25 protein-coding genes and 1 riboswitch are annotated in these 49880 nt (G+C 64.3%); of the genes, 10 read left to right on the top strand and 15 right to left on the bottom strand.

From position 1 onward, the window contains the following. Window positions 1–138 precede the first annotated feature (138 nt). From ACVOK8_RS10850 to ACVOK8_RS10840, 3 genes are all read left to right on the top strand, one after another. Window positions 139–5868: a DUF7507 domain-containing protein gene (locus ACVOK8_RS10850; RefSeq protein WP_481566817.1), complete on the top strand. Its 5730-nt coding sequence runs from the start codon at window positions 139–141 to the stop codon at window positions 5866–5868. A gap of 9 nt (window positions 5869–5877) precedes the next feature. Beyond that, window positions 5878–9573, top strand: a complete 3696-nt coding sequence (locus ACVOK8_RS10845; protein WP_481566816.1) for a TonB-dependent receptor — start codon at window positions 5878–5880, stop codon at window positions 9571–9573. A 144-nt stretch (window positions 9574–9717) separates the two neighbouring features. Further along, the gene (locus ACVOK8_RS10840) at window positions 9718–13158 is read left to right on the top strand and encodes a hybrid sensor histidine kinase/response regulator (RefSeq protein ID WP_481566815.1); all 3441 of its coding nucleotides are present in this window, start codon (window positions 9718–9720) and stop codon (window positions 13156–13158) included. Window positions 13159–13470: 312 nt separating this feature from the next. Here the strand turns inward: ACVOK8_RS10840 and ACVOK8_RS10835 are convergent, their stop codons facing one another. Then, complete coding sequence (locus ACVOK8_RS10835) at window positions 13471–14079, bottom strand: manganese efflux pump MntP (protein ID WP_481566814.1); 609 nt, start codon at window positions 14077–14079, stop codon at window positions 13471–13473. A gap of 9 nt (window positions 14080–14088) precedes the next feature. After that, window positions 14089–14251: riboswitch (yybP-ykoY riboswitch) on the bottom strand. A 200-nt stretch (window positions 14252–14451) separates the two neighbouring features. Between ACVOK8_RS10835 and ACVOK8_RS10830 the strand changes: the two genes are divergently transcribed. After that, window positions 14452–16926 (top strand): methyl-accepting chemotaxis protein, encoded by a 2475-nt coding sequence (locus ACVOK8_RS10830; RefSeq protein ID WP_481566813.1) that lies wholly within the window; start codon window positions 14452–14454, stop codon window positions 16924–16926. A gap of 369 nt (window positions 16927–17295) precedes the next feature. On the opposite strand, the gene ACVOK8_RS10825 is transcribed toward ACVOK8_RS10830, so the two are convergent. Then, window positions 17296–17961 (bottom strand): response regulator transcription factor, encoded by a 666-nt coding sequence (locus ACVOK8_RS10825; RefSeq protein ID WP_057629262.1) that lies wholly within the window; start codon window positions 17959–17961, stop codon window positions 17296–17298. 129 nt (window positions 17962–18090) lie between these two features. Beyond that, window positions 18091–20034: an acetate--CoA ligase gene (gene acs, locus ACVOK8_RS10820; protein ID WP_481566812.1), complete on the bottom strand. Its 1944-nt coding sequence runs from the start codon at window positions 20032–20034 to the stop codon at window positions 18091–18093. 239 nt (window positions 20035–20273) lie between these two features. Here acs and ACVOK8_RS10815 point away from each other — a divergent pair, with 239 nt between their 5' ends. The 5 genes from ACVOK8_RS10815 to bla all read left to right on the top strand — a co-directional run bounded on the left by ACVOK8_RS10815 (window position 20274) and on the right by bla (window position 28074). Next, window positions 20274–21707 carry a DcaP family trimeric outer membrane transporter gene (locus ACVOK8_RS10815; protein ID WP_481566811.1) on the top strand — a complete coding sequence of 478 codons (1434 nt, stop codon included), beginning with the start codon at window positions 20274–20276 and terminating at the stop codon, window positions 21705–21707. Between the two features lie 151 nt (window positions 21708–21858). Beyond that, window positions 21859–22176 carry a DUF485 domain-containing protein gene (locus ACVOK8_RS10810; protein WP_481531372.1) on the top strand — a complete coding sequence of 106 codons (318 nt, stop codon included), beginning with the start codon at window positions 21859–21861 and terminating at the stop codon, window positions 22174–22176. Beyond that, a complete protein-coding gene (locus tag ACVOK8_RS10805) occupies window positions 22173–23894 on the top strand; it encodes a cation acetate symporter (protein ID WP_481566810.1) in 1722 nt (573 codons plus the stop codon). Before ACVOK8_RS10810 ends, ACVOK8_RS10805 begins: the two co-directional genes overlap by 4 nt. Window positions 23895–24070: 176 nt before the next feature. Next, window positions 24071–26791, top strand: coding sequence for a TonB-dependent receptor domain-containing protein (locus tag ACVOK8_RS10800; protein WP_481566809.1), 2721 nt, complete (start codon window positions 24071–24073; stop codon window positions 26789–26791). A 251-nt stretch (window positions 26792–27042) separates the two neighbouring features. Then, a complete protein-coding gene (gene bla, locus ACVOK8_RS10795) occupies window positions 27043–28074 on the top strand; it encodes a class A beta-lactamase (protein ID WP_481566808.1) in 1032 nt (343 codons plus the stop codon). Between the two features lie 14 nt (window positions 28075–28088). Here the strand turns inward: bla and ACVOK8_RS10790 are convergent, their stop codons facing one another. Next, on the bottom strand, window positions 28089–29183 hold the full coding sequence (locus ACVOK8_RS10790) for a helix-turn-helix transcriptional regulator (protein WP_481566807.1): 1095 nt from the start codon (window positions 29181–29183) through the stop codon (window positions 28089–28091). Between the two features lie 395 nt (window positions 29184–29578). Between ACVOK8_RS10790 and ACVOK8_RS10785 the strand changes: the two genes are divergently transcribed. Then, entirely contained in the window at window positions 29579–30994 is a 1416-nt protein-coding gene (locus ACVOK8_RS10785; protein WP_481566806.1) for a coniferyl aldehyde dehydrogenase, read from the top strand. Between the two features lie 350 nt (window positions 30995–31344). Here ACVOK8_RS10785 and ACVOK8_RS10780 read toward each other — a convergent pair whose 3' ends face one another. From ACVOK8_RS10780 to ACVOK8_RS10730, 11 genes are all read right to left on the bottom strand, one after another. After that, window positions 31345–32307, bottom strand: coding sequence for a transaldolase (locus ACVOK8_RS10780; protein WP_481566805.1), 963 nt, complete (start codon window positions 32305–32307; stop codon window positions 31345–31347). A gap of 13 nt (window positions 32308–32320) precedes the next feature. Further along, complete coding sequence (locus tag ACVOK8_RS10775; RefSeq protein ID WP_481566804.1) at window positions 32321–33514, bottom strand: CaiB/BaiF CoA transferase family protein; 1194 nt, start codon at window positions 33512–33514, stop codon at window positions 32321–32323. A gap of 162 nt (window positions 33515–33676) precedes the next feature. Further along, complete coding sequence (locus ACVOK8_RS10770; protein ID WP_481566803.1) at window positions 33677–35533, bottom strand: glycoside hydrolase family 127 protein; 1857 nt, start codon at window positions 35531–35533, stop codon at window positions 33677–33679. Next, window positions 35530–37719 (bottom strand): formylglycine-generating enzyme family protein, encoded by a 2190-nt coding sequence (locus ACVOK8_RS10765; RefSeq protein WP_481566802.1) that lies wholly within the window; start codon window positions 37717–37719, stop codon window positions 35530–35532. Before ACVOK8_RS10765 ends, ACVOK8_RS10770 begins: the two co-directional genes overlap by 4 nt. Window positions 37720–37756: 37 nt before the next feature. Further along, the gene (locus ACVOK8_RS10760) at window positions 37757–38698 is read right to left on the bottom strand and encodes a ribokinase (protein ID WP_481566801.1); all 942 of its coding nucleotides are present in this window, start codon (window positions 38696–38698) and stop codon (window positions 37757–37759) included. Continuing rightward, window positions 38695–39951, bottom strand: a complete 1257-nt coding sequence (locus tag ACVOK8_RS10755; protein WP_481566800.1) for a serine hydrolase domain-containing protein — start codon at window positions 39949–39951, stop codon at window positions 38695–38697. The genes ACVOK8_RS10760 and ACVOK8_RS10755 overlap by 4 nt, the downstream gene beginning before the upstream one ends. 20 nt (window positions 39952–39971) lie before the next feature. Further along, on the bottom strand, window positions 39972–42230 hold the full coding sequence (locus ACVOK8_RS10750) for a TonB-dependent receptor (protein ID WP_481566799.1): 2259 nt from the start codon (window positions 42228–42230) through the stop codon (window positions 39972–39974). A 437-nt stretch (window positions 42231–42667) separates the two neighbouring features. Next, entirely contained in the window at window positions 42668–44851 is a 2184-nt protein-coding gene (locus ACVOK8_RS10745) for a TonB-dependent receptor (RefSeq protein WP_481566798.1), read from the bottom strand. Window positions 44852–45262: 411 nt separating this feature from the next. After that, entirely contained in the window at window positions 45263–46144 is an 882-nt protein-coding gene (locus tag ACVOK8_RS10740; protein ID WP_303748245.1) for a LysR family transcriptional regulator, read from the bottom strand. Window positions 46145–46279: 135 nt separating this feature from the next. Further along, on the bottom strand, window positions 46280–48688 hold the full coding sequence (locus ACVOK8_RS10735; RefSeq protein ID WP_481566797.1) for a sodium:solute symporter family protein: 2409 nt from the start codon (window positions 48686–48688) through the stop codon (window positions 46280–46282). A gap of 52 nt (window positions 48689–48740) precedes the next feature. After that, window positions 48741–49592, bottom strand: coding sequence for an HpcH/HpaI aldolase/citrate lyase family protein (locus tag ACVOK8_RS10730; RefSeq protein ID WP_481554650.1), 852 nt, complete (start codon window positions 49590–49592; stop codon window positions 48741–48743). Window positions 49593–49880: the final 288 nt, after the last annotated feature.

Raw genomic sequence — 49880 nt, 5'->3', positions numbered from 1 at the left:
GCTGCCGATGAAGCAGCGGGCAGTGTGGTCAACACCGCCACGGCGACCGCCGTGCCGCCGGGTACGATCACCCCGCCGACCACGACCACGCCGCCGGTGACCACACCGACGCTGCCCACGCCGGTCGCAAGCTTCACGTTGGACAAGGCAGCCAACCTCGCAGACAGCAATGGCAATACGGTGCTGGGTGATGCCGGTGACGTGATCACCTACAGCTTTGCTGTCAGCAACACTGGTACGGTGGACCTGATCAATGTGGTGATCAGTGACACCAAGCTGCCGGGCCTGGTATGCGCCATCGCCAGTTTGCCGGTCGGTGCCAGCAATGTCGCCTGCGCCCCGAGCAACAACACCTACACCATCACCGCTGCCGATGAAGCGGCGGGCAGTGTGGTCAACACCGCCACGGCTACCGCCGTGCCCCCGGGCAAGATCACCCCACCGACGGCGGTATCGCCGCCGGTGACCACACCGACGTTGACCTCGGCGGTCGCCAGCTTCACGCTGGACAAGAAAGCCAGCGTCGCGGACAGCAACGGTAATACGGTGCTGGGTGATGCCGGTGACCTGATCACCTACAGCTTTGCCGTCAGCAATACCGGCACAGTGGCTCTGACCAATGTGGTGGTGAGCGATCTGATGCTGCCGGGCCTGGTGTGCACCATCGCCAGCCTGCCGGTCGGTGCCAGCAATGTTGCCTGCGCTCCGAGCAACAACACCTACACCATTACGGCTGCGGATGAGGCCGCAGGCCGGGTAACCAACATCGCTGCAGCTACGGCGATCCCGCCGGGTAGCATGGTGCCCCCGGCAGTGAACTCGCCGCCGGTGGAAACTCCGACTGCAACCAAGCCCGTGGCCAGCTTTACCGTAGCCAAGCGCGCTGCCGTGGCCGACAGCAACGGCAACACGGTGCTGGGTGATGCCGGTGACGTGATCACCTACACCTTTACGGCCAGCAACACCGGTACGGTGGACCTGAGCAATGTGGTGGTACGTGACGTGATGCTGCCGAGCCTGGCATGCACCATCGCCAACCTCCCGGTCGGCGCGACCAATATTGCGTGCGTCGCCGGCAACAACACCTATGTGATCACTGCTGCAGACGAGGTCGCCGGCAAGGTGACCAACGTCGCCACGGCCACCGCTGTGCCGCCGGGTACGATCACCCCGCCCACCACCACCACCCCGCCGGTGACTACGCCAACGCCGGCTACGCCAGTGGCCAGCTTCACGCTGGACAAGAAGGCGAGCGTTGCGGACAGCAACGGTAATACGGTGCTGGGTGATGCCGGTGACCAGATCACCTACACATTTACGGCCAGCAACACCGGTACGGTGGTGCTGAGCAACGTGGTGGTCAGTGATGCGAAGCTGCCGGGCCTGGTGTGCACCATCGCCAGCCTGCCGGTTGGCGCCAGCGATGTCGCCTGCGCACCCAGCAACAACATCTATACGATCACTGCTGCGGACGAGGCCGCCGGCAAGGTTGTGAACGTCGCGACGGCGACGGCGACGCCGCCGGGAACAATGACGCCTCCAACGGCGATCACGCCGCCGGTGACAACGCCGACGCCCAGCACTCCGCAGGCAGGGTTCTCCCTGACCAAGAGCGCGTCCGTGGCTGATACCAATGGCAACACCGTGCTCGGTGACGCCGGTGACGTGATCACCTACACCTTCGCGGTCAGCAACACCGGTACGGTGGCCCTGACCAAGGTAGTGGTGAGCGACGCGAAACTGCCAGGTCTGGTGTGCACCGTCGCCAGCCTGCCGGTAGGTGCCAGCAATGTCGCCTGCGCCCCGAGCAACAACACGTACATCATCACTGCCGCAGACGTGATTGCAGGCAATGTGAGCAATGTCGCGGTCGCCAGCGCCGTGCCTCCGGGCACCATCACGCCGCCGACGACGGTTTCGCCGCCAGTGATCACGCCGACAGCACCCACGCCGGTAGCCAGCTTCGCCCTGGTCAAGTACGCCAACGTGGCCGACACCAACGGCAATATCGTCCTGGGCGACGCCGGTGACGTGATCACCTATACCTTCGCGGCCAGCAACACCGGTACGGTGGACCTGAGCAATGTGGTGGTGAGCGATGCAATGCTGCCGGGCCTGGTGTGCACCGTCGCCAGCCTGCCGGTAGGTGCCAGCAATGTCGCCTGCGCTCCGAGCAACAACACCTACACCATCACCGCTGCCGATGAAGCAGCGGGCAGTGTGGTCAACACCGCCACGGCCACCGCCGTGCCGCCGGGCACGATTGTCCCGCCGACCACGACCACGCCGCCGGTGGTTACGCCGACGCCGGCTACGCCAGTGGCCAGCTTCACGGTGGCCAAGCACGCCAGCGTGGCCGATACCAATGGCAATACGGTGTTGGGTGATGCCGGTGACGTGATCAGCTACACCTTCACCGTCAGCAATACCGGCACGGTGCCGTTGACCAACGTAGTGGTTCGCGATGCGATGCTGCCGAGCCTGGCGTGTACCATCGCCAGCCTGCCGATCGGTGCGAGCAATGTTGCGTGCGCCGTTGGCAACAACCTCTATGTGATCACTGCTGCCGATGAGGCGGTTGGCAAGGTGACCAATGTCGCCACGGCTACCGCCGTGCCGCCAGGTACCATGACTCCACCCACTGCCACGACTCCGCCGGTGGTTACGCCAACGCCGATGAGCCCGACCGCCAGTTTCACGCTGGCCAAGCACGCCAGCGTGGCCGACAGCAACGGCAATACGGTGCTCGGCGATGTGGGTGACGTGATCACCTATACGTTCGACGTCAGCAATACCGGCACGGTGGAGCTGCAGAACGTGCGCCTGCGCGACAGCATGTTGCCCAACCTGGTATGCGTGGTGGCAAATCTGCCCGTGGGTGCCCGCAATGTCGCTTGTGTGCCGAGCAACAACACCTACAGCATTACCGCTGCGGATGTGGTTGCCGGCAAGGTAACCAACATCGCGTCTGCGTCCGCCATTCCGCCTGGCAGCATGACGCCGCCGACCACAAGCTCGCCGCGCGTGGATACACCTACACTGCCAAGCCCGGAAGCCAGCTTCACGCTGGCCAAGCACGCCAGCGTGGCCGATACCAATGGCAACACGGTGCTCGGTGATGCCGGCGACGTGATCAGCTATACCTTCGACGTCAGCAATACCGGGTCGGTGGTGTTGAGCAACATCAAGGTGAGCGACAGCAAGTTGCCGAACCTGGTGTGCGTCATCGCCAGCCTCCCGGTTGGTGCCCGCAACGTGGCCTGTGTGCCGGTAAACAACACCTATGTCATCTCGGCTGCAGACGTGGCTGCCGGCAGGGTCGTCAACTCGGCAATCGCCACTGCGGTGCCACCGGGCGCGATCACGCCACCAACGGCTGTTACGCCACCGGTAGAGACGCCAACCCCGATGAGCCCGGTCGCCAGTTTTACGCTGAGCAAGGCGGCAGCCGTGGCTGATACCAACGGCAACACCCTGCTGGGTGATGCGGGCGACGTGATCACCTACACCTTTGCCGTCAGCAATACCGGCACGGTGGCGTTGACCAACGTGGTCGTCAGCGACGCAAAGCTGCCTGCCCTGGTGTGCGTGGTGGCGAGCTTGCCGGTGGGTGCCAACAATGTTGCATGTGCGCCGCGCAACAACACCTATGTCATCACTACTGCCGACGAGGCAGTTGGCAAGGTGGTCAACGTGGCGACCGCTTCGGCGGTGCCGCCTGGTGCAATCGTTCCGCCGACGGCAGTATCGCCGCCGGTCGAAACGCCTGCCCCGGTTGCACCGGTAACCGGCCTGGAGTTGATCAAGCAGGCCAGCGTTGCCGACACCAATGGTGATGGCATCACGGGCGACGTCGGCGATCTGATCACCTACAGCTTCCTGGTCCGCAACACCGGGTCGGTGGCGCTGAGCAACGTAGTGGTCAGCGATGCCAAGTTGCCGAACCTGGTCTGCGTGGTGCCGCAGCTGCCTGTGGGTGCCAGCAACGTGGCTTGCGTCGCGAGCGGCAACACCTATGCGATAACCGAGCAGGATGCAGCGGCACAGCAGGTGGTCAACACCGCCACCGCAACTGCAACCCCTCCGGGCAGCATCGTGCCGCCGCAAGCCGTGGCAACGGTGACCACTCCGGTAGTGGAAACTCCGCCGGGTCAGCTGCGCCTGAGCAAGGTTGCAGGCAAATCGTCGGTGAACATCGGTGATCTGGTGCGCTACACCATCAGGGCCGACAACACCGGCGAGGTGCCGGTACGCGCGGCGACGCTGGTGGACACGCTGCCGGTAGGGTTCAGCTACGTAGATGGGTCCTTGGTCGTCGCTGATAGCGACAACAGTGGCAGCATCGCGGGTATCAGTCCGCTGCGTATCGCAGGGTTGGATATCGCAGCCGGTGGGCATGCCACCGTGACCTACTTCCTGCGCGTGGGCGCAGGTACAGGCAAGGGTGTGCATACCAACCGGGTTGTGGCGTTGGATACAACGGGCAACACCATCTCCAACCAGGCCTCGGCCGATGTGGAGCTGGCAGGTGATCCGCTTCTGGATGACAGCCTGATTCTGGGCACCGTGTTTGATGACCGGAATGCCGATGGCTGGCAAGCGTCGGCGACGGCGCAGGGCGTGCGCATCCAGGGCGGCTTTGCGGCTTCGGCCTATGTCGCCAACTCGACCACGATCGACCGGGGTGCAGGTCCGCAGCCGTTGGCCGATCACAGCTCGCCGATGTTGCACGGTGTTGACGTGGGCAGCATTGCAGGCCGTCAGTCCGAGGCAGACCCTGTGCAGCGCAACCAGGTTGTCATCCGCCAGCGTTTGACTGCTGCGGATTTCACCGATGACCTGGTGCTTGCAACCCGCAATGGCACCACGCTGCGGATGCGTGCTGACGGCACCACCACGGTGGAGCGCAGCGGAGATGTGGCCCGTGGGATGAGCGGCGAAGTGCTCGAGGTCGAGCGCCGCTATGGCCACGACGCCGAGGGCATGACGGTGGACTACGTCATCCGCAACAGCGGCATCGATGAACGCGGCATCCCGGGTGTGCGCGTGGCATCGGTGGAAGGTCTGTTGATGGAGACCGACTCCTGGGGTCGTTACCACCTGGAAGGAATGGACGGTGGTGCGTGGACACGCGGCCGCAATTTCATCCTGAAGGTGGATCCGGCGACCCTGCCGCAGGGCGCAGAGTTCACCACTGAGAATCCGCGTGTACGTCGGATCACTCCAGGTGTGCCGGTGCGCTTCGACTTTGGTGTGAAGATGCCGGCCGGGGAGATCGGTGGCGGCCAGCAGCAGACCACCGTCGAGTTGGGCGAAGTGCTGTTTGCGCCAGAAAGTGCGGTGGTACCGGATGAGCATCGCCCGATACTTGAGGCCATCGTTGGCAAGGTCCGCGGTTACAACGGCGGCACCTTGACGATCACTGCAGAGGCAGATGGGGAGGCGCTGGCATTGGCGCGTGGCTACGCGGTGCGTGAATACCTGCAGACCCAGCTTCCGCCGGACCTGCTGGAGCGTACGCAGGTGGACGTGCTGACCCAGGTGGGCGAGCCGTTGCTGCGTCTGGACCGGGCCGAGGTGCTAGGCAGCGTTCTGTTCGATACGGACCGGGCAACGATCAAGCCGCAGTACCGCGATGTGCTGTCGGCCATCGCTGCCTCGCTGCAAGCGCGTGGTGGCGGGGTGGTGGCGATCGTTGGCCGCGCGGACGTGCGTGGCGGCAGTGCGTACAACGTGCAGCTCGGCCTGCGCCGCGCCAAGGCGGTGTACCAGCAGATTGCCGATGAGTTGAGTCCTGACGTGCGCAGCAAGGTACGTGTGGAAATTATTGACAACCCCGATGCCGATACCGGCATGGGCAAGCTCTGAGGACCGGCCATGAAGCTGACAATGAAACTTCTGGATCTGGCGATCATCAGCCTGCTCTCGATGACGGCCGCGCCGTCGCTGGCGCAGTCGGCGACGGCAGTGGACAAGGACAAGGAAGGTGACCGTGGTGTGCCGGCCGATTGCAGCGGGGATACCTGCAGCAATGACAAGGGCTTGCTGTTCCGTGTGCATACCCGCGGTGCCGAGCATCCGGTGAGTGCAGACAGTGCTGCGCCGCAGTTGAGCGAGAACCGCCGGGTTGATGTGCTGGCTGCGCCGCAGGTGCCTGGTCGTGCCAAGGTCAGCGGTACGTTCTCGGTGGACCTGCCCAATGGCGGCGTGGTCTGGGTGACCGAGGATCCGACGCTGGGGCAGGCGCTGCTAAACGTACAGGCACCGCAGACCGCACCGTTTTCGGAAGGTCGCATCAATGCACCGGTGCAATTCCAGGCCTATAGCAACTACGCTGCTTTCATGCAGCGTATGGAAGTGCTTGTGTATCGCGGCACCGACAGCGACCGTGTCTCCCCGTTGGCAACCATCCCCGTGGAAGTGGCCAATATGGGCACCGCCAGCTGGGATGGAAGCTTGCCGGCGGGCTTGAACCTGCGCGCCGGTGACACCTTGGTCTACATCGCCCGCGCCTATGGCGCCAACGGTGAGTTCGACGAGACCAACGCGCAGAGCATTCAGCTGCAGACCCCTGAAGACTTTGCGCGCAACCTGCAGGCGACGCGCGAAATCCAGGAGCGCAAGACAGGGGCGGCAACATCGTTGGAGCAGGCGCAGACCACGCAGCTGCGCGATGCCATTTACGGCAGCAATGCGCTGCGTTTGCAGAACATTCCCATCTACGGATCGCGGGTGCGAATCCATGGTCGCGACATACCGGCCAATGCCCAGCTGACGATCAACGGGGAAACCTTCCCCGTGGATATGGAGCGCAAGTTCGTCGCCGAGTTCCTGCAGCCTATTGGGCAGCACGCTTTCGCGTTGGGCGTGGCCGCGCCGAATGCAGCGCCCATCCAGCGCACGCTGGACGTGAACGTGACCGGCTCGCACAGGTTTCTCGTTGCGATGGCCGACGTCACGCTGTCGCAGAACAGTGTCGGCAGCAGCGTGACCCCGGGTGCTGAAGACGGCAGCGACAAGGACGGCTTCATCAGTGATGGCCGTCTGGCGTTCTATCTGAAGCAGAAGTTCAAGGGCAAGTACCTGTTGACCGCGCAGGCAGATACCCGCGACCGCGAAATCAAGCACTTGTTCAACGGCTTCCTTGATGCTGACCCGCAGGACGTGTTCCGGCGCCTTGATCCGGACATGTACTACCCGACCTATGGCGATGACTCGAGCACGGTGCGCGATGTCGACACCCAGGGCCGCTTGTATGTGCGTGCAGATTGGGACCAGAACCAGGCGCTGTGGGGTAACTTCTCGACCGGCTTCAACGGCACCGAGTACGGCCAATACAACCGCTCGTTGTATGGCGCCGCACTGAGCTGGCGTGCTCGGGGTGCGACGGAGCTGGGCGACGCCGCCAGCACGCTGAAGCTGTTTGCCTCGCAGGCGCAGTCGGCGGCCGGTCACAGTGAATTCCTGGGCACCGGCGGCAGCCTGTATTACCTGCGGCAGACGGACATTCTGCCGGGTTCGGATTACGTCACATTGGATGTACGTGACCCGAAGACCGGCCGCACCTTGGCGAGCTCGCAGCTCCAGCGTGGCGCTGACTACGAGATCGACGAGCTGCAGGGACGCATCATCCTCACCCGGCCGCTGGCGCAGATCACCCGCGAAAACCTGCCCTCCATCACCCGCGACACGCCGCTCGATGGCTATGAGCAGCTGCTAAAGGTGGACTACGAGTACATCCCGACCGGGTTTGATACGGACGACACAAGTATCGGTCTGCGTGGCAAGCATTGGTTCGGCAACCATGTCGCGGTAGGCGGCACCTATGTTGACGAAGCACGTGAAGGCGACGACTACACGCTGACCGGCGTGGATGTGACGGTGCAGGTGGGGCGCGGCACCTACGTGAAGTTCGAACAGTCCCATAGCGAATCCGTGGCTGCTCCGATCTTCTATTCGGACAACGGTGGCTTCAGCTTCATCGAGAAGGGCCCGTTGACCGGCGCTCGCAGCGGTGACGCGCGCGCGGTTGAAGCCCGCGCGAACTTCCAGGAGCTGGGCTGGACCAAGAGTGACTGGAACGTGGGCGGTTGGTGGCGGGATGTGGAGCCAGGCTTCTCAATCACCCATTCAACCACTGCTGGTGCCGCCATCCGCGAGTACGGTGCCGAGTTCCAGGGCTATTTGAGCCAGAACTTCAGCCTGTATGGGCAGTACAGCCATGCTGACCGCGACGGCGCGGTGCTCGAACAGCAGCAATTGACGGCTGATTGGCGCCCGGATGACCGCAACCAGTGGACTGCGGAGTTGCTGCGCAAAAGCGAGCAGCGCGGTTCAGAGACGGTGGAGCCGACGCTTGCCGCGCTGGGTTACACGCGCAAACTGACCAGCCTGCTGGAGGTCTACGGCATCGCCCAGTACACGGTGGATGATGATCACGGTCGCTATGCAGACAATGATCTTTACACTGTTGGCAGCAAGTACCAGTTCGGCAACCGCTCCAGCGTGGGCGCTGCGTACAGTGATGGCAGTCGTGGACATGCCACCGAGGTCAGTGCCGAATATTGGCTCGGTGACGATCACAGCATCTATGGCAACTACCGCTACAGCACTGACAGCACGGAAGCCGACCCGCTGTTCAACAACAAGCAGGCAGCGGGGTGGACCGTCGGCCAGCGTTGGCGCCTGTCCAACCAGGTCAATGTCTACAACGAAAGCCAGTACCTGAAAGATCCTGGTTACGACACTGCAGGACTGGCGCATACCTTCGGTATGGATTTCTATCCGGGCGAAGGCTGGCGACTTGGTTTCACGCTGCAGGAAGGTGAACTGGACACCAGCAATGGTGGCGTCACCCGTCATGCCTACAGTGTCAACGGTGGCCGTACCGACGAGCGTACCGACTGGTCGAGCAAGCTTGAGTATCGGCGTGATACCGGTGCGGAGTCGCGTGAACAATGGGTCACCACCAATCGCCTGTTCTACAAGGTCAACGAAGACTGGCGCTTGGCCTTGCGTGCCAATTACTCCGACACGTCCGACAGCCTGAACGCACAGGACGGTGCCCGCTTGGCCGAGGTCAATGCCGGCTTTGCCTACCGCCCGCACGACAGCTCCCGTTGGGCCGCATTCGGCAAGTACACCTACCTGTACGACCTGGCGTCGCCCGGGCAGGTTGGTGGTGCCTCGGATGACCAGCGCTCGCATGTGGTGTCGTTGGAAGGCATCTGGCAAATGTCTCCACGGTGGGAGATGGCCGGAAAGCTCGCCTCACGTCGTGGCGACTACCGCATGGGACGTGGCGAAGGGGCATGGCTGGACAGCCGTGCCGACTTCGCCGCCACGCAGCTGCGCTACCACCTGATCGCAAAGTGGGACGGACTGGCCGAGTACCGTGTGCTCGACGTCAAGCAGGGAGGCCGCAAGCAAGGCTGGTTGGTGGGCGTGGATCGTCAGGTCGGGCGCAATTTCAAGCTTGGCGTCGGCTACAACTTCACCAACTTCAGTGATGACTTGACCCATCTGCGGCTCGACAACAAGGGCTGGTTCATCAACATGACCGGTTATTACTAAGCAATACGCTGCTGATTGGTCCGAGCGCCCCGGTCATGCCGGGGCGTTTTCTTTTGTGCCGCCGCCGAGCTGACACTGCAGGTCCATGCGTGAGCATGGAGGGAATGGCTACACTGGCCCGGCTAAGTCGCACGGGAACTACCCTTGGTCTCCAGCTGGATCCTGCTCCTGGTCTCACTCTGCTATGCCGCGCTGCTGTTTGGCGTGGCCTGGTGGGGTGATCGTCGTCCACTGTATCCGGACCGCCCGTGGCTGCGGCCGGTGGTCTACAGTCTGGCGCTGGCGGTCTATTGCTCGTCCTGGACCTTCTATGGCGCGGTCGGCTCGGCGGTGCGCTATGGCATCGGCTACCTGCCTATTTATCTAGGCCCGCTGCTGATGCTGATGTTCGGCTGGCGGATCATCGAGCGGCTGGCGCTGATCGCCCGCAGCGAGAACGTGGTCTCCATCGCCGACTTCATCTCCTCCCGCTTCGGCCGTTCGCGGCGGTTGGCGGCGTTGGTCGCCTTGATCGCGCTGATCGGCGTGGTGCCGTATCTGGCGCTGCAGTACAAAGCCGTGGCAATGAGCCTGCAGGTGCTGACCGGCGATGCCGCCGGCAAGGGCTTGCTGACTGATCCGGCGCTGTATGTAGCGTTGCTGATGGCCTTGTTCGCCATCCTGTTCGGCACCCGCCAGGTCGATGCCACCGAGCACCACTACGGCATGATGCTGGCCATCGCCGTCGAATCATTGATCAAGCTGCTGGCCATGGTCGCCATCGGCGTATTCGCCTACGTGTGGCTGACCGACCGTGGCGAGTCGGTGGTGCAGTCGGCACGCACCTTGTTTGAAGGCATGCCGCCGGTGGGATTCGTCTCGCAGACGCTGCTCAGTTTCCTGGCCTTGATCTGTCTGCCACGGCAATTCCACGTAGCGGTGGTCGAATGCGGCAATGCCGCCGATGTGCGCAGCGCACGCTGGATGTTCGGCGGCTATCTGGTGCTGATCTCGCTGATGATCGTGCCTATCGCCACTGCCGGCGCGGCGATGTTCGGCACCGGCTTGGCTTCGGACGACACTTTGGTATTGGCGTTGCCGATGTCTGCCGGCAGTACGACCCTCGCCCTGATTGCGTACATCGGTGGCTTCTCCGCGGCTACCGGCATGGTCATCGTTTCATCTATCGCGCTGGCGACGATGATCAGCAACGACTTGGTGATGCCGCTGTTGCTGCGTCGCAGCGGCGATCACCGAGAGGCCGCGAATGTCGCTTCGCGTGTGCTGTGGATACGGCGCATGGCGATCGTGCTGCTGGCTTTGGTCGCGTATGGCTATTACCGCGGCAGCAACGACGACACCATGCTGGCCGCTTACGGCTTGATGGCCTTCGCGGCGGTGGCGCAGTTCGCGCCGGGCCTGCTCGGTGGCCTGTACTGGCGCGGCGCCAGCCGACGCGGCGTGGAAACCGGCATGGTGGCCGGCTTCCTGGTCTGGGCCTACACCTTGCTGGTACCAGCGCTGAGCCATGGCGGCTGGCTGGATGCGAGCCTGCTCACGCAGGGACCGTTCGGCATCGGCTGGCTGCGCCCGCAGCAGCTGTTTGGCCTGACCGGTTGGGATCCGCTGACCCACGGCACCTTCTGGTCGCTGCTGATCAACACCGTGACCATGCTGCTGGTATCGATGCGCTGGCGTCCTGATGTCGCTGAGCGCCTGCGTGCGGCACCGTTCCTGGATCCGTATGCCAAGCGCCCGGTGGTGGCCGGTGACTGGCCAGCGCACGTCAAGGTGCGCGATCTGTTGGCCTTGGCCACCCGCGTCATCGGCGACAACCGCGCGCGCCGCTCGTTCGGCGAACAGGCGCAGTTGCTTGAGCGCGAATTCCAGCCTGCCGCTGCCGCTGACCGCGTCTGGGTGCAGTTCACCGAACGCCTGCTCGCAGCGTCCATCGGTGCCGCATCCGCGCGTCTGCTGCTGACCAGCTTGCTGCGCGGCTCGGGTATGGACCTGGGCGAAGTGGTGGCGGTGCTGGATGAAGCGGGACAGGAGCTGCGCTTCAATCGCGAGATTCTGTCCACCACGTTGGAGAACATCAGCGCCGGCGTGAGCGTGGTCGATCCGGAAATGCGGCTGACTGCATGGAATCGTCGCTACCAGCAGATGTTCGGTTACCCCGACGGCATGCTTTACGTCGGCCGCCCGGTTGCCGATCTGATCCGCTACAACGCCGAGCGCGGCGAGCTGGGTTCGGGCGATACAGAAGTACAGATCAATCGTCGCATCGGCTATATGCGCGCTGGTTCGCCGCATGTGTTCGAACGTACCGGTGCCGATGGCAAGGTGATCGAGTTGCGTGGTCAGGCCTTGCCCGGTGGCGGCTATGTCACCAGCTACAACGACATCACCGACTTCAAGAACGCCGAGCAGGCGCTGCTGGAAGCCAACGAGACACTGGAGCAGCGTGTAACCGAGCGTTCGCAGGCGGCCGAGGCAGCACAACAATCAAAGACGCGCTTTCTGGCCGCGATCAGTCATGACGTGCTGCAGCCTTTGAATGCAGCGCGCCTGTTTGCATCCGCACTGCGCGACAGCCTGCATGAGACTGACGAGCAGCGGCATCTGGCCGAGCGTGTCGATGCTTCCCTGCGCGCGGCCGAAGAATTGCTGGATGGCCTGTTGGACGTGTCGCGGTTGGATGCGGGTGGCCTGCGTCCGACCATCAGCGAGTTCGATGCCAGCGTGCTGGTGCGCGAGCTCGCTGCGCAGTACACCCCGGTAGCGGCAGGACGGGGTCTGCGTTTGCATGTGTTTGCACGCACTGCGTGGGTGCGCAGTGATCGGCGGCTGTTGCGGCGTGTGCTGCAGAACTTCATGGCCAATGCGTTGCGCTATACCCGCAGTGGTCGCATCGTGCTGGCGCTGCGCGTGCGTGGTGACGAGGTGGAGTTGCAGGTCTGGGACACCGGCCCGGGCATTCCCGAGCATCACATGCAGCAGATCTTCAACGAGTTCCATCGCTACCAGCAGCCGTTCGACTGGGGCGAGCAGGGCCTGGGCCTGGGCTTGTCGATCTGCCAACGCATCTCGCGCCTGCTCGATCACGGTTTGAACGCGCGCAGCCAGCCCGGCCACGGCAGCATGTTCTCGATCAGCTTGCCGCGGGTTGAAACACCGCTGGCACCGTTGCCGTCGCCGCGTCAGCAGACCGCGTTCGGTGGTGATGATTCGCTGGCCGGCATGCGCGTGTTGTGCGTGGACAACGACCAGGAAATCCTCGACGGCATGCGCGCCTTGCTGGGCCGCTGGAAGGTGGAGGTCATCGCCGCCAGCACGGTCGACATGGCGCTGGAGAAGTTGAGCGAGCAGCCCGATGTGATGCTGGTGGATTACCACCTGCACGACAGGCTCGACGGTCTGGATACTTTGCTCGCGCTGCGCGAAGCTGCGCGCCGTCCTTTGCCGGGTGCCTTGCTGACCGCCGATGGTCGCGATGAGTTGAAGCGCATGGCCCGCGAACGTGGCTACCGCGTGTTGACCAAGCCGGTGAAGCCGGCGTCGCTGCGCGCCTTCCTCACCGCGTTGAACGACCCGCGCCGACGCTAGCTGCCAGCACTGTAGTGCCGAGCCATGCTCGGCAGGGGCTTTACCAGCAAAAAGTCGCCCTCACCCCAACCCCTCTCCCGCACGCGGGAGAGGGGCTTTGAGCAAGAGCGGGGTATGTAGTGCCGAGCCACGCTCGGCAGGGGCTTTACCAGGAAAAAGTCGCCCTCACCCCAACCCCTCTCCCGCACGCGGGAGAGGGGCTTTGAGCAAGGGCGGGATATGTAGTGCCGAGCCATGCTCGGCAGGGGCTTTACCGGTAATGCTCCAGCGCAGCATGGCCGCGCTCTGCAGCTAATGCGCCAGCTCCGTCGCTTACGCCGCCCCAACCACAGCAGCCGCAGCCGTCAGATGCTCGTACAGGATCACGCAGCCGATGATGATCAGGATCGCACCGCCAACGATCTCCGCCCGCTTGCCAACCACCGCGCCCAACGCGCGGCCGAGCATGATGCCGAGGGTCACCATGATCATCGTGCACAGACCGATCACCAACGCTACCACGCCGATATGCACGTCAAGGAAGGCCAGGCCGACACCAATTGCCATCGCATCGATGCTGGTGGCGAAACCGGTGGCGGCAAGTGTCCAGAAACTCTTGTGCTGTTCGCCAGCTTCTTCGCCGTCGTTGTCAGCTTCGGTTTCATCGTCGGGCTTCAGGCCGGCGATGATCATGTGCGCACCGAGCACGCCAAGCAGACCGAACGCAATCCAATGATCGAAGGCCTGCACGTATTGTGATGCGGCGCGACCCAGCAGCCAGCCGATGATCGGCGTGATTGCCTCGATGACACCGAAGATCACACCTGCGCGTAGTGCATCAAGCAGGCGTGGCTTGCGCATTGCCGCGCCCTTGCCAACCGCCGCGGCGAAGGCGTCGGTGGACATGGCGAAGCCAATCAGAAGAATGGAGATGGGGGACATCAGGATTACCGGGTCGGGCGGACACAAACGGCATGCGTCGCGCCCAACCGTAGTTGCGCACGCATGCCGCTGGTCTCGCCAACCGGGTCTGGCTGCCCACACCACGGCGCACTGGCCGAGTATGTTGATGTGGGCGCTTCCAATGCTGGAAGCAGGCTACTCCCCAAGGGAGCGCGGATTCTAGCATGGCCTCCGAATCTGAACGGACAGCCCGGGATGCCGGTCTGGCTGCGGGATTGAAACATCACTGTCATGGATGCATGGCTTGATACGCGCGCACTGCTGGCGCAGCGCGGTAATTTCCTGCAAATCAGCACTCAAGAAACCTGATATGCGGCCGATTTCGTGGCATCTCTACGCCCGGAGTGCGGCATGAAGTTCCCCCTTGGTATCGCCCAGAAACTGCGTCTGAGCCTGCTGGCGCTGGTGGTCGGCCTGCTCGTCATCGGCTCGGCCTATGCCTGGCTCAGTGTTGGCATGCGCAGTGCCGACCAGCGGCTGCAGAGTTACCAGCAGGATGCGGCGCAGCTGGAGGCGCTGGTGGCTGCGTTTGCCGAGGCGCGCCGCGCCCAGGCCGAGTATGCCATGTCGTTCTCGGCCGCCGCCGGGCAGGCGTTTGTGGCCGCCAATGGCCGCCTGCAGGCCGTGCTGACCACGGACAGGAAGGACGCAGGTTGGGAGCAGGCGTTGCGCGCGCCACTGCTTGAGTATGTTCAGTCCGGGCAGGCATTGGATCAGCGCATCACCGAACTTGGCCACGATGCCGACAGCGGCATGCAGGGCCAGCTGCGCAATGCCGTGCACGAAGTGGAGAACCTGATCGGTGAGCATCCCGATGCGGCCTTGCAGGTGTCGATGCTGACCATGCGCCGCTACGAGAAGGACTTCATCCTGCGCCGTGAGCAGAAGTACGCGGATGAACTGAGTGCGCAGGTGATGCCCTTCGAGCTGCTGCTGCAGGCGGCGCGCATGCCGGACGGCAGCAAGCAGCAGGTGCGCGATGCGATGCAGCGCTACCAGGAGGCATTCCTGTCCTATGCCGCGGCGCGCTACGGGGCCGACAGCGAGACCCAGGCGATGGACGACCTTGCCGCCAAGGCCTTGCCGGTGCTGACCCGCTTGCAGCAGGCACAGCGCGCCAGCCTGGCCAAGCAACGAGACGAACAGGCCGCAGCGCGACGTTGGATGGATGCCGCCTTCGCTGCCACCGTGCTGGTGGTCGGCTTGTTGCTGGTCAGTCTGCTGCTGTTGCTGTTGCGAGCGGTGGAACGGCCGCTGGCCGACGCAGCGGCGTTCGCCCGCGCCATTGCCGACGATGATCTGGACGGCCAGTTGGTGGTGCGCAACGCGCATGACGAGATTGGACGGTTGGCGGCGGCGCTGATGCAGATGCAGTCCAGCCTGCGCGAGCGCATTGCCGGCGAACGCCTGGCGGCGGGTGCCAACCAGCGGGTACGCCAGGCATTGGATGTGGCCAGTGCCGCGGTGCTGGTGACGGATGCCGCAGGCCGCGTGGTCTATGCCAATCCGGCGTTGCAGCAGGCCTTCGACCAGGTCGGGATCGAAGGAGCGGCCGAGGTGGGCAGCGAGGTGGCCGAACTCGGGCCGGCAGTTGCCGCACTCATGCGGGCTGCCTTCGAGCAGAGCATGGCGATGGACGCGGAGGTGGAGCTGGGCAACAGCGGCTTCCTGCTGCGGGCCAGCCCGGTGCTGGAAGCTGATCGGGTACTTGGTCTGGTGATGGAATGGCAGGACCGACGGCTTGAGCGGGTGATCGTCAACGAAGTTGCCGCGGTGGTCGCGGCAGCGACCGCCGGCGACCTGCAGGGACGCATCGTGCTGGCCGACAAGCAGGGCTTCGTGCTGCAGCTGGGCGAGCGCATCAACTCCCTGCTGGACAGCGTGCAGGCGCAGGTGGGCGATGCGACGCGGGTGATCGGCCACTTCGCCCATGGTGACCTGAGTGCGCGCATGCGCGGCGACGGCCAGGGCATCTACGCACGCCTGCGGCAAGGGCTGGAGGAGGCCATGCAGCAGGTCGGCGGCATCGTCGCCCGCATCCAGCAGTCGGCGAGCAGCGTGCAGGCAGCGGTGGGCGACATGGCCAGCGGTACCGCCGACCTGTCCGGGCGCGTGGAACAGCAGGTGGGTGACGTGCAGGAGGCGTTGCAGCGGGTGCGCTCGGTGGCCGGTGAGGCGCGCGAGAATGCCGGCAGTGCGCGCGAGAGTGCGCTGGTGTCGGCGCAGGCCAGCGATGCGGCCGAACGCGGGCGCCAGGCCACGGCGGCCGCGATCACTGGCATGGACCAGCTGCGGGCGTCTTCACGACACATCCGCGAGATCGTCGCCACCGTCGATAGCCTGTCGTTCCAGACCAATCTGCTGGCACTGAACGCTGCGGTCGAGGCCGCGCGGGCCGGCAGCCACGGGCGTGGCTTCGCGGTGGTGGCCAACGAGGTGCGCCAGCTGGCGCAGCGCTCGGCGGAGGCGTCCAAGCAGATCCGCGGCCTGATCGACGCATCGCTGCGGCAGGTGGAGGAAGGCGCGCGGCTGGCTGACAGCAGCGGTGCGGCGATGCAGGACATTGATGGTCGGGTGGCGCAGGTGGCCAGCGCGCTGGAGCGGATCGATGCAGGCTCGGCGCGGCAGGTCAGCGCGGTGGATGATGTGGAGCGCCTGCTGCGGCGTATCGGTGAAGGCACCCGCCAGAGTGGCGAGGTCGCACGTGCCTCATCGCAGGCGGCGCAGGCGATGCGTGAGCAGACGCAGGAGCTGGCCGCAGCGGCGGAGGTGTTCGTGGTCGATGCGGCGACGGCAGCGGAGCCGGTGCTGCAGCGTTCGGCATGAGCTGCAGCACCCTCCCTTGCGCAACGCGCAGGGGAGGGCTGGGGAAGGGGGCTGTTCGCGGGCAAGCCAGACAACGCGTAGAAGCAACAACCAAAGCCACCCCCTCCCAACCTCCCCCTTGGCTGCGCCAAAGGGGAGGGGCCAGGCTCCCTCCCTTGCGCAACGCGCAGGAGAGGGCTGGGGAGGGGTGCTGTTCGCGAGCAAGCCAGGTAACGCGTAGAAGCAACAACCAAAGCCACCCCCTCCCAACCTCCCCCTTGGCTGCGCCAAAGGGGAGGGGCTGGAGCTCCCTCCCTTGCGCAACGCGCAGGAGAGGGGGGAGCAAGGGTGGTTTTCAGCGCTCAGCCGCAGGCAAGCGCCGGCAGCAACTCAGTCTTCTTCCGGCGGCAGCACGATGGCGTCGTCGTCGATGGCCAGCTTGCCGGCCATCAGCACCGCCTGGGTGCGGTTGGTGACGCCGAGCTTGCGCAGGATGGCGGTGACGTGGGCCTTGATGGTGGCCTCGGAAACGCCAAGGTCATAGGCGATCTGCTTGTTCAGGCGGCCCACGCCAAGCATCTGCAGGACGCGGAACTGCTGCGGGGTCAGTTCGCGCAGGCGCTGGCCGACTTCGCGTTCTTCATTCGGGGTCGGCGGCACGTTGTGCGCCTCGGCCGGGGCCCAGCGCTCGCCATCGAGGATGGTGCCCAGCGCATGGCCGATGGTGTCCGAATCGGCGGATTTGGGAATGAAGCCAAATGCGCCATGGTCCAATGCGCGCCGCATCACCGTGGCTTCCTCGCGTGCGGATACCACCACGATGGGCAGCTGCGGATGCAGTGAACGCAGGTGCACCAGCGCGTTGAAACCCTGTGCGCCGGGCATGTTGAGGTCCATCAGTACCAGATCGGCATCGGGGTGTTGTTCGGCCAGTGCGTACAGCGCTTCAACGCTGTCGGCCTCCATCAGCTGCACGCCAGGGATGACGCGTTGCACCGCGCCCTTGAGGGCTTCGCGGAACAGCGGATGGTCATCGGCAATGAGGAGGGTAGGCATATGCGGTCCAATGCTGAAGTAAGGGGCGTGACGCCCTTCCGGTGAAACAGGATACCGGTACAGGTGCCGGTCCACGCCCTCCACATGGACCAACAGCCGGGGCACCGTGGTGCCCCGGGCTTGTAGCGCCTAGCGAACCTTGCGCTCTTCCACCAGCGATGCGACCACCGACGGATCGGCCAGCGTGGAGGTGTCACCGAGCTGGTCCGGGGCGTTTTCGGCGATCTTGCGCAGGATGCGGCGCATGATCTTGCCCGAGCGGGTCTTGGGCAGGCCCGGTGCCCACTGCAGGTGATCCGGCGCGGCGATCGGGCCGATTTCCTTGCGCACCCATGCCACCAGTTCCTTGAGCAGCTCGTCGGTCTGCGCTTCGCCGGCAATCAGGGTGACGTAGGCATAGATGCCCTGGCCCTTGATCTCATGCGGGAAGCCGACCACGGCCGCTTCGGCCACCTTCGGGTGCGAGACCAGTGCGCTTTCCACCTCGGCCGTGCCGATGCGGTGACCGGATACGTTCATCACGTCATCGACGCGACCGGTGATCCAGTAATAGCCGTCTTCATCGCGACGGCAGCCGTCACCGGTGAAGTAGCTGCCCGGATAGGTGCGGAAATAGGTGTCGATGAAACGCTGGTGGTCACCGTAGACCGTGCGCATCTGGCCCGGCCAGGAATCACGGATGATCAGATTGCCTTCGGTGGCGCCTTCCAACGGCTCACCGTCGGCACTGACCAGCGCCGGCTGCACGCCGAAGAACGGCAGCGTTGCCGAGCCCGGCTTCAGGTCGGTTGCACCCGGCAGCGGCGAAATCAGAATGCCGCCGGTTTCGGTCTGCCACCAGGTATCCACGATCGGGCAGCGTGCATCGCCAACCACGTCGTAATACCAGCGCCAGGCTTCCGGATTGATCGGCTCACCGACGCTGCCGAGCAGGCGCAGGCTCTTGCGCGAGGTGCGCTTGACCGGTTCCTCGCCGTCGCGCATCAGCGCACGGATGGCGGTGGGCGCGGTGTAGAAGATGGTGACCTGGTGCTTGTCGATCACTTCCCAGAAACGCGAGGTGTTCGGGTAGTTCGGCACGCCTTCAAACATCACCGAGGTGGCGCCGTTGGCCAGCGGGCCGTAGACGATGTAGCTGTGGCCGGTGACCCAGCCGACGTCGGCGGTGCACCAGTAGATATCGTCCTCGCGCAGGTCGAACACCGCTTCATGGGTGTAGGCCGCGTACAGCAGGTAACCGCCGGTGGTGTGCAGCACGCCCTTGGGCTTGCCGGTGGAGCCGGAGGTGTAGAGGATGAACAGCGGATCTTCGGCGTTCATGCGCTCGGGTTCGCACTCGGCCGGCTGGGTGTCCACCACATCGTGGAACCAGCGGTCGCGCGGGGCCTGCATGTCGACCGCACCACCGGTGTGGCGCACGACCAGCACGGTTTCCACGGTATTGGTGCCGGGCAGCTTCAGTGCGGCATCGACGTTGGCCTTCAGCGGCACTTTCTTGCCACCACGCAGGCCTTCGTCGGCGGTGATGATCAGCTTGCTGGCGCAATCGCCGACGCGGTCGGCAATCGAGTTGGCGGCGAAGCCACCAAACACCACCGAATGGATCGCACCGACGCGGGCGCAGGCCAGCATCGCCACCGCGGCGTCGACGATCATCGGCAGGTAGATGGTGACGCGATCACCCTTCTTGATGCCAAGGTTGCGCAGCGCATTGCCGAGGCGGCAGACGCGCTGGTGCAGCTCGCGGTAGGTAACCTTCTGCGCGGGGCTGTCCGGGCCATCGGCCTCGAACAGGATGGCGGTCTTGTCACCGCGCGTGGCCAGCTGCCGGTCCAGGCAGTTGACGCTGACATTGAGTTCGCCGTCCTCGAACCACTTGATGCGGAAATCGTCGAGCTGGTAGCTGACGTTCTTGATCTTGGTCGGCTTCTTGTACCAGTCCAGGCGTTCTGCAGCCTTGGCCCAGAACGCATCGGGGTTTTCGACCGATTCGCGATACAGCTGTTGGTACGTGTTCTTGTCGATCCGTGCCTTCTCGGCGAACGCGGAATCAACGGGATATACATCAGTCATGGCAACCCTCACCTTTGCACTTGTAACCAATGAATGAGCCCTGTCGTGGAACAGGGCCGGGACCCCCCAAGTGTGCCGCATCCACCCCCCATCGCGCTGCCCCCTTTGTTAGACGATGGTCGAACAGACGCCTGCTTACGACTAATGGCGAATAGCCGGCCGCTGCCATCGCCGCGCACGCTGGCTGCGACCGTGCAATCGACGCGGACCGTTCGCCAGCCTGGAGAGAGGCAGTCCCAATGAACCGAAACATCCTGAAAACGGCCCGCCGGCCACTCGCCGCTGCCCTGTTCGTCGCGCTGGTCGCGCCGGGCATGGCCTTCGCCGAGACCGCAAAAGAGAAGGCGCTGGAAGCACGCGTTGCCGACCTCGAGCGGCAGGTGCAGCTGTTGTTGTCCACCCAGCAGCAACAGCAGGGTGCGATTGCCCAGACCCAGAGCGAAGTGGTGCAGGTGCGCACTGCACAGGCCGAGGGTGCTGCTGCACCGGCGGTGCCGGCAGGCAAGCAGCCAATTCAGCTGACCAGCATCACCCCGGGTGCCGCGCCGGGCACCACCTTCAAGGTCGGTGGCTTCATCAAGGCCGATTTCCTCGCCACGCGTACCGGTGACGGTCAGCTGGCCGACGATGCCACCGGCCGCGCGCTGTATCTGCCGGGCCAGACGCCGGTGCATGGCGCCGGTGGTTCGGGCAAGGCCTCGGACGTGGACTACAACGCTCACGCCAAGTTCTCGCGCTTCAACCTGGGCGTGGACCATGTCGCCGAGAATGGCGACAAGGCCGGCGCGATGGTCGAGATGGATTTCTTCGGCAACTCGCTGGGTAACCAGACCGCGACCAACACCTACGGCGTCACCCTGCGCCACGCCTATATGTACTGGAACAAGTGGTTGGCCGGCCAGACCTGGTCCAACTTCATGGACGCCGCCTCCATCCCGGAAGCAGCTGACTTCGTCGGCCCCACCGATGGCGTGATCTTCGTGCGCCAGGCGCAGATCCGTTACACCAATGGCGGCCTGAGTGTTGCCTTGGAAAACCCGGAAACCACCACGCTTACCGGCACCTACAACCCAGTCACTAACAAGTGGAACGTGCCGGCGGTTGCCAACTCCGACCGTGGCTCGATGCCCGACCTGACCGTGCGTTACGGCTGGAAGGGCGACTGGGGTACCTTCGGCGTCGCCGGCCTGGTGCGTCAGCTCAAGCTCGACAACCAGACCACCGGTGCCGATGCCAGCAAGGTCGGCGGTGGCGTCACCCTCGGCGGCAAGTGGCTGATGGGCGATGCCGATACCCTGCATTACCAGCTGACCGGTGGCGAAGGCATTTCGCGCTACATCGGCCTGGGCATCACCGCCGACAGCGGCTATGACGCGATCCGCGACGAGATCGACCCGACCGGCGTGGTTGCCGGCTATGTCGGCTGGCGCCATGCCTTCACCCCGAAGCTGCGCACCAACCTGATCTACGCACGCAGCGATTACGACAACAACGCCTCCATCACCGGTGACCTGGTGACCAAGAGCGTGCAGTCGATCCGCGGCAACATCTTCTACACGCCGATGCCCAAGGTCGATGTCGGTGCCGAGCTGATGTACGGCGTGCGCGAGATCGAGAACGGCAAGAAGGGCGATATCAGCCGCGTGCAGTTCACCACCAAGTACAGCTTCTGACCCATCCGGTAGCGGCGCTGCAGTAGCGCCGCTACCGCGTCTGAAAAAGTAGTACGCGCCATCTCCCTACCCCCACGGGGAGCACTCATGTGACCGTCAAGGCATCTCCGCATGCCGTGGCGTTCGTATTCCCAACGCCTGGAGAATTCCGATGAATGCTTCCGTCGATCCCCGTGTAGAGCGGATCGCCTCCAACCCGAAATACCAACGGCTGCGCAGCACGCGCAACAAGCTGGGTTGGTTCCTGACCATCCTGATGCTGCTTGGGTATTACGGCTATATCGGCCTGATCGCCTTCGACAAGGCCTTCCTGGCCACGCCGATCGGCCCCGGCAAGATCACCACCGTCGGCATTCCGATTGCCTTGGGATTGATGGTGTTCACCATCGTCATCACCGGCTTCTACGTGCGCCGTGCCAACAAGGAATTCGACAAGTTGACCGAAGAGATCGTGGAGGAAGCACAATGACCCACTCCTTCCTGCGAACCGGCGCGCTGCTCGGTCTGCTGATCGCCAGCGGTGCGGCCATGGCTGCCGGTGGCGACATCGGCCAGACCGTGCGCCAGCCGACCAACTGGACCGCGATCATCATGTTCGCGACCTTCGTGGTGTTCACGCTTGGCATCACCAAGTGGGCCGCTGGCCGCACCAAGTCGGCGTCCGACTTCTACACCGCCGGTGGTGGCATCACCGGTTTCCAGAACGGCCTGGCCATCGCTGGTGACTACATGTCGGCGGCCTCGTTCCTCGGCATCACCGCCGCGGTGATGACCAACGGCTATGACGGTTTGATCTACGCATTGGGCTTCCTGGTCGGTTGGCCGATCCTGACCTTCCTGATGGCGGAGCGCCTGCGTAACCTCGGCCGCTTCACCTTCGCCGACGTCGCTGGCTACCGCTTCCAGGCAAAACCCATCCGCATGTTCGCGGCCTCCGGCACGCTGGTGGTGGTGCTGTTCTACCTGATCGCACAGATGGTCGGCGCCGGTGCGTTGATCAAGCTGCTGTTCGGCCTGGACTACTGGATCGCAGTGGCATTGGTCGGCGTGTTGATGATGGTCTACGTGCTGTTCGGCGGCATGACCGCAACCACCTGGGTGCAGATCATCAAGGCCTGCCTGTTGTTGTCCGGCGTGACCTTCATGGCCGTGATGGTGATGTGGCACTTCAACTTCAGCTTCGAGGCATTGTTCAGCGAGGCAGTACGGGTCAAGACCCAGATCGCGGCCAATGGCGGTAAAAATGCGGAGGAAGCGGCCAGTACCGGCTTGGCGATAATGGGGCCTGGTGGCTTCGTCAAGGATCCGATCTCGGCAATCTCGTTCGGCATGGCACTGATGTTCGGTACCGCCGGCCTGCCGCACATCCTGATGCGCTTCTTCACCGTTCCCGATGCAAAGCAGGCACGCAAGTCGGTGCTCTGGGCAACCACCTGGATCGGCTACTTCTACATTCTGATCTTCATCATTGGCTTCGGTGCGATCGCACTGGTGTTGACCAACCCGGAGTATGCGGACCCGGTCACCGGCACCATCCAGGGCGGCCCGAACATGGCAGCCGTACTGGTCGGCAAGGCCGTCGGCGGCAATATGTTCATGGGCTTCATCTCGGCCGTGGCCTTCGCCACCATCCTGGCCGTGGTTGCTGGCCTGACGCTGTCCGGTGCGTCTGCGGTGTCGCATGACCTGTATGCCACGGTGTTCAAGAAGGGCAACCCGGAGCCGGGCTCGGAGCTGCGTGTCTCGCGCGTCACCACCTTGGCGTTGGGCGTGATCGCAGTGCTGCTGGGTATCGTGTTCGAGAAGCAGAACGTGGCCTTCATGGTGTCGCTGGCCTTCGCCATCGCCGCATCGGCCAACTTCCCGGTGCTGATCCTGTCGCTGCTGTGGAAGGACTGCACCACCCGCGGTGCGGTGATTGGTGGCTCGTTGGGCCTGGCCTCGTCGCTGATCCTGACCCTGCTGTCGCCGTCGGTATGGGTGGACACGCTGGGCAATGCGGCCGGCAGTGCGCCGTTCCCGTACACCAGCCCGGCGCTGTTCTCGATGACGATTGCCTTCGTCAGCATCTGGTTCTTCTCGATCACCGACAAGAGCAAGAACGCACAGGCCGAGCGTGCCGCCTACCCGGCACAGGAAGTGCGTGCCGAGACCGGCATTGGTGCGAGCAAGGCTTCGTCGCACTAAGCATTGGTAACGTTTGAAACAACGGCCAGCCTTGTGCTGGCCGTTGTCGTATGAGCGGTTGGTATCGGGGTTTTCCCTGATGCGGGGCAGGAAGGTGGCTTCCTAAGATGCGGGTGAGGGAAGGGTCCGCATTGTCAGGTCAGCAGTTCCACTTACAGCCTTCTGCGAGGAACCGTATGCCGTGCCGTATCGCCAGAACCACGTTGTCCACGGGCATCGCCCTGATCATCGCCGGCAGCCTGCCCAGCGCCTTTGCCCAATCGACCGATGCCAAGCCTGAGCAAGCCACCGACAAGGTGGTGGATATCGGCAGCGTCAACGTCACCGCATCCGGTTCGCGCATCGACCGGCCGGGCTTCAACGCACCAACGCCGACGGTCAAGGTGACGCCGGAGGACCTGCAGCTCTCCACCCACACCAATATCGCTGCCGCGCTCAACGACTTGCCGCAGTTCCGCGGCACGGTGTCGCCGCAGACCCACACCACCGGCGTGGATGCGGCCCGGGCGCCGGTTGACCTGCGCGGGCTCGGCGTCAGCCGCACCCTGGTGCTGCTGGACGGACGGCGCTTCTCCAGCGACAACGACCTGGCCAGCATCCCCTCGATCCTGATCAGCGGCGTGGATGTGGTCACCGGCGGCGCGTCTGCCGCCTGGGGCTCGGGCGCGGTTGCAGGCGTGGTCAACGTGCAGCTGGACAGCCAGCTGGTCGGCACAAAGATCGATGTGCAGGGCGGCGTGTCCTCGCGCTCGGACAACCAGAAGCAGTACGTATCGGCCGCTACCGGTTTTGAGATCGCACAGGGCCGCGGCCACATCGTCATCGGCGGCGAGGCCTTGAACAACGACGGCATTCTGCCCAAATCATCGCGGCCGTGGCTGGGCCGCACCGCGCAGCTGTCCAATGGCGACGGCACGTTCACGATGAAAGACAACGTGGGTTACGGTAATGCCGCGATCGGCGGCTTGATCACCACCGGTGTGTTGGCCGGGCAGGCCTTCAATCCGGATGGCAGCCTGCGCGCGTTCCCGGGTTACACCGGCGCGTCGCTGATCCAGGGCGGCGAGAGCCCGAGCAATGACGACATCAGCTCACTGATGACGCCACAGCGCCGCTACAACGTGCTGGGCAGGTTGTCGTGGAACCTCACCGACAACACCAGCCTGACCATGGACGTGCGCCACTCGCGCAGCTGGAACCGCTTCCCGTGGTTCGGCGACCACAACCGTGGCACTGGCCTGAAGATCGGCGTCGACAACGCCTTCCTGCCCACTGCCGTGCGCGATGCCTTGCTGGCCGCAGGCGAAACCAGCTTTGGGCTTGGTCGCTTCAACAGCGATTTTGCCTTTCCCGATATCGACTACGACCGCCGCACCACCCAGTTCACCGCGGCGCTGGATGGCGTGGTCGGCGACAACTGGCGCTGGAGCGGCTATTACAGCCACGGCGACAACCAGTCCGATCTGGCCGCGCCCGGCTTCCTGTTGACCAGCAATTACCGCGACGCGGTGGATGCGGTGATTGATCCGGTCAGCGGCAAGCCGGTATGCCGGGTGACCCTGACCAATCCGAACTCTGGCTGCGTGCCGATCAACCTGATCGGCCATGGCGCGCCATCGGCGGAAGCGGCGGCCTACGTCACCGGCACCCCCAAGCGCATGACCAATACCAAGCTCGATGCGGCGGGGCTGGACCTGCGTGGCGAACCGTTCTCGCTGCCGGCTGGCGAAGTCTCGGTGGCGGTTGGCCTTGAAGCGCGCAAGGAGCAGATCGATCAGAAAGTGGGCGCACAGGATCTGACCAAGTCATTCAGTACCTGGAGTTCCTCGCCGATGTCCGGCAGCTTCCAGGTCCGTGAGGCCTTCGCCGAAGTCGCTGCACCGCTGCTGCGTGACGTGCCGGTGCTGCGCGACCTGCAGGTCAATGCGGCGGCGCGCTTCAGCGACTACAACAGCTCAGGTGCGATCTGGTCGTGGAAATACGGCATGACCAATGAATTCTTCGATGGCTTCCGTGGCCGCTTCACCCGCTCGCGCGATATCCGCTCGGCCAATCTGTCGGAGATGTACACCACCAGCACAACCGGCTGGTCGACCATCAGCGATCCACTGACCGGTACCTCGATCAGCGCGCTGGTGATTGGCGGCGGCAATCCGCTGTTGGACCCGGAGAAGGCCGACACGCTCACCGCTGGCTTCACCTGGGCGCCGGCCAGCCTGCCGGGACTGATCATGTCGGTGGATTACTTCGACATCGAGATCAAGGATGTGATCACCCAGGTGTCGGCACAGGAAACCGTGTTGCGCTGCATCGCCGGCAACCAGGCCATGTGTGGGCGCATCCAGCGTGATGGAAATGGTGAGATCGAGCGGATCAACTCCAACTACGTCAACCTGGCCGAGTACCGCACCAACGGTGTGGATCTCGACCTGCTCTACAACCTGCCAGCGGCGAAGTTGTTCCCGGCGATGTCGGGCAATTTCCACACCCGCGTGCTGGCGACCTGGACCGACAACCTCACCACCTACGACGGCAAGAACACCTTCGAGTACGTGACCTCGCAGGGGCTGACCGGTGGCTCCGGTGTGCCGCGCTGGCGGGCAAACGCGACTGTCGGCTGGCGCGGTGACCGCTACGGCGCGCAGGCGCGTGCGCGTTACATTTCCAGCGGTGTCTACAACAACCAGCTGGTGCTGACCAACGGCAACATCCCGTCCTATGTGTACTGGGACCTGGGTGGCAAGGCGCGTTTCGCGCTGGCGGGCGACAACGAGATCGAGGTCTACGCCGACATCAGCAACCTGTTTGACAAGAAGTCTCCCTTGGGTGCGGTCGGCTCGCCTTACTACGATGTGGTGGGCCGTTACTTCACGCTTGGCGCGCGCATGCGTTTCTAGGAATGAACCGATAGACAGGAAGGTTCGGCACAACCGTAGCCCGGGTAAGCGCAGCGCACCCGGGGCTGTTCATGGGCAGCCTGAAGCCACCGTAGAACCTTGTCCCCGGGTGCGCTGCGCTTACCCGGGCTACGGTTGGAACGCTGATTGCGCTTGGTCCAGGAATTGCGGAATGAAGCATCATGCGGATCAACAGGAACAGTGGCCGTCGCCGTAACGCTTCGGGTGCTTCTTTTGCAGAGGATTTGAACATGTACCAGCACCATCTTCGTCGCTCCCCATCGCGTCCACGCCTGCGTGCGCTGTTCGTGGCACCGCTGTTGGCGTGCATGCTGCTGCCGGCCATGGCCGCCACCAAGCCCGCACCCAGCCAGGGCCTGCAGGTCGAAGCACAACGACTTGCCGCACAGCTGCCCGGTCAGCTCGGCGCGGCCATTGTCCATCTGGAAAGCGGCCGCAGCGTCTACCTCGATGCGGATCGTGCCTTCCCGATGGCCAGCACGATGAAAGTGCCGGTAGCCGTGCACATTCTCAAGCTGGTCGACGAGGGCAAGCTCACGCTGCAGCAGCAGGTGACGCTGGACGAAGATGATGTCTATCCGGAAATGGGCGGGCCGATGGACCTGCACCTGAGCGCCGGCTCGGCCATCACCGTACGCGACCTGCTGCACATGATGATCACGGTCAGCGACAACAACGCCACCGACATCCTGATCCGTCTTGGTGGTGGTACCGCGGCGGTGAACGCGCGCATGCAGGCACTGGGCATCAGTGGCATGCGGGTGGATCGCTATATCTGGGAGCTGCTGGCCAACTACCGCGGCAATGCCGTCTCGCAGGCGAAGCCGCTGGGCCCGGCCGCCTATGCCGAGCTGTCGCGTAGCGAGCGCAGCGAGGAGCTGCGTCGAGGCCACACCAATGCCTGGAACGAAGACCCGCGCGATACCAGCAACGCCCGTGCGATGGCAACCCTGTTGCAGAAAGTGTGGCGTGGCGAGGTGCTGCAGCCAGGCTCGACCAAACTGCTGCAGGACATCATGCTCGACACCCGCACCGGCGCCGCACGCCTGCGCGGCATGTTGCCAAGGGAAACCCCGGTGGCGCACAAGACCGGTACGGTGGGCGATGTGATCAACGATGTTGGCGTGATCACCCTGCCGGATGGACGTGGCCATGCCATCGTCACCGTGTTCGTGCAGTCGCGCGCCAGCAGCGAGGAGCGTGATGCGGCAATTGCGCAACTGGCCCGCGCCGCGCACGACTACTTCCTGTTTGTGCCCTGATGGAATTTGCCTGCTCAGCCGGTGACGCTGAGCAGGCGCACCAACTGCGCGCGATGGCCAACGTCGAGCTTGCGGTAGATCGCGCTGATCTGGCTTTCGATGGTTTTGCGCGAGCGCCGCAGATGATTGGCGATCTCCTCATTGCGCATGCCATCCAGGACCAGTTCGGCGACGCGGGTCTCTGTGGGCGAGAGCCTGGACCACATCGGCCGGGTGATCACGGGCATAGCCGCAGCCGTTGGCTTCAGCGGCGTCAGTCGCAGCAGATACATCGGGTACAGGCCATCTGCCTGCAAACGACCCTGCAGGCCTATCTGCAGCTGGGTACCGGGTAGTTCCATTGCGTCATGTGGAAGATCACCATCGCCGAATTGGTTTGCTTGGCGCAGCCAACTTCGCAACGCCGTCGCCGTGGCGTCGGGAAATTGAACACGTCTGCCGCTGTCATCCAGCCAGCCCGCACACAACAGCTGCGCTGCTGGCGACAGACTGATCAGTTGCAGCTCATGGTCGAGGATGATGTCGGCCTGGCTCTGCCGATCAAGCAGGGCTTGGTAAATGCTGCGCCGTTCATGCCGCAGTGAACGCAAGCGCTGCAGGCCAGCTGCCATCAGCTGATGCAGCTCTGCAAGGAACTGCTGATGAGCATCGGTGATCTGCTCCTGTCCGGCCTGCATGCGGATGCTCAGCACCGCGTCCAGTCCTTCCTCGCGCCAGAACGCCATGTGGATGAACTCGTTCCATCCAGGTGCAGGATTCTGCGCGCGTAGCCGCAACCGCGCCTGCGCGTCGGTCGAGGCGATCTGCGACAGCGTGTACCAGTCGATGTGCGGATTGCGCTGCAGATATGGAAGGGCAACATCCAGGCTGCGCAACGGACGTGCGTCGCCGGTCGCACTGGCACCGAGGAAATGCAGGCTGCGCTGTGGCTGATAGGTGCTGTTGATGTCGTACATCAAGGTGCACGAGTGGCAGGGCAGGTGTTGATTGATCAGGTCCACGCAGGCGCGCCACAACGCATGCAGATCCAGTGCCTGCAGCAGGCCCTGCTTGGCCTGCACCGGGCAGGCGTCGGGGTTCACTGCGATGTCGTGTTCGCGTCCCAGCATGGTGCGGCATGCCCTCGTGGTGGATCGCAGCGCTCTTCTGCGGCGCTGTGACCGGCCGAACCTGCATGGTCTCTTCTAGCACCCACTACGCGGGGCAGGCAAGCGCAGGGGGGATTCTGGAGGATGCACGCCGACCAACTACGCGCGAAGAGCACCCCTCCCCAACCCTCCCCTGCGCGTTGCGCAAGGGAGGGGCAAAAACGGCGTGCACGGGGGGCTGACAGGTCACGCGTTCTGCTCCCTCCCTTGTGCAACGCGCAGGGGAGGGTTGGGGAGGGGTAGCTCCACCGCCTTCGCTCGCGACTTTGCGCAGCACATCACGCCCGCCCCGCACACAAGCCTTCACTCCTCAACGCACACAGGTTTACAGTGGCCGCTGATCTTGGGGAGGCACCATGGATCCGCAGACCGATGGTTCAAACACGCTGCAGCAGCACCTGACGCAGCTGCGTGCAGCCTGGCAGCAGCACAAGCCGGAGTACGCGCAGCGCCGCGACGACCTGCGCCGCCTGCGTGCCGCATTCAAAGCGCGCATTCCAGAGATGACCGAGGCGATCGCCGCTGATTTCGGCCATCGCTCCAAACACGAATCGGTGATCGCCGATGGCATGACCGTCACTGGTGAGATAGACCATCTGCTCTCGCACCTGCGTGGCTGGATGAAGCCGGAGCGGATTGGTGTGGGTTGGCGCTTCTGGCCGGCACGGGCACAGGTGCGACCGGTGCCGGTGGGTGTGGTCGGGGTGATCTCGCCGTGGAACTACCCGGTCAATCTGGCGCTGGTTCCGCTGGCAACCGCGATTGCGGCTGGCAACCATGTGATGCTCAAGCCGTCCGAGCACACGCCGAACAGTTCCGCCTTCCTGCAGTCGCTGTTGACCGAGGTGTTCCCTCCTGATCGGGTAGCGGTTGTGCAGGGCGATGCCAGCGTGGCTTCGGCGTTCTCGGGCCTGCCGTTCGACCATCTGGTGTTTACCGGCTCCACCGCGATTGGCCGCAAGGTGATGGCGGCCGCGGCACAGCATCTGACCCCGCTGACCCTGGAGCTGGGTGGCAAGTCACCGGCCTTGGTGGCAGCGGACTATCCGGTCGAGGGTGCGGCCGCACGCTTGGCGACCGGCAAGTGGTTCAATGCCGGCCAGACCTGCATCGCGCCGGATTATGTGTTGATCGACGAAGCGCGGGTGGATGCGCTGGTCGCCGCGCTGCGTGCGCAGGTGCAGCTGCGTTACGGCGACTTCGCTGATGCCAGCGATTACAGCCGCATCATCAACGAAGGCCAGTACCAACGCCTGCAGGGCTATGTGGATGACGCGCGAGCGCGAGGCCTGCAGGTGTTGCCGCTGGCGGACATCGATGCCGAGCGTTCGCAGCGTGAGCGCCTGTTCCCACCGACCTTGATCCTGCAGCCGGGCGATGATGCAACGGTGATGCAGGACGAGATCTTCGGACCGATCCTGCCGATCCGCAGCTATCGCTCACTGGACGAGGCCATCGCCACCATCAATGGCCGCGAGCGACCGCTGGCCTTGTATCCCTTCAGTCATGACAAGGCGACGGTGGAGAAGATCGTTGGCCAGACCATTGCCGGCGGCGTCACCGTCAACGACACCTTGCTGCACTTCGCGATCAACGGCCTGCCGTTTGGCGGTGTTGGTGCAAGCGGCATGGGCGCTTATCACGGCAAGGCCGGCTTCGATGCGATGAGCAAGCGTTTGCCGGTGCTGTGGCAGACCCGCCGGGCCGGCAGTGATCTGTTGCGGCCGCCTTATACACGGGTCGCGCGTTTCATCGAGATGATTTCGCGCTGAGCTAGAAAAGCCGCAACCAGGCACAGGGGGCCGGCTGCGGTGACCCCGGCACGAGGGAGAGGGAGCCGGGTGTCGAAAAACTTTTGAAGGCTGCAAAAAGCATGCGATCTGAAAGCCCCTCTCCCGCGTGCGGGAGAGGGGTTGGGGTGAGGGCGCTTTTAGAGCACGTGGAGCAAAAGCTTTTAGAGCTTTAGAAGCTCCCCTCATCCGCCCCTTCGGGGCACCTCGCTCCGCGCCCCGGCCCCGCGTAGCACGCGGGGCGTACGAACAGTCACGAGCCTTTGGCTCGTAAGCGCCTGTTCTTAACCCCGCAGGCGGGAGAAGGGAGTAGTCAGGTTTTGCTTGAACTGTCAGTTCCCAAGCTCATCCGCAATCCGCTGACGCAAGGTCTGCAGGTCCTTCGCAAACGCTTCAATACCAGTAGCCAGCTTCTCCGTAGCCATCGGATCAGCCGCCATATCCGCATCAAACTTCGCTTCATCAATCGCAGCGACGTCCACCGCTTCAGCAGCACCAGCAATCAGCTTGCGCGGCAGCTCGCCGAAATCAGCGTCCAGCTTCTCCAGCAGATCCGGCGAGATCGTCAGGCGATCACAGCCGGCCAGCGCTTCAATCTGCGCGGTCGAACGGAACGAGGCACCCATGACAACGGTGCTGGAACCGCGACGCTTGAACTCGGCAAACACGCCGCGCACGAACACCACGCCCGGGTCTTGGTCGATGCTGGCCGGGGTCTGGCCGTTGGCCACGTACCAATCCAGGATGCGGCCGACGAACGGCGAGATCAGGAACGAGCCAGCTTCCGAGCAGGCCAGGGCCTGGGTAGGGTTGAAGATCAGGGTCAGGTTGCAGTCGATGCCTTCGGCCTGCAGCACGCGCGCGGCCTGCACGCCGGCCCAGGTGGCGGCGATCTTGATCAGCACCTTGCCGCGCGGCACGCCGGCCGCTTCGTACATGGCGATGAACTCGCGCGCCTTGGCAATCGTGGCCTCGGTGTTGTGCGCTTGGTCGGCATCCACTTCGGTGGAAACGCGGCCCGGCACCAGCTCGGCCAGCATGGTGCCGACGCCGACGGTCAAACGATCGACCACGGCATTGGCGATGGCCTGCTTGTCACCGCTTTGAGCCCGGCCCCACTGCAGCTCGCGTTCGATCAGGCCGGCGTAGACCGGCAGGTCGAGGGCTTTTTTCACCAGGGTCGGGTTGGTGGTGCAGTCGACCGGACGCAGGCGCTTGATGGCGTCGTAATCGCCGGTATCGGCGACAACGACGGACAGTTCGCGCAGCTGCGCGAGCTTGGATGCAGTGCTCATGATGTGCTCCGGATCAGGCGGTGGTGACGCCAGTATCGGCGGCGGCGATGACAACGGCGGTGTCCTGGTCGAAGGTCGGCGCGGCGAATGGCTGCGGGCCGGGGGTGCGACCAAACACGATGGGGCGGGTGATGCCGCGGTAGCTGCCCAGCAAAGGGTGCTGCAGCGTGGTGATCATTTCTTCGGCCAGCACCTGCGGGTGCTCGAACATGTCCTCGACCTTGCGCGCGGCCGCGCACGGCACTTCTTCGCCGAACAGCGCTTCCCATTCCAGCGCACTGCGTGCGGCCAGTGCTGCATGCAGCTTGGCCAGCAGTTCGTCGGAATGCTCGGCGCGCTTGCGCACGGTGTCGTAGCGCGGATCGCTGCCCATTGCCGGCAGGCCGATCTTGTCGCACAACGCCTGCCAGAAGCGCGGCGTATTGGCCGAGATGTAGAGATGGCCCTGCGCGGTCGGGTGGATGCCGGTGACACCGCCCGAACGCATGTCGCGGCCCACGCCTTCCGGCTCGCCTTCGGCCCAGATCATCCGTGCCGATTGCATGGTCAGCGCGCTGCGCAGCAGCGACACGCCCACGTACTGGCCTTCGCCACTGCGTTCACGTTCGAACAATGCCGAGGACACACCTGCCGCAACCAGCGCGGCGGCGTAGTAGTCGACCACCGAGCCGTACAGGATTTCCGGCGCACCGCCGGGCTTGCCCTGCATCGCGCACATGCCGGTCATGGTCTGCAGCACCTGGTCGTAGCCGGCCTTGTCCTTGAGCGGACCGTCCTCGCCGTAACCGGTGACCGCGCAATACACCAGGCGCGGATTGATCTTGTTCAGGCTGTCGAAATCGATGCCCAGGCGGGCCGGCACGCTGGGGCGGAAGTTGTGCACCAGCACGTCGGCCTCGCGCACCAGGCGCATCAGCACCGCGCGCTGGTCGGCTTCCTTCAGGTCCAGCACCACGCCGCGCTTGGAGCGGTTCACACCAAGAAAGGCGCGGCTCTCGGCTTCAAGCGTGGACGGGTACTTGCGCAGGTTGTCGCCAACCGGCGGTTCCACTTTGATGACTTCAGCGCCTTGGTCGGCCAGCAGGGTGCAACCGTACGGCCCGGCGATATAGGCGCTCAGGTCCAGCACGCGCACGCCGCTGAGCGGGCCACGGGCACCATCGCGCTGGGCGATGTCGAACGGAGATGGGTTGTTGCTTGCTGACATGGGCTGCACTCGAATCCTTGATTGCAGTTTCCTCCCGGTGGATGGGAAGAAACATATCGTGCGGGTATTTTCAGCGAGGACAAAAAGCAGGTATCGCGGTGTCATCGCCTTCAAAACCACCGCTGCCTGCACCTTCTCGGGTGACAAACAGCGGTGACAGGCTTATTGCGGGGCCAACGACAACCAGCTCAGGCGCCAGACGTCGTGTTCGCGGCCACCACAGCGGTAGTAAGGCTCGAACACCAGCGGCGCGCGGCTTTGCAGCTGCATCGTCACCGTCGCGCCTTCACCCTCATCCTGGCCAACCTGCAGCCAGCGTGCAGGATCACCTTCAGGCAGCTTCACGGTTTCGTCGGTCTTGAAGCCATCGATCAGCGTGGTCGCATAGACCAGCGGGCCGTAGCTCAGGCCAACGTATTCCCAGCGCAGCACTTCCTGCGCCACCGGCGAGCCGTCCGGTGCACGCGATTCCTGCACGTTGATGTTGGCGGCGCGGTGCAGCTGCGGCTGCATCGGCAGCTGCACGCTGACCAGATCGCCGGCCTGCCATTGCCGCTGCAGCTGCACGTAACCGTCCGCAGCAACCTGCACCGGCACGTTGACGCCGTTGATCTGGATGCGTGCGCCTTCAGCCCAGGCCGGGATGCGCAGGCCGATGCTGAAGCTGGCGCTCTGTTCAGGCATCACCCGCAGGCTGATATCGCCATTGAATGGATAGCGGGTCTGCTGCTGCAGCACCACCTTGCCAGCGTCTGCATGATGGAGCGTGGCTTCGCCGGCACCGTACAGGTTCACCCGCAGGCCGCCGTCGGCAGCGACGCCATAGGCAATCTGCGGCAGCTCTTCCACCGCCATCGCGCCGGACGACTTGCAGCAGCGCCAGTACGTCGTGTGCACGCGCTTGCCGTTGGGGAAGGTGTAGTAACACCAGTCCTCACCGTTCGGTGCCATCGCCGCCAGCAGGTCGTTGTAGGCGGTGCGTTCCAGCTCATCGGCGTAGCGGGCGTGGCCGCTGATGGCCAGCAGCTCGCGGTTGAGCTGCATCCATGCCAGCACCGAGCAGGTTTCCACATAGGCCTGCGGGAAGAACGTGCGTGGTGCGTTGAACACTTCGCGCGAGCGATGCGCCACGCCGCCCCAGGGGCCGCCGCCCAGGGTCAGGTGCTGCTCGCGGATGTTGTTCCACAGGTTGTCGATGGCCAGCTTGTAATCGGCCTTGCCGGTGGCTTTGTACAGCTTGGCCAGACCAACAAGATTCCACGACAGCTGGTAGGCCTTGCCGGTGGCGATGAAGGCGGCGTCTTCGTTGGCGATGCCCTTGTCGAGCAGGGCCAGGCGCGGATTGGCATTGGCCTGCTGCAGGATCTTCTCTGCCAAAGCGAGATATCGCGGCTCACCGGTGACCAGGTACAGGTCGGCGGCCGGATCCAGCAGCACCGTCGCCGACATGCCGTGATGGTTGCCCAGCGTGGTGATGTCGATGCCCGACTCCAGTGCCTGCCAGCACAGGTCGGCGATGCGCCGCGCGGCCTGCAGGTAGCTGTCATCGCCCAGTGCACGCCAGGTTTCGAGGAAGCCGAGGATCAGGTAGCTGTGGGTCCAGATGTCCCAGGTGCGCAGTGCCGGCTCGCCGTTCCAGCTCTCCGGCTTGGGCGGCTGCGGCACGGTGAAACGGCGGTCGGCGGCGTAGTTGCCGAGATAGCCGTCATCGTCCTGCTGGCTGATCAGCCAATCGGCGACGCGGCGCAGGTTGGCTTCCAGCTCGGGTTGGCTGCCCTGTGCGACCGCACGCGCGGTCGCCGACAGCCACTTGCCGGCGTGCTCGCCGTACCAGTCGCCTTCCTGGTTCTGCTGTTTGTGCGCCTGGCCGAAGATGCTGATCGACGGGCTCGCTTCATCGACGATGAAGTGGCTGAGGCGGCCGCCGCGGTTGGCCGCCAGCATCTGCCCGAACACACCGTCGAGCTTTACCGCTGCCGGTGTGACCAGCTGCTGGCCGATGGTGATGGCTGCGGTCATGCCGCGTCCACCACGCAACGGAAGCCGAGCATGCCGCTGCGGTCCTTGGCCGGTGCCATCAGCAGGTACTTGCCGTGCTGGTCCAGGCGGTAAGCCTGCGGGAAGTACCAATGCGAGGTCTGCGGCTGGTAGCTGGAGCCACCGCGCAGGATCGCCGCACGGGTGTGATCGTCGCTGAACTCATCGGTCCACTGCCACACGTTGCCGACCAGATCCTCGACGCCGAACGGGCTGGCGCCCTGCGGATGCGCATCGACATCGGCCGGAGCCAGCAGGCGGCGGCCACGGTTGACCTGCGGCACGCGGCTCTGGTCCCAGTCATTGCCCCATGGGTAGGTACGACCATCGTTGCCCTGCGCGGCGTACTGCCACTCCCATTCGTGCGGCAGACGCTTGCCGGCCCACGCAGCGTAGGCGCGCGCGTCTTCCAGCGACACCCAGATCACCGGCTTGTTGTCCCAGCCGGCACGCGGTGCACCATCCACCCAATGGGCGAGGAAGTTGATGTCATCGGCCGGGTGATAGCCGGTGGCATCGATGAAGGCCTTGAACTGCGCATTGGTGACCGGATGGCGATCGATATGGAACGCGTCCATCTGCATCAGCTTGCGGTGATGGCGACGCGGGCAGTCTTCCCACGGGAACTGCACGTCCTGGCCAGCCCAGTTGAAGCCTTCGATCTCGACACCGCCAACGGCAAACACAAACTCGCCAGCCGGAATGGTGACCATGCCCTGCGGCGCGGCAGCCTGCGAGGTGGTGGCGGGAATCTCGCGCAACTGCTGCGGGATTGCCTTCCATGCGCCGGAGAAACTGTTCAGCGGCTGCTCGGCGCGCTTTGCGGCTTCGGCCAGGAATGCGTCCAGACCGTCGACCGTAGTGCCCGGCTGCACGCTCAGCACCGCAGCAAAGCCACGCGCTTCCATCGGCAGTTCGATGATGGCCACGCCATCACGCACGGCCGGCGACAGCTCAACGCCGTGCCAGACATCGTAGTAACGGGTGCCGTCCACATGCGGCAGACCGATCTGCTCACCGTTGACCGCGTACTCGTTGCGGTTGATCAAGGTGTGCAGGCTCAGGCCTTCGACCGGGAACTTGCTGGCGAAGATGCCGCCCTGGTAGCAGACCTGGTAGGGCTCCCAATCCATCGCCACGATCAGTGCCGGGAACTGGCGATAGATGGCCGCGATGCGGCGCAGGGTTTCACCATCACGCGCGGTGAACTGGTTCCAGATGCCCCAGATGTTCTCCCAGGCGTTGTAGCCGATGCCGTTGAAGAAGCAGTACTGCAGATCGTGGTTGCGGTTGCGGCCCCAGCGGTTTTCGTAGTTGACCATGTGGCGCGGCTCCAGCCACTTCCACTTGGATACCGGCGGCACCGGGCCATCGGGGGCCTTCTTGCCCCAGCTCTGCACGTTCCAGATCAGCTGCTCTTCCGAGCTGATGGTCGATTCGGGCTGCACCACCACCGGGTTGCCGTTGGCATCGCAGACGTCGAAGAACGCGCGCGGCACGCCGTTGAAGGTGTCGCCGTTGATGCCGTCGGCGCCGGTGGCCTTGATGATCTCGGCCAGGCCATCCCAATGGGTGACGCCCGGGTCACGGGTGCCGTGGTCCCACGGCTTGGCCGGCAGGAACACGCGCACGCCGCGCTTCTGGAATGCCTTCACCGCGGCAGTCAAACCTTCCAGACCGCCCGGCAGGGTGTGCGCCAGATCGAACTGGTTGCGGTCGTCGATGCCGATGTTCGGGTAGATGTACCAGATCAGCACCGAGTCCAGCCCGCCGAAGCGTTCGATCAGATCGTCCAGGTACTTGTCGACGGTGTACTGCGCGGTTTCCACGTCGAAGAAATAGCGGTCCTCGACCATCATCTGCGCGTGCACGAAGTTGCGCTGCGCCCACTGCAGTTCCGGGCGACGGTAGTTCACGTCGGTATAGCCGATGCGCACCAGATGTTCCTGGCGCCAGTCCTTCAGCTCGGTCAACCAGTCGGCGGCGCTGGCATTGGCATCGATCATCCAGCTGCCGATGTCGGCGAACGGCCACGCTGGGGCCTTGCCCGGCGTCGGCAGGTAGCGGCCGGTGGTGACGTGCGAGAACTTGTACTCGGTGTGGATCGCCTCACGCCCGTGATCGGGGGAATCGGTGTCGTAATCGGGGGCGGGGTAGGGGGAGGTCATGGCAGTCATCCAACAAAAACGGGGGGAGGCGTAACGGTTACAGCGCGCACCAAGCCGCGAGTGCGGCATGGGCGTCGGTGCCGGGCAGGCGGCTGGCGTCGGCCAGTAATGCCTGTACTTCGGCGTGTTCGGGAATACTGGATTGTGCACCCAGGCGCGTGCAGGCCAGTGCCGAGGCGGCGCTGGCGGCAAGCAGGGCCTGCTGCAGCGGTTCATCGCGGGCGAGCAGGGCGACCAAGGTGCCGCAGAAGGTGTCGCCGGCAGCGGTGGTATCGAGTGGTGAGATCGAGAACGCCGGCTGCAGCAGTATCTCGCCGTCGATGCGGGCCAGGCTGCCGCGCGCACCGAGGGTGACGATCACGCAGGGTACGTCGAGCCGTGCCAGGCCGGTGGCCAGGTCCGGCGGGTTGCCGGCAACCACGGCCAACTCACCTTCGTTGACGATCAGCATGTCCAGCTGTGCCAGCAGTTCGGCCGGCAATACCTGCGCGGGTGCTGCGTTCAAGGCGACTTTCACCCCGGCAGCACGGGCGGCGGTGGCATAGGCCTGTACCGAGGCCAGTGGCGATTCCAGCTGCAGCAGCAGCCATTGCACGCCATCCAGCGCTGGCAGGTGTTCGGGCAGCAAGGCCATGTTGGCGCCGGGGGCGACGGTGATCGCGTTCTCGGCATCATCGGACAGGCAGATGAAGGCGGTGCCTGTCGGCAGCTGCGCATCGCGCACGGCATGCAGCAGCACGCCAGCTTCGTTCAACGAGGCTTCGATCGGCTTGGCGAAGTCATCGGCACCCAGGGCAAGCAGCATCTGCGTGGCAGCGCCACCGGCACGCGCGCAGGCCACGGCCTGGTTTGCACCCTTGCCGCCGGGAAAGGTACGGAATTCGCGGCCGAGCACGGTTTCGCCCGGTGCCGGCACGTGCGCCGCACGCACCACGAAATCAAGATTGGCCGAGCCGGCGACAAGAACGGTGGAACTCATGGAATGGCCTGGTAAACGAGGTTGTAGAAACGGGTGGACGGTGAAGCAAGCGCCTTGTCACCGCTGGGCAGGTATTGCATCAGCAGGATCGCCACCAGCTTCTCCTTGCGGTCGATGGTGAAGTACGTGGACGCCGCACCGGACCAGCCGAACTGGCCGACGCTGCCGAGCTTGCCGCGGTACGCCGGGTTGGTGATGACATAGCCGCCAAGGCCGAAGCCTTCGCCCGCGCCATAGCTGCTGATGGCCGGCTCGAAGCCACCGAGCTGGTCGCTCATCATCAGCTCGATGGTCTTGCGCGAGAGCAGCTGCTGCTTCCCGCTGCGGCCATCATCGAGCAGCATGTGGGCGAACTTCAGGTAGTCGGCAGCGGTGGAATACAGGCCGCCGGCACCGCTGTCGTAGCCCTTCAAACGCACGCCCGGATTGCGCGCGCTGAGCGTGTCGGCCACGCGCAGGCTGCCATCGTCGTTGCTGGTTGGCAGCTCGACCACGCGGCCACGCTGTGCGAGCGGTACTTCAAAACCGGTGTCGTGCATCGCCAGCGGGCTGAAGATGCGTTGTTGCAGGAACTGCGCGAACGGTTGCCCGCTGACCACTTCGACCACGCGCGCCAGCAACTCAGTATTGCTGCCTTCGTAATGGAAGTGGGTACCGGGGGCATCGGCCAGCGGCAGTGTGGACAGGCGGCGTGCAACGTCCTGTAGCGAGGTCGCGCTGTCGACATCGGCAGCGGTCAGCAGCTTGGTCGCCACCCGGTGCGTATCCGACGCCGCCGCGAAGCCGCTGGTATGGGTGAGCAGATGGCGCAGGGTGATCGCGCGCGGTGCATCTTCGGTCTGCGGATGTTGCAGGTCGCCACCGGTCACCACGGTGCGGTCGGCGAACTCGGGCAGATAACGCGCCAGCGGATCGTCCAGCGACAGCTTGCCTTCCTCCAGCAGCATCAGCACGGCGACCGAGGTCACCGGCTTGGTCATCGAATAGATGCGGAAGATGCTGTCGGCCTGCAGTGGCCGGTGGCCAGCGCTGTCGGCGTGGCCGTAGTGCTGCTGGAACACGATGCGGCCATCGTGCTCGACCAGCGCCACCGCGCCCGGGAACTGGCCCGGTGCGGTGCTGGCCTGCAGGAAACCATCCAGCCGCTGCCAGCGCTCATCAGCGTGCAGCAGCGGTGCGCACAGACACAGCAGGAGTGCGGCGCCACGGCGCAGCCAGCGATGGCTGCGCGGTGTTGCGATTGGTTGATGCATGGCGGGCACTCCTGCGTTCATCAGCGGAACGTATACGAATAGCTCAGCGACACCACGCGGCCGCGACCGGCCCAGTAGTTCTGCCAGCCATCGCCCTGCGAGCCGCTGAGGATGTAGTACTTGTTGAACAGGTTGTCCACGCCCAGCGAGAACGTACCGAAGCGCCCCGAATCATAGTTCACGCCCAGATCCCACAGCGCGTAGCCGTTGATCTTTTCGTCGTAGTCGTACTCTTCACCGTCATACGGACGCACCGCAGAGCTGGTCAGGTGACGGTCGCGCAGCATGCTGACGCCGAGGGTGGCATCCAGATTGGGCAGCGCCTTCCACACCAGTGCCATGTTGATCTTGTCGGGCGTCGCATCGAAGATGCCCAGCGGCTTCTTCAGCGGGCCGGCGTCGTAGCGACCTTGCGGGTCCGGGCCCCAGAACGAGGTCCAACCGCGCAGGTGGGTATACAGGCCGGTGATCTTGAAGGTATCGGTGAAGCGGAACTCGCCGCTCAGCTCGATGCCTTTGATGTCGGTCGGCGCGCGGGTCATGATGAAGTCGCTGGTCAGCGGGTCCACTTCCAGCGATGCACCGAAGTCCGAGGTGGAGTGGTACCAGCTGCCACTCAGCGCACCGCGCGAACCACGCCAGTTGAAGCCGATGTCGATGTTGTCGACGATGATCGCCTGCAGGTCGAGGATGCCGGCAACGGTCTGGCCCGGGTAATTCACGTTGCGCAGTGGGATGCCGATGTCAGGCAGGGTGAAGCCCTTGCTGTAGGCGGTGAACAGCGAGAACTCATCGGTGACGCGCCAGATCGCACCCAGATTGGGCAGGTTGGCGGTGTAGTCCAGGGTGCCACCTTCGACGAAGGAATTGTTGCGGTAGGCGACGGTGGTATAGCTGTCGATGTCGAGTTCACCGTTCTCGCGGCGGAAGCCGCCGCTGACCGTGACCGGGCCGATATCCCAGGACAGCTGCGCGTACGGGGCGACGCTGCGGTAGTCCATTGGCGGTACCCACACGCGGTCGGTCATCACCAGACGCTGCTCGGCCACGTCCTGCACGAAGTCCACGCCGGTATGCAGCTCCAATCCGTCCACACCAAAGATGCTGGGGCGTGTCCACGAGGTACGCAGGCCCTTCTTGCGCGATTGGATCTCGGACTGGTCGAAGATGCGGTCGGCGTCATCGGCCGGTGCCGGCTTCACCAACTGGCGGTCGGCGCCGTTCTCCGGCAGGAAGCGCATGCCCTGCTTGGCCTGGAAGCCGACCAGGTCGAGCGTGCCGCCGTAGAAGTCGCTGTGGGTGTACTGCAGGCTGTACTGGATGAACTTGTTGAGCGCGTCGCGCTGGCCGTCGATGTGGCCCTTGATCGAGGTGTTGGGTACCGGTGTGTCGCAAGGCGGCCAGTCATTCGGACCCTTGCAGCCGACCAGCTGGATGTAGTCGCCGTTGCCGCCGATGTTGAAGTTGCTGTACGTGGCCTGCAGGCGCTGCTCGCCGGCCTCGCCGAAGTTGTAGCCGCCCTTCATGTACAGGTTGCGCGACTGCGAATCGGCCAGCGAACCGCTGGAATTCATGCCGATGCTGCGGCCTTTGGCGTCATAGGCCATGCCGCGCTCCAGCTGCGAGACGCTGGCCAGGAAGTCGTAGTTGTCCTGCTTGATCGCGTGGCTCAGGCCCAGCTTCCAGCCGACGCTGTCGTCGTTGAACTGGGTCTGGTAGCGCGCATTGATGGTGGTCTCGCTGCCGATCTGTTCCGGCACCTTGGAGATGTAGTTGATCACGCCACCGGTAGCGCCGATGCCCTCTGCAGCGGACGGACCGTTGATGACTTCGATGCGGCCGATCACGCCCATGTCGGTGAAGGTGCCGTTGCGGGTGCCTTCGCGCAGTGGTGAGCCTTGCGGGATGCTGTCGAACAGGCGCAGCGGAATGCGCCCACGCAGCGACTCACCGGAGTTGGTCATCGCCTGCGAGGATTCGGCATAGCCGGGAATGGTGCGTGCCAGTACCGCGGTGTTGTCCTCGGTGATGATCAGCGACTGCTTGATCTCTTCCGGGGTGATGATGGTGATGGCGCCGGGGATCTTGTCCACCGCCTTGGGCGCACGCACGCCGGTGACGATGACCCGGTCGAGCTCAGTGGCTTTCTTGTCCTGCGCGCGCTTGTCGGCGCTGCGGCTGTCTTCTTCGTTTGCTGCCTGCATCTGCTGGGCCTGCACGCTGCTGCTGATCGCAGCGGCCAGGACCAGAACCCCCAACGCTACCGGTACCTTCTTCATGTTGTTTATCTCGTTTTTGTTTTAGATAAGACGTGCATGAACTGCTGCCGCGGACTGCGGCATTCCGATACTTCTGTTGGCTGCTGCATCCCTCCCGACGCAACTCCCCGACAACAGCAGCCTAGGCGTGCACAAGGGGGCATTGAAGGCGGGGGGGCTAGCTTCAGACGTGAGGTTTTGTTGCTTGAAACAAGCTGTGGTTTTTTCTTGCGGTGCAACAAGAAAGGTTTTCTTGTTGCCGCTGGACATCAGCTTTTGTGGGAGCGGCGTAAGCCGCGAAGCAGGCCACCGTTCCGGCGATGAAAAATCTGCAATTGCAGGATGCGCGGGAGCGGATGCTTCTCCAGCTTCGCGGCTTACGCCGCTCCCACAAACAACAAACATCAAACAAAAACGGCGCCACAGTTGCCTGTGGCGCCGCTTTCAAACTGCAGCTATCAGAACTTGAACGTGTGGGTCAGCGACACCATCCGGCCACGGCCGGAGAAGTAGTTCTGCCAGCCCGGCAGCTGCGACCAGGTCAGCACGTACTGCTTGTCGAACAGGTTCTCGACGCCCAGTGCCAGCTGGCCATAACGGCCGATGTCGTAGTTCACGCTCAGGTCCCACAGCGCGTAGCCATAGGTGTTCTCTTCGTTCTTGTAGACCGCGTTGTTGGCCGGATTGACGAAGGTCTCACGCAGGTCGCGGCTGAAGGTCTTGCTGACACCCAGCGTTGCACTCAGGTCGTCGTTCGGGGTCCAGGTCACCGAGGCATTCACCTTGTCCGGCGAGATGTCGAGGATGCCCATTTCCTTCTTCAGGCCCGAACCCGGGTAGTACTGGGTCTGGCCGCGGATGCGCGAGTACAGGAAGCTGGCCTTCCACTGCTCGTTGAAGGTCCAGGCGCTGTTCAACTCGAAGCCTTCGATCTCGACCGGTGCGCGGGTCAGTATGAAGTCGTCGGTGGCCTTGTCGATGGTCAGGGTGGAGCCGAAGTCCGAGGTCGAGCGGTACACGGATGCACCGATCTGGCCCTGGGCACCACGCCAGTTGAAGCCGATTTCCTTGTTCTCGGTGATCAGCGGCTGCAGGTCAGCGATGCAGGACACGGCCTTGCACGGGCTGCTGGCCTGGATGTTGCGCAGTGGGATGCCGACGTTGGCGATGCCGAAACCTTCCGAGTACGAAGCGAACACCGACCACTGGTCGGTGATGCGCCAGATCGCACCGAAGTTGGGCATGTTGGCCTTGTAATCCATCTTGCCGCCCTGCACCGGGGTGTGGTCGCGGAAGGCAACGGTGGTGTAGCTGTCGATTTCCAGCTGGCCGTCTTCGCGGCGGATGCCGGCATCCAGCGTCACCGGACCGATGTCCCAGCTCAGCTGTGCATACGGCGCGATGCTGGTGTACTTCATCGGCGGCACCCACAGGCGGTTGGTCAACGCCAGGCGCTGCTCGGCGGTGTCTTCCACCAGGTCCAGGCCGGCACGCAGGCGCAGGCCTTCCACCTTGAACAGCTCGCCATAGGCGTAGCCGAAGCGCAGGCCCTTCTTCTCGCTGTTGATTTCCGACTGGTCCCAGATGCGCAGGGCGTCATCGGTCGGGGCCGGCTTGGTCAGCTGGCGGTCGTCGCCGTTTTCCGGCACGTAACGCATGGCCTGCTCAGCCCAGTACGCATCAACGCTCAGGTCGCCGCCGAAGAAATCGGCATTGGTGTACTTCACCGCGAACTGTTCGAAGTCGTTGAACTCGGCCAGCGAACCGGCAATCGAGCCCTTTTCGGCGGTGTTGGTGGTCGGCTTGGTGCAGCCGAGATCACCGGCACGGCAACCTTCCACTGGAATGTAGTTGTGCTTGCCGCCGATGTGGAAGTTGCTGTAGCTGGCCTGGATGCGCTGCATCTGGCCTTCGCCGAAGTTGTAGCCACCCTTCATGAACAGGTTCTTGCTGTACGAATCGGACAGCGAGCCGGAGGTGTTCAGGCCAACGCGGCGGCCGTTGCCGTCGTAGGAGATGCCACGGTCGATGTAAGCGCCGCTGATCAGGTAGTCGACCGCGTCGCCCTTGAAGGCATGGGTGACGCCGATCTTGGACTGCGCGCTGTCGTCCTTGAACTGGCTGCTGTAACGGGTGGTGACGGTGGTTTCGTGGCCAGCCACGTCCGGGTTCTTGGACAGGTAGTTGATCACGCCACCTGCGCCGCCGATGCCTTCCGCGGCGGACGGGCCGTTGATGACTTCGATCCGGCCGATCACGCCCATGTCGGTGAAGGTGCCGTTGCGGCTGCCTTCGCGCAGCGGCGAACCCTGCGGCACGCCGTCGAACAGGCGCAGCGCGACGCGACCACGCAGGGTCTCACCGGAGTTGCTCATCGCCTGCGAGGATTCGGAATAGCCCGGCACCATGCGTGCGAGCACGGCAGTGGCGTCTTCGGTCAGGTTCAAGGTGCGCTGCACCTGCTCCGGACTGATCAGGGTGACAGCACCCGGGACCTTGTCGATGGCAACCGGGGTGCGGGTACCGGTGACGATCACCTGGTCCAGCGTGGTGGCGGCATCGCCAGCGTCCTGTGCAAAGGCCGGGCTCATCGCGCTGGCGAGCAGCACGGCGCTGATGGCGGCCGAAAGTGGCTTGATCATGTTGTTCTCTCCCCCAGGTTTGAATGTGTGACGCGACCGGCCTGGGAGCCGGCAGAGCCAAAATGCGATGGGGACTAGCGCCCCTTTGATCCTGCCGTTTGTTGATTTCGGTCCCCGACCATGCGGGCACCGGGCGCAACTCCGACGTTGGGCGAAGCCTAGGCGGGGCCCCGGCGCGATAGAAGCGCACCTGTGTATGTTCAAAGCCTAGGGTTTGTTGCGATTGGGTGACGGCGTCTGCAGCGGCATTGCCGGACAACCGACCTGTAGTGCCGAGCCATGCTCGGCAGAGGCCTTGCCAGGAAATCCAACAGGACCGGGAAGGCCCTTGCCGAGCATGGCTCGGCACTACAGGGGCTCTACGGGTAACGCCCCTGCCGAGCATGGCTCGGCACTACACGGGCATTGCGCTCAGTCGGTAGGCTGCAACAACGCCGTACGCGCCTCGTCCAGCAGCACATTGACCTGGCGCAGGCGCACCGAGGAGCGCGACCAGACCATGCCGATACGGCGTGGCTCGCTGGGCTCCGGCAGGGGAATGCGCACCACCGAAATTCCTTCCGGCCACGGCTTTGCCCAATCCGGCACCAGCGACACGCCCAATCCACGATCCACCATCACCGCAATCGCATTCAGCGCATTCAGCTCGAACCGTTCGCGCGGCACGATGCCTGCCTTGCGCAGGTATTCGTCGGCCTGGCGGCCACCCCATTCGTGGCGGTCGTAGCGGATCAGCGGTTCTTCGCGCAGCAGCTGGTGCGGGTCGGCACCGGCCATGCGCGCCGGCGCCAATACCACCAGCGGCTCTTCACGCAGCAGCTGCCAGTCGCAGGTCTTGGGCAGCGAGAACGGTGCCTGCAGCACCATCGCCGCATCCAGGTCGCCCGATTCCACCGCGCCATACAGGTCGGCCGAATAACCGGGTTTGATGAAGACGTTGATCTCGGGGAACTTGGCCACCATCCGCGCCAGGATGTCCGGCACCAGCCCACCCAGCGCGGTAGGGCAGGCGCCCAGTCGCAGTTCGCCTGCCATGCCGCTTTCGTTGGCGACGCTGCGCAGATCAGCCACGCCACGCAGCAGGTCGCGCGCGCGCTGCAGGATGCGCGCACCTTCCTCGGTGACGCTGACGGTGCGGCCAGCGCGGGCAATCAGCGGTGCGCCAAGCTCGCGTTCCAGCGTGCGGATCTGCTGGGCAACGGCGGCCGGGGTGATGTGCAGCATGCGTGCCGCCGCGGCCATGGAGCCACGGTCGACCACGGTGACAAAGGTATTGAGAAACTGGGTTTCCACGCGATTAGACCTCTCAGCTGCGCGCCAAACTACACCAGCGGGCGCGGCGGCGCGATCCGACCAACGTCATGGTCTTTGCCGGATCTGGCGCCACGCCGCCGCCGATCAAGGCCGCGGCGGCGCGCAGGCCCGCCTTCACACCGCGTCCTGCTTGTAGATGGTCAGGCCCTTCAGCGAACGGTTCGGGGCCGGGAAGAACAGGCTGGCGACATAGCCGATCACGATGCACAGGAAGATCGAGATGGCCAGGTAGAAGTACGGATGCACCAGGCTGTACCACCAGGCCACGAAGGTCAGCACGATGCTGGAGGCGACACCGATTGCCACGCCGGCCGAGTTGGCGCGGCGGGTGAACATGCCCAGCGTATAGGCACCGGCAAAGCCGCCGCCGAGCAGGCCGGCCAGTTCGATCGACACGTCGAACAGCGAGTGGATGTCGTAGCGGGTCATGATCAGCGCCAGGCCGATCGCGGTCAGGCCAACCAGCACTGTGGAAATCTCGGCGAACAGCACGCTCTTGCGTGGGGTCGGGTTCTTGGCGATGCGCTCGTAGAAGTCGACCGAGATCAGCGTCGCCACGCTGTTCATGATGCTCGACAAGGTCGCCATTGCTGCGGAGAACACACCGGCGATGATCAGGCCGGTGACGCCCGGAGGCAGCTCGGCGGCGATGAACAGCGGGAAGGTCGCGTCGATCGGCAGCAGCGGGTCAAGGCGCTGCGGGTTGTTCTTGTAGAACACCCACAGTGCAGTGCCGATGCCGTAGAAGATGAAGCCGCCCGGGATCATGATCGCGGCGAATGCCCAGATCGAGCGGCCGGCTTCCTTGTCCGACTTGGTCGCCAGCGTACGCTGCATCAGCACCTGGTCCTTGGGGAAGGTCAGCACCACGTCGAATACGACCAGGAAGATGAAGCCCCACACCGTGGCCTTGGTCAGGTCGAAGCTGAAATCGAACAGCTTGGTCTTGTCTTCCATCGCCGCGGTGGCGACGAACTCACCGAAGCCGCCCTTCAGCGTCCAGACGATGAACAGGATGGCGAAGATCGCGCCGCCCATCTTCACGATCACCTGCACGAAGTCGGTCCAGATCACCGCCTTCATGCCGCCCATCGCGGTGTAGAGGATGGTGAACACGCCCATCATCATGATGCTCCACACCACGCTGATGCCGGTGATGGTGGCGATGGCCAGCGCCGGCAGGAACAGCACCACGCTCATGCGCGCGCCGATCTGCATGACGATGCACAGCGCGCTGGCGAGCATGCGGATGGCCGGATGGAAGCGGGTTTCCAGATAGGAGAACACGCTCATCAGATCCAGGCGACGCAGCAGCGGCACGATCCACACCGCCACGAACATCAGGCCCAGCACCGCGATCAGGTTGTTGGTCAGGTACTGCCAGTTGGTCTCGAAGGCCTTGGCCGGAATGGCGATGAAGCTGATCGAACTGGTGTTGGTGGCGTACAAGCTCACGCCCGCTGCCCAGAACGGAATGCTGCGGCCACCGACGAAGAAGTCGGCGGTGCTGGCGCGCTTCTCGCGGAAGTAGAAGTAGGCACCCATGCCCAGCATCGCGCCGAGGTAGATGATGATCACCGTCCAGTCCATCCAGCCCAGCAGATGCTTGCCGCTCTGCAGTTCAAAGGTGTGCAGGCTGCCATCGGCATTTGCCCAGGCCAGGCCATTGCCCCAGCTGGCACTGGCCAGCGGTGCATTGGCATCGGTATCGGCCAGATCAGCCCAGGCGCTGGTGATGGTGTGGAAGGTACGCGCGTGGCTGCTGCCAACCGCGTCGGTCACCTGCATCAGCAAGTGCGCCTGGCCGAGTGCACGCAGCGAGCCGGGCACCACGTCGCCGCCGATAGCAGGCAGCGTGTGCCAACCCTTCTCTGCGTTCCAGCGCAGCAGCTGCTGCGCGCCGTTGTTGCCGACCACTGCGTACAGCGCGCCTTTCTGCGCCTGCAGGGCGACGACTGCGGCAGCGCCCGGCCAGATCGGCTGTGGCTGCCATTGCGCGGCATCGGCGGGCTTGCGGTACAGCTGGGTCACGCCCGTTGCATCCACACCGGCGACGAACAGCGCACCGTCCAGTGCAGCGACGTGCGCATTACCCAGTGGCGAAGGCAGTGCCAGGGACTGGCCCTTGCCCAGCGTTTCGCCCTTGAGCGTGATCTGCTGCAGCTGATTGCTGTGGCTCGCATCCGGGCCGGTCAGCACCCAGGTTTTGTCGCCGTTGCGGACGATGTCCTGCACGATCTCGTTGCTGATACCGGTGGCCGGCGTCCACGCCTTGCCGTTCTTGTCGAGCAGCCACGCCTTGTCGCCGGAGCGGGCCAGCAGGCGGCCATCGACATCCAGCAGCTGCTGCACCGGCGCGGCCTCCGGCAGGGCCGGCAACGCGCCGGACTTCACTGCATTCAAACTCTCGTCGGCGGCCGCGGTGCCGGCCAGTGCCAGCAAAGTGGTGATGACGAGCAGACGGAAGCCGAGCGAGAAGCGGTGCGACAGCGCGGCGAGCGCGGTGGCCATGGGCGTGGGCATGGATGGAATCCCGGTAATGAACGGCGTGGCGGCGAACCGCCAGATGGAAAGATCAGGCGCGCAGGGCGCCGGCGAGCAGGGCTTCGGCCCGGCGCAGGTAGGGCACATCGATCATGCGTCCCTCGAACAGGAACGCACCGCGGCCCAGATCGCTGGCCGCCTGCGCGGCGGCAACAATACGCCGTGCTTCGTCCAGTTCGGCCTCGGCCACGCTGAAGATCACATTGGCCTGACCCACCTGGCGCGGATGGATGCAGCTCTTGCCGATATAGCCCAGTTGCTGCGCGAGCATGGCCTCGGTACGGAAGCCCTCGGCATCGGCCACATCCGGCCAAGCCCCGTCACAGGCGAACACGCCCGCTTCGGTGGCGGCCATTTTCACCGCGAACAGCACCGCATGCACATTGGCCGGCGTGCGGGCGATGCCATTGGGCGCGAACAGATCGCCCAGGCCCAGCTGCAAGCCGGCCACGCGCGGATGCGCGCCAGCCAGCTCGGCGGCCAGACGCAGGCCACGCGGGGTTTCGATGTTCAGCAGCAGGCCGATCGGGCGGGTGACGCCATTGGCGGCCTCGGCGCGTTCCAGCGCGACCACCACCTGCCGCACCTGTGCGGCCGATTCCACCTTGGGGATATTGAGCAGCCACAGGCCGGGCACCGCCATCGCGGCCAGATCGGCGGCGAAGTGCGGGCTGTCGGTGGCGTTGCTGCGGACGATCAGCAGCTTGTTGCTGGCGAGTACGTCGGCACGGGCGAGGAAGCTGGCGATGGCCGCGCGCGCCGCCTGTTTGCCAGCCTCGGGGACGGAATCCTCCAGATCGAAGGACAGGGCATCGGCCGCACTGGCCAAGGCCTTGTCGAACAGTTCCGGACGTGCGCCGGGCACAAACAGCTTGCTACGCATGGCTTCCCCTCACTTTGAGAGGCAGTCTGCGCGAATCGGAACGCTGAAAAAGTGTATTCCCCGACATTCACCCGATAGGTTTTGTTGTGGTTTGCGGGGTTTGGCGGGTGGGGTGACTCACGAAGCGCGGGAAACCATCGCCGTCCCCTCTCCCGCTTGCGGGGGAGGGTGCCCCGTAGGGGCGGGTGGGGGGAGCTTTTGACTTTGCCTGAGCTGCCGGAACGCAAGCCGAAGCGACGGGATGGCCAAACCCAAGCCCAAGCCCAAGCCCAAACCCTAGCCCAAGCC

The sequence above is a fragment of the Stenotrophomonas sp. STEN083 genome (assembly GCF_056759195.1).
The sequence above is the reverse complement of the archived record's forward strand: the minus strand, read 5'-3'. Positions and strand labels throughout refer to the sequence as shown.

Excerpts from the sequence above, each read along its gene's own strand:
- ACVOK8_RS10845 (WP_481566816.1), top strand. The coding sequence starts at position 5,878 with ATGAAGCTGACAATGAAACTTCTGGATCTGGCGATCATCAGCCTGCTC.
- ACVOK8_RS10835 (WP_481566814.1), bottom strand. The coding sequence starts at position 14,079 with ATGTCCCCCATCTCCATTCTTCTGATTGGCTTCGCCATGTCCACCGAC.
- ACVOK8_RS10830 (WP_481566813.1), top strand. The coding sequence starts at position 14,452 with ATGAAGTTCCCCCTTGGTATCGCCCAGAAACTGCGTCTGAGCCTGCTG.
- ACVOK8_RS10825 (WP_057629262.1), bottom strand. The coding sequence starts at position 17,961 with ATGCCTACCCTCCTCATTGCCGATGACCATCCGCTGTTCCGCGAAGCC.
- acs (WP_481566812.1), bottom strand. The coding sequence starts at position 20,034 with ATGACTGATGTATATCCCGTTGATTCCGCGTTCGCCGAGAAGGCACGG.
- ACVOK8_RS10815 (WP_481566811.1), top strand. The coding sequence starts at position 20,274 with ATGAACCGAAACATCCTGAAAACGGCCCGCCGGCCACTCGCCGCTGCC.
- ACVOK8_RS10810 (WP_481531372.1), top strand. The coding sequence starts at position 21,859 with ATGAATGCTTCCGTCGATCCCCGTGTAGAGCGGATCGCCTCCAACCCG.
- ACVOK8_RS10805 (WP_481566810.1), top strand. The coding sequence starts at position 22,173 with ATGACCCACTCCTTCCTGCGAACCGGCGCGCTGCTCGGTCTGCTGATC.
- ACVOK8_RS10800 (WP_481566809.1), top strand. The coding sequence starts at position 24,071 with ATGCCGTGCCGTATCGCCAGAACCACGTTGTCCACGGGCATCGCCCTG.
- bla (WP_481566808.1), top strand. The coding sequence starts at position 27,043 with ATGTACCAGCACCATCTTCGTCGCTCCCCATCGCGTCCACGCCTGCGT.
- ACVOK8_RS10790 (WP_481566807.1), bottom strand. The coding sequence starts at position 29,183 with ATGCTGGGACGCGAACACGACATCGCAGTGAACCCCGACGCCTGCCCG.
- ACVOK8_RS10785 (WP_481566806.1), top strand. The coding sequence starts at position 29,579 with ATGGATCCGCAGACCGATGGTTCAAACACGCTGCAGCAGCACCTGACG.
- ACVOK8_RS10780 (WP_481566805.1), bottom strand. The coding sequence starts at position 32,307 with ATGAGCACTGCATCCAAGCTCGCGCAGCTGCGCGAACTGTCCGTCGTT.
- ACVOK8_RS10775 (WP_481566804.1), bottom strand. The coding sequence starts at position 33,514 with ATGTCAGCAAGCAACAACCCATCTCCGTTCGACATCGCCCAGCGCGAT.
- ACVOK8_RS10770 (WP_481566803.1), bottom strand. The coding sequence starts at position 35,533 with ATGACCGCAGCCATCACCATCGGCCAGCAGCTGGTCACACCGGCAGCG.
- ACVOK8_RS10765 (WP_481566802.1), bottom strand. The coding sequence starts at position 37,719 with ATGACCTCCCCCTACCCCGCCCCCGATTACGACACCGATTCCCCCGAT.
- ACVOK8_RS10760 (WP_481566801.1), bottom strand. The coding sequence starts at position 38,698 with ATGAGTTCCACCGTTCTTGTCGCCGGCTCGGCCAATCTTGATTTCGTG.
- ACVOK8_RS10755 (WP_481566800.1), bottom strand. The coding sequence starts at position 39,951 with ATGCATCAACCAATCGCAACACCGCGCAGCCATCGCTGGCTGCGCCGT.
- ACVOK8_RS10750 (WP_481566799.1), bottom strand. The coding sequence starts at position 42,230 with ATGAAGAAGGTACCGGTAGCGTTGGGGGTTCTGGTCCTGGCCGCTGCG.
- ACVOK8_RS10745 (WP_481566798.1), bottom strand. The coding sequence starts at position 44,851 with ATGATCAAGCCACTTTCGGCCGCCATCAGCGCCGTGCTGCTCGCCAGC.
- ACVOK8_RS10735 (WP_481566797.1), bottom strand. The coding sequence starts at position 48,688 with ATGCCCACGCCCATGGCCACCGCGCTCGCCGCGCTGTCGCACCGCTTC.
- ACVOK8_RS10730 (WP_481554650.1), bottom strand. The coding sequence starts at position 49,592 with ATGCGTAGCAAGCTGTTTGTGCCCGGCGCACGTCCGGAACTGTTCGAC.